Below are 57,671 nucleotides of genomic sequence, written 5' to 3'. Positions count from 1 at the left end.
GATCCGGCACCAGAACGTGTGGAATGACACTCGAGAACCAGGATCCGGGACCGAGCACCACCAGGTCGGCCTCGTCGATCGCCGCGAGGGCATCTGCCGAGGCAGGCGGGTCGGGTGGCAGCAACCGTACGCGCCGAACCTTGCCGGGGGTCGTCGCCACCGCGACCTGTCCGCGAATGACGCGGCTGACTCGCGGGTCGTCCTCGAGGCCGGAGACATCCGCTTCGATGTCGAGTGCGATGGGCGACATCGGCAGCACTCGGCCGTCGATTCCGAGCATCCGCACCATCTCGTCGAGGGCGGCGATGGGGTCTCCCAGCACCTCGGTGAGTCCGGCCAGGATGAGGTTGCCCACCGAGTGTCCGGCCAGCGCACCGGTACCCCCGAACCGATGCTGCAGCACATCGGTCCACAGCTGTGTTCGTTCGTCGGAGCGCGCCAGCGCGGCCAGCGCCATCCGTAGGTCTCCGGGCGGAATGACGCCGAGCTCGGCCCGCAGCCGCCCCGACGATCCCCCGTCGTCGGCGACTGTGACGATGGCGGTGACGTCGTGGCCGAGCAGCCTGGCCGCGGACAGGGTGGCGTACAGACCGTGACCGCCCCCGAGGGCGACGATCTTCGGGCCCGGTTCCTGCGTTGCGGTGTCGAACTCGCTCATTCGCGACCCAGATCCCGGTGCAGCACGCGCACGGACACATCACCCTGCTCGGCGAGAATGCCGGCCAGTGCTTCGGTCATCGCAACACTTCGATGCTTACCTCCGGTGCAGCCCACGGCTACCGTCATGTACCTCTTGCCTTCCCGCACGTATCCCTCGATCGTCAAATTCAGCAGGTGCGTGTACGTCTGCAGATAGTCGCGGGCTCCGTCCTGCCCCAGGACGTAATCGCGTACGTCTGCGTCCTGTCCCGTGTGGTCGCGGAGCTCGGGCACCCAATGTGGGTTGGGCAGAAAGCGGACGTCGCAGACCAGATCGGCGTCCATCGGCAAGCCGTACTTGAAGCCGAACGACTGCACGGTGACGCCGACGCCACTGGTGTTCGCGTCACCGAACACCGTCTCGATCTTGCGTCGAAGCTGGTGCACGGAGAGCGACGTGGTGTCGACCGTCAGATCCGCCGCAGCCTTGACCTGGGCGAGCCGCAACCGTTCGGCAGTGATGCCCTCGGTCAGCGTTCCGTCCTGACCGTCGTTCTGCAGCGGATGGCTGCGCCGATTGGACTCGAATCTGCGAATGAGCACGGCGTCGGACGCGTCCAGGAACAGCACTCGGTTGCGCACACCCTTGGAGTCGAGCTCTTTGACGACCCAGCCCAGATCCCCTGTGAACAGACGGCTTCGGACATCCATCACCAGCGCGAGTCGCTCGATGCGGGGCTGGGACTCGAGCCCGAGGTCGACCATCTTGGAGATGAGCTCGGGGGGCAGGTTGTCCGCGACGTACCAGCCGAGGTCTTCGAGAATTTTGGCCGCGGTGCGCAGCCCTGCGCCGGAGACGCCGGTGACCAACGCCACCTCTATCCCGTCGTGCCGAGACTCCGCCTCGGGAGACGGCTCGAGGTGCTCGTCGGACGGCGGATGTCTCTGTGTCTGGTGTTCGCTCACTACGAAGCCTGTCCCGCCGATTCCACGCGCGGCGCGATCGCATGTTCCGTCGTGTTCTCGCCCGATGTCGTTGCAGTTGCGTTGCCATCATCGCCTACATCGGCGTCGTCCGTGTCCGAACCGAGCGCCGCCAGCACCGACTTCGCGGTGGTCTCACCGATTCCCGGCACCTCGACGATCTCTGCGACCGTCGCGCGCTTGAGATTGGCTACCGAACCGAAGTGTGCGACCAGGGCCGTTCGCCGCGATTCACCGAGTCCGCGGACCGAATCCAGTGCCGAGGCCGTCATCCGACGAGATCGCTTACTGCGGTGGAACGTAATCGCGAATCGGTGCGCCTCGTCGCGAACTCGCTGCAACAGATAGAGGGACTCGCTCGTTCGCGGCAGGATGACCGGATCCTCCTCGCCCGGCACCCACACCTCTTCGAGTCGCTTGGCGAGACCGACCACCGCCACATCGGTCACGCCCAGCTCGTCCAGCACAGCCGCGGCTGCGGCCACCTGAGGGGCACCGCCGTCCACGACGAACAGGTTCGGTGGGTAGGCGAACTTTCGAGGTCTGCCGGTCTGGGGATCGAGCGCGGCTTCCGGAGCCAGATCGCCTCCGCTCGCTTCGGTCGACCCATCGGCGGAGTGTCTGAGGAATCGCCGCCGAGTCACCTCGGCAATGCTGGCGACGTCATCGGAATGCCCGTCACCGGCCGCTTCCTTGATCGCGTAGTGGCGGTAGTCGCTCTTGCGAGGCAGCCCGTCCTCGAAAACGACGAGAGATGCCACCACATCGGTTCCCTGTACGTGGGAGATGTCGATGCACTCGATGCGCAGCGGTGCCGAATCGAGATCGAGAGCTTCCTGAATCCCCTGCAGCGCAGCAGATCTCGACGTGAAATCTCCCGCTCGCTTCAGCTTGTGTTGCTGCAGGGCCTCCTTGGCGTTGCGCTCGACGGTCTCGGCCAACGCCTTCTTGTCGCCGCGCTGAGGAACGCGCAGGGTCACGTTGGACCCCCGAAGCTCGCTGAGCCACGTCTGGACCTCGTCGGCATTGTCGGGCAGAACGGGCACCAGCACTTCGCGCGGAACTGCATTGGAACCGCCGTCGTCGCCACCCGGCGCCTGCGCAGTCAGCGCGGCCTGCTCGCCGTAGAACTGAGTGAGAAACTGCTCGACCAGTGCGGGCAGATCGGCCTCGTCCTGCCGCTCGATCACTTCGCCCGCCTTCTCCACCACCCAGCCACGTTGTCCACGAACCCGCCCCCCGCGAACGTGGAACACCTGGACGGCAGCTTCGAGGGCATCGGTGGCGAACGCGACGAGGTCGGCGTCGGTACCGTCGCCGAGCACCACCGCCTGCTTCTCCAATGCTCGACGCAGTGCGCCGACGTCGTCGCGCAGGCGCGCTGCGGTCTCGAAGTCCAAGTCCTCGGATGCCGCCTGCATCTTCTTCTCGAGTTGCCGCACGAGCTTGTCGGTCTTGCCGGCCAGAAAGTCGCAGAAATCCTCGACGGTGCGGCGGTGTTCCTCCGCGCTGACCCGTCCCACGCACGGTGCCGAACACTTGTCGATGTACCCCAGCAGGCAGGGTCTGCCGATCTGATTGTGCCGCTTGAACACTCCGGTCGAGCACGTGCGCGCGGGGAACACCCGGAGCAACAGGTCCAGCGTCTCGCGAATGGCCCACGCATGGGCGTACGGGCCGAAGTAGCGCACGCCCTTGCGGCGGGGTCCGCGGTACACGAACAGACGTGGGTATTCCTCGTTCATCGTCACCGCGAGCATCGGATAGCTCTTGTCGTCGCGGTAGCGGACGTTGAATCGCGGATCGAATTCCTTGATCCAGTTGTACTCGAGCTGCAGCGCCTCTACCTCGGTGGTGACGACCGTCCATTCGACCGACGCCGCGGTGGTGACCATCTGGCGGGTGCGAGGATGCAGCGAGGCGACGTCTGCGAAGTAGGAATTGAGCCGACTGCGGAGGCTTTTGGCCTTACCCACGTAGACGACGCGACCATGCGGATCTCGAAATTTGTACACCCCCGGCTCCACCGGGATGGTTCCGGTGGCCGGGCGGTAGGTAGCGGGGTCGGACACGGCATCCACGTTAGCCGTCGGGTCCGACGTTCTCCGCATCCGCAGCTCAGGTGTGGTGCATGCCCCGCTACGTCAGTCCGGCTCGGTCAGTCTTGATCCACCGCGTCGGTCGAAACGGATGCGGCGGGTGCGTATTTGCGTTCGAGAGTCCGGAATTTCCGCACTGCGGCGACCGCGTGCTCACGATCGTTGGACTGGATGGCCATCACGTTGATGAACTCGTCGTCGGGGATGTCGACGCGCGCCCACATCGCCCCGTCGGGAAAGGACAGTCCGCGCACCAGATCCCACTCGATCAGGCGCTCCGAGAGCAGATTACGTACCGCGACACCTGCGGGTCCGACGCGGATCCGCGGGCGAGTCAGCACCAGCGCCAAGCCACCGAGCAATACTCCGATTCCCGCCATCGCGAGTTGGTCGGCGGTCCGGAAGTACACCCCGGTCGGTGACACCCGGAGCAGAACGGCGACGGTCGAATGCGCCACGACGAGCAACACTGCCGCCGCGATGGCGTAGCGAGCGGACTTGCGCGATTTCACCTGCATGTCCCACTGCGGGGTCGGTTCGCCGCCGGTCACGTGAACTCCTGGTTCGTCCAAGGTTGACGCAGATGCTTCAGAGTCAGTGCCGTGTCGATTGCGGCTGCAGTGGCCTGAGCGCCCTTGTCCTCGAACGAGCCGGGCAGGCCGGCACGATCGAGCGCCTGCTGCTCGTCGTTGGTGGTGAGCACCCCGTTGGTCACCGGAGTGCCCTCGTCCAGCGATACTCGCGTCAAGCCGGCCGTGACGGCGTCGCACACGTACTCGAAATGCGGTGTTCCACCACGGATGACGACGCCGAGCGCCACGACGGCATCGTGGTTACGGGCGAGCGCCTGGGCGACGACGGGCAACTCGATGGCACCGGCGACGCGGATGACCGTGACGTCCCGCACTCCCGCAGACTCGGCTTTGCGCAGCGCACCGTCGAGCAGCGCCTCGGAAATCGTTCGATGCCACTGGCCGGCCACGATCGCCAGCTTCAGGTCGTTCGCGCCGGCGAGCTGGAGGGTGGGTTCGCCGTCGCCGCTCATGAGGTCACTCCGTTCTCGAAATCGTCGAGACCGGTGAGGTCGTGGCCCATGCGGTCGCGTTTGGTGCGCAGGTACGTGAGGTTCTCGGCGTTGGCGCGCAACGGCATCGGTACTCGCTCGGTCACGTGCAGGCCGTATCCGTCGAGCCCGACTCGCTTGGCCGGATTGTTGGTGAGCAGACGCATCGACGACACACCGAGGTCGACGAGAATCTGAGCACCGATTCCGTAGTCGCGGGAGTCGGCGGGCAAGCCCAGCTGAAGGTTGGCGTCGACGGTGTCGGAGCCGGCGTCCTGGAGCTGATAGGCCTGCAGTTTGTGCAGCAGTCCGATTCCGCGGCCCTCGTGTCCGCGCATGTATAGGACGATTCCGCGTTCCTCGGCGGCGACCATTTCGAGCGCGGCGTCCAGTTGCGGTCCGCAGTCGCAGCGCAGCGAACCGAAGACGTCACCGGTGAGGCATTCGGAGTGGACGCGAACGAGGACGTCGTTGCCGTCACCGTCGGGCCCGGCGATGTCGCCGCGCACGAGCGCAACGTGTTCGACCTCGTCGTAGATGCTCTGGTAGCCGACCGCACGGAAGGTGCCGTGGCTGGTGGGGATTCGGGCGTCGGCGACGCGGAGGACGTGCTTTTCGTGCTTGCGCCGCCACGCGATCAGGTCTGCGATCGAGATGAGCGCGAGATCGTGCTCGTCGGCGAACACGCGCAGTTCGTCGGTCTGGGCCATCGCGCCCTCGTCCTTCTGGCTGACGATTTCGCAGATGACGCCTGCGGGCCGCAGATCGGCCATGCGGGCCAGATCGACGGCGGCCTCGGTGTGGCCGGGGCGACGCAGCACTCCGCCGTCCTTGGCGCGCAGCGGTACGACATGGCCGGGGCGGGTGAAATCGCCGGCTCCGGTGTCGGGGTCGGCCAGCAGCCGCATCGTGGCTGCACGGTCGGAGGCCGAGATCCCGGTTCCGATTCCCTCGCGGGCATCGACGGTCACCGTGTACGCGGTTCCGTGCTTGTCCTGGTTGGTGGCGAACATCGGCGGCAGGCCGAGTCGGTCGCAATCCTCACCGGACAGCGGAACACAGAGATAGCCCGAGGTGTAACGGACCATGAAGGCAACCAGCTCCGGGGTGGCCTTCTCGGCGGCGAAAATCAGATCGCCTTCGTTTTCGCGGTCCTCGTCGTCGACGACCACCACGGCTTTGCCCGCAGCGATGTCCGCAACTGCGCGCTCGATACTGTCGAACCTGGTCACGAAAGTGCGCTCCATAGGTCTCGGGCCTGGCTCAGCACCCTTGGAATGTCTCCGATGCACCGTTACCTGCGTGCACTTCAACAGTACTTACTGTGCGTCGATCGACTGCAGCCGCTCCACGTACTTGGCGATGACATCGACTTCGAGGTTGACCGGTGATCCGACCTCGGCCGTGCCGAGCGTGGTCAGATCGAGGGTGGTGGGTATCAGCGAGATCTCGAACCAGTGCGAACCGTCGTCGACACCCAGTCCGGACACGGTCAGCGACACTCCGTCGACGGTGATCGAGCCCTTTTCCACGACGTAGCGCGCGACCGAGGAAGGCATGGCGATGCGCACGACGGTCCAGTTCTCGGACGGCAAGCGGCCCGCCACGGTTCCGGTTCCGTCGACGTGGCCCTGGACGAGGTGCCCACCGAGCCTGCTGCCGAGTGCCGCGGCGCGTTCGAGATTGACGCGGCTGCCGACGTCGAGGGCACCCAGGCTCGATCGGTTCAGCGTCTCCTGCATGACATCGGCGGTGAAGCCGCCGTCCGGCAGTACCTCCACGACGGTCAGACACACCCCGTTGACCGCGATGGAGTCGCCGTGGCCTGCATCGGAGGTCACCACCGGGCCGCGCACCGTGAAGCGAGCAGCGTCGGGCAGTTCGTCCTTGGCCACGATCTCGCCCAGCTCTTCGACGATTCCGGTGAACATCTAATTCGCTCCTTCGGGCACGACGCCGATCAGTATGTCGTTGCCGATCATGGTGACTGTCTCCGTGCGGAACCGAATTGCGTCGGCAATTGTTCCGATGCCCGCATTCTCCACCGCCGCGGGTCCGCTGCCCAACACGGCCGGGGCGACGTATGCCACGACGCGGTCGATCAGCCCGGCAGCGAGAAACGCTCCGGCCAACGTCGGACCGCCTTCGATCTGGACATCGGTGTGTTCGCCGAGAGCCTCGATCACCGCCGCCGGATCGTGTGTGTCGAGAAACACCGTGGGTGCCTCCGACCCGCGAATCGCCGCGGTCGCCGGTATCTGCCGCGATCCGACGACGACTCGCACGGGCTGGTGGAGCGCGAGGGACCCGTCGGGACGCCGGGCGGTCAGCCGCGGGTCGTCGGCCAGCACGGTCCCGGTTCCCACGACGATGGCGTCGAGCTTGGCCCGCTCGGCGTGCACGTGCGCGCGCGCCTCGGGACCGGTGATCCACTGACTCGTACCGTCCGCGGCGGCGCTGCGACCGTCGAGAGTCGCGGCATATTTCCAGGTCACGTGCGGCCGACCGGTGCGTTGCTTGTGCAACCATGCCCGCAGCGGACCCTGCCGTACCTCGCGTTCCCCGATCCCCTGCTCGACGCGAATGCCCGCGCCGCGCAGAGTCTCGGCTCCGCCGGATGCGAGCGGGTTCGGGTCCGCGACGGCGTGCACGACCGTCGCGATGCCGGCCTCGATCAGTGCCTGCGAACAGGGCCCGGTGCGACCGGTGTGGTCACAGGGCTCGAGGGTCACCACCGCTGTGCCGCCGCGAGCTCGATCCCCGGCCTCGGCCAGGGCGACGATCTCGGCATGCGGACCGCCGGGTGGACGGGTCGAGCCGATACCGACGACGACACCGTTGGAATCGAGGATCACCGCCCCCACAGGAGGGTTGGGACTGCTGATACCCCGCGCGGACTCGGATGCCTCGACGGCGAGGGCCATGGCGTCCGCGATGGACACCGCTCTGCCCTGGCCGTTCATTACGACAGGTGGTGCGATGCGTGGGCGGCCCGGGTGCGAAGGTCACGCACGGCGGCGGCAGGATCGGCGGTGTCGTAGACGGCCGAGCCGGCGACGAAGCAGTCGATTCCGGCTTCGGCGGCTTGCTCGATCGTGTCGGAATTGATTCCGCCGTCGATCTCGACCACCAGTCGCAGATCACCCGAATCGACAAGTGCGCGAACAGCTTTCGCCTTCGAGAGCACCTCGGGCATGAACGACTGCCCGCCGAAGCCGGGCTCCACGCTCATCACCAGCAGGGTGTCGAAGTCACGCAAGATCTCGAGGTACGGCTCGATCGGCGTGCCGGGCTTGACGGACAGGCCGGCTTTTGCGCCCGCAGCGCGGATGTCGCGTGCCACTGCGGACGGGTCGTCGGTGGCCTCGGCGTGAAAGGTGACGTTGTACGCCCCGGCCTCGGCGTAGGGCGGGGCCCAGCGCGCCGGATCCTCGATCATCAGGTGGCAGTCGAGGGGGATGTTCGTCGCTTTGAGCAGACTCTTCACCACCGGAAGCCCGAGGGTGAGGTTGGGAACGAAGTGCGCGTCCATGACGTCGACGTGCAGCCAATCAGCTCCGGACACCGCCTCGGCTTCGGCAGCGAGCCGTGCGAAATCGGCGGACAGAATGGAGGGGGCAATCATCGGGGAAACCACGATTGACGAGCCTAGCCGAGCGGTATGGTGCGCCCATGGCCACCATCGACTCCGCAACGGCGATGATCGCCGAACTGCCCGGGGTCACCGTGGGCGTCAGGTACGGGCATTCGTCGTGGGCGGTCGGCAAGAACGTGTTCGCGTGGATTCGCCCGTTCAGCAAGGCCGACCTGAAACGGTTCGGCGACCGGACCCCGCCCCGCGGGCCGATCCTCGCCGTTCGTACCGCGGACCTGCACGAGAAGGAGGCCATCCTCGCTGCACATCCGCGGGCGTGCTTCACCATCTCGCACTTCGACGGTTTCGCCGCGGTGCTGGTGACCCTCGACAACACCGACGACGACGAACTACGGGAACTGCTGATCGACGGGTGGCTCGTCTACGCCCCGAAGAACGTCGCCGAGACGTTCCTGGCGGGCGGCTGATCCTGCCGCCGTTCGGTCACATCGGTTTGCGTAGCGCCGCCATGAACATCGCATCGGTGCCGTGTCGGTGTGGCCACAGTTGCACGGACGTACCGTCGCCCAGCTGCGGCACGCCCGGCACGAGTTCGCGTGTATCGAGCGGCTCGACGCCGAATCGGCGGACCGCGTCGGCGACGACAGCCGTGGTTTCGGACAGATGCGGCGAGCACGTCGAATACAGCACCACGCCACCGGGGCGCACCAGGTCGATCGCCGCTGCCAGCAACTCTTTCTGCAGCGTCACCAGAGCCGCGACGTCGGACGGCAGTCGCCGCCAGCGCGCCTCGGGCCGACGACGTAGAGCGCCGAGCCCGGTGCACGGCGCGTCCACGAGCACGCGGTCGTAGCCACCGTCGAGTCCGGATTGCCTGCCGTCGACGGTGTGCACCGTCACCGGCAGGTCCTTGGTCGTCTTGGACACCAGGTCGGCTCGGTGCGGCGTCGGCTCGACGGCATCGACTGTGGCACCGTCGATCTCGGCGATGGCACCGAGCAGCGCGGCTTTACCTCCCGGGCCGGCGCACAGATCCAGCCATCGACCACCGTCCGCACCGACGAGTGGTGCCAGGGTGAGCGCCCGTCCGACGAGTTGACTGCCCTCGTCCTGAACACCGGCCAGCCCGTCACGTACGGCGTCGAGCTTGCCGGGATCGCCGCCGTCGAGGTGCACGGCGTACGGGGAATAAGGTCCTTCCTCTCCCCCGGTGACCAGCGCCAGTTCTTCGGCCGAGATCTCTCCGGGCCGCGCGACCAGGTGAACCGAGGGCCGTGCGTCGTCGGCTTCGAGCACGGCAGCGAGTTCACCGGCATCGGCACCGAGTGCGTCGGCAAAGGCCTGCGCGATCCACTTGGGATGTGCGTACTCGAAGGCAAGGTGGCCGACCGGATCGGACGCTGCTGGTGGCGCCAGCTCGTCGACCCACTGCGCCGCCGTGCGTTCGGACACGCGCCGCAGCACCGCATTGACGAAACCAGCCTTGCCGGTGCCGAATTCGGACCGGGCCAGATCCACCGACGTGGCGACGGCCGCGTGCGGTGCCACCCGGGTCCGGAGCAGCTGATAGGAGCCGAGCCGCAGAATGTCGAGCAGAGGCCCGTCTATTTCTGCAGCAGGCCGCCCGGCCGCGTGGGCGATCACCGCGTCGAGCACCCCACGTGCGCGGGACGCGCCGTAGGCGAGTTCGGTGGCCAGCGCGGCATCGCGCGAGTCCAGCTTCCGCTCTCGCAGCAAGCCGGGCAGCACCAGGTTGGCGTAGGCATCACGCTCGCGGACCGCCTTCAGTACGTCACGGGCCGCGCGGCGTGCCGGATCGATCGCATCGATTGCGCGGGGCCCCGCGCCCTGCGGAGGCCGGTTTCCTTTGGGACCGCGGGCTCCCGGCGACTTCTTCACGAACTTTCTCGGCTGACCGGACTCGCGCTTACGGGGCCTGTCGGGTTCTGTCATCGCGCTACCGCCGTATCGTCCAGCCGAGCGCCGCGCGCCCAGTCGAGTGCCTTCATGACCTTCTTGCCCTGGGGTTGGATATCTCCGAGAACGAGTGCGGTTGTGCCTGTTCCGATGTGCACACCGGATTTGCGTACCTCGATCGCGCCGGGAGGCAACGTATCGGGCACCAGCTGTACCGGGGCGATCTTGACGCGGAGTTCATCGATCGTCGTCCATGCCCCCGGCGCCGGAGTGACCGACCTGATGTGCCGATCGATGTAGGCGGCGGATCGGTTCCAGTCGATGCGCGCCGCGTCGACGGTGACCTTGCTCGCATACGACACACCGTCGTCGGGTTGCGGATGGGCACCTGCGGTTCCGTCTTCTATCGCGTCGAGGGTTGCGGTCAGCAGCTCGGCTCCGCTCGATGCGAGCCTGGTGAGCAGGTCACCCGTGGTGTCGGTCGAGCGAATTCTCTCGGTGACGACGCCGAGCACCGGGCCGGTATCCATCCCCGCGTCGAGCAGGAACGTGGAAGCACCGGTGATTTCGTCGCCTGCAGCGATGGCGGCTTGTACGGGCGCGGCACCGCGCCATGCGGGCAGCAGCGAGAAGTGCAGGTTGATCCAGCCGAAGCGAGGAATGTCGAGCACCGGTTGAGGCAGTAGCGCGCCGTATGCAACCACCGGGCAGACATCGGGTGCGAGGTCGATCAGCTGCGAGACGAAATCCGGGTCCGACGGCTTAGCGGGCGTGAACACCGGAATGCCGTGCTCGTCGGCCAGCAGGCCGACCGGGGAGCGAACGGTCTTTCGCCCTCGACCGGATGCGGCGTCGGGCCGGGTCACCACGGCGATCACCTCGTGGCGTTCGGACTCCAGCAACCTTCGCAGCGATGGGACTGCGGGGTCCGGTGTTCCGGCAAAGACGACGCGCACTGTAGGCAACTCCCTGGGATGGACGAAACGATCTCGGGTGTCCATCCTAGGGAGTGCCTGGAGCTGCGGACGATTCCGCACCCAGCGGTCATGTCGCGTCGGGAGCGTCGACCGTCTCGTCGGGCTCGGCGTCGTTCGGCCCGTCCTCCGCGAGGATGCGGTACATGGACTTCCGCGCCTCGACGAGGATGTCAGCAGCCTGTTCGACCTGTCGGGACGTGCCGACTCCGGCCACCTGGCCGGCCGCACCCATCAACTGTCCGATGAGTGCGCGCAGATCCCGTGCGTCGAAACCGACCGAATCGGCGACGTCGTCCCACGGACTGCCCAGGTCCTCGCGATGCTGCTCGATGTGCGATCGCCCCTCATCGGTGAGAGCTGCCGTCTTGCGTCCGGCCACCTTGTCGATGAGAACCAGGCCCTCGTCCTCGAGCTGAGACAGAGCCGGATAGATCGAGCCCGGGCTCGGCTTCCAGGTGCCGCTGCTCTTGTCGGCGATCTGCTGGATGAGCTCGTATCCGTGCATCGGACGTTCCTCGAGCAGCAGCAGGATTGCCGCACGCACATCTCCGCGTCGACCTCGCCCTCCTCGGCCCCGACCTCGGCCGAAATCTGCATTCGGTCCGAAACCACCAGCCCCGAAACCGCCGGCACCGAAACCGGGCCGCATGCCCTCGCGGCCGCGTCCGAACCCACCTCCTGCACCGCGCCTGCCGCGTTCACCGTGTCCTCTCTTTCCGCGTCCTCGCTCTCGATGACCGCCCTCGTCCACCGGGACGTCATCGTCGGCCTGGGCAACCCACATCTGAAACGGTGCGCCGCGCATGTGCGCGCGTCCGCCTCCACTGCCTGCGAACGGCCCCATCCGGGGGCCTCCGCGGCGTCCGAATTCGTGTGCGAATCCTTCGAATGCGTAGTTCATGTCGTTCTCCTCTGTATCGATTTACATTTCGACGATATATCGACAATACAGTTTCCGCAAGATCGCGAGTCCGATTCCTTCTTTACGACACCGATGAGCCCATGGACAACAGCCACCTCTCGGTACGATGAATCGGCCGGTCCGAGCCACCGATCACAGCGACCGGCGGGGCGGCGCTCGCTCACGAACGAGGAGGGCCGCATGGCCGGATCAGCGGGGCGACGGGTTGTCGTCGTGCTCGGCTGCGTTCTCGCCGTCGTCCTCCTGGTCGGATCCGGCGTTCTCGGCCATCGCATCTCGGTGCTGATCGACGACGTCGCACAGCTCGCAGGCGGAATCGCCGCGACGGTCGTCTGCGGGCGGACCGCCAGGAGTCGGACGGGTTCCGAACGCCAGTGGCGCGTGCTGATGGCCGCGGGAATGGCGTGCTGGAGCGCAGGCATGGCGGTATGGGCCTTCTACCGATCCGTGCTCGACATGCCGCTGCCGACCGCATCGGTCGCAGACGTCGGGTTCTTCCTCTTTCCCGTCTTCGCCGTTCCCGCTCTGTTCGCCTTCGTGGGAGTGTCGCCCCGACGAGCGGCCGCAGGTGCCCGCCACATCTGGCTCATGTCGCTGCTCGACGGTGCAGTCGTCGTGGGATCACTCTTCGTTCTGTCATGGGCCACCGTGCTCGGTGCGGTCGTGCACTCGTCGGAGTCCGAACCCATCGAGTTCCTGGTGGCCGTCATGTATCCCATCACCGATCTGGTTCTCGTCGCCATGATCGTGCTGCTCATCGTGATTCCGACCATCGCGGCGCGGTACAGGTCACAGCTCACCCTGCTCGGTGCAGGGATCCTGATGCTGGCGATCTCGGACAGCATCTACGCGTACCTGGTCGCAATCGGGGCAGAGTTCATGCCCGTCCTGACGGACGGCGGATTCATCGCCGGCACCGCGCTCATCGCGCTCGCGGCCGCCACACCGAGAACCGTCGACAACGGCCCTTCGGTGTACAGCCCCTCGACATACGGCCCTTCGACCTACAACCCTTCGACGCCCGGCCAGGAACCCACTGCGTTTGCCGGCACGGACAGCATCGCCGGTGAACGAACGCAGATGCTGCTGCCCTACGCGCTCATGGGTGCCATCGGCATCGTGCTGGCGGTTCTGCGTGTGCTGACCGGCACCCTCGACTCGACGGTCATCGTGCTCGGGGTTGCGGTGGTGCTGCTCTCGGTCGTCCGACAGATGATCACCTTGATACAGAACGACAACCTGCTCCGTAGCTTGACTCTGGCTCGGGACGAGCTGACCTACCGCGCGCACCACGACGGACTGACCGGACTGCTCAATCGATCGTCGTTCGACGAACACCTGCGCGCCGCGGTGAACGACGCCCGAGCGGGCCGGAAGAGCGCAGTCCTACTGCTGATCGACCTCGACAATTTCAAGAGTGTCAACGACCGATTCGGGCACGGCGGCGGCGACGAACTGTTGATCGAACTCGCACGCCGACTCGACAGATGCGTGGGCGAGGGTGTGGTGGCACGTTTCGGCGGCGACGAGTTCACCGCCTTGGTTCACGCCGACCTCGACACCGGGCGCGCCACAGCCGCGCGCATCGCCGAAGCGATGCGCACTCCCCATGAAATCGACGGACATCCGGTCTCGGTCGGCGCGTGCGTCGGTGTCGTGCAGATAGGCCGCACAACCGGCGTCGACCCCGACGACACCGCACCACGAACCACCGGTGTCGACGAGGACGAACTGATGCGGCTCGCCGATCGCGCGATGTATCGGGCCAAACATGAGGGGAAAGCCGGGGTCTACGGCTACGACGCCGTGGGCACGCTCAGCCGAGTACCGATCGACAACGATCAGGACAACCTGGGCACCAAACCGAAAATGGTTGCAGGAGAACCAGATCCGGCGCGATTGATGGGGCCGCCGACCAGAACGTAGGCACCTGTGGCCGGGATGGACTCCAAATTGGTCAGGTTCTCCAAGCTGATCCGACGCCTGTCGTAGAGCTTGACCGACACCGGGTAGGTCTCGTCGTTGCCCAGATCGGGCCCGAAGGTATCGGTGCCGAGCGCTCCTCGATCTGCGAGCTTGCCCGTATCGATCAGCCACTGAGCCGCCTCCGCCGAGAAGCCGGGTTGGTGTGTCACACCGTCCGAGTCTGCGTTGGCGTACGCGTCGGTGCCCCAGCGCGACGACCATCCGGTCCACGCAATGACGGCCGCCCCCGCCGGAATTGGTCCATGCACGGCTTCCCAGCTCTGCAGATCTGCGACCGTGACGGCGTAGTCTGCGTCGGCCGCCGCCTGCTCGCGGATATCGATCTTCACTGCGGGCAGAAACAGGTCTTGCGGATCGAGCTGATCGGCGGTCAGTCCACCCTCCTGAAAATGCGCGGGAGCTCCCCAATGCGTTCCGGTGTGCTCGCCTTCCTTGACGTACTGGAGGTAGAACCCGTCCTCGGCGACAGTGAACGCCGTCTCGAGAGTGAACTCGGGATCGCCGGGAAAGATCGGAGTGAGAGCCGGATCGTTGACGTGCGACAGAGACACGATCTGCAGCAGGCGATCCAACGGAACCCGAGGCCCGGCAGGCTGCGCCGAGCCGGTACCGGGCAGGGCGTCGGCGGTGGCAGGCGCAACCAGCCTTGCCCCCACCAGCACTGCCACACCTGTTGTCACTCGGCGAAAGAGCTGCCTTCTCTTCATGTCCCCGACCCCACCTCTCGTCAGCGCCCCGTGCGCCGCCCCGACGCAACCTTAAGCCCTGCCGCACCCCGATGGCAGCGTCAACCGATCCGAATCGGATCTATCTGAATCCGCACTCCCGCACCGAGTTTCTTGGCACTGCGAGATGCCTGCGCAGCCGACAACGCCCGAGCCAGTGCCGCCCCGGTACTGCGGGGTACGCGTATCAGCAGCCGCTGCACATCGCCGGAAAGCCCGTCCTCTCCGCTACTTGCAGGAGGGCGTTGGCCGTCCGGCAGATCGACCGGTCCGAGCACTTCCACTGCCTCGGGCAGGTCTGCACTCTCGACCAGCGCAGTGATCGCGTCGGTGGTGCCGTCGATCGCCGCTACGTGCACGGCCGGCGGAAAGCGAACCTCCACACGCTCGTCCAGCTGACTCCTCGCATGCCACAACGGATCCCAGCGAACCAGAGCCTGCACGGTAGGTATTTCGGATTCGGCCACGACGACCACACGGCCACCCTCCGAACCCGGCCGCACCATGGCTGCGGCCGTCATCCACCGACGCAGCGTCTCCTCTGCGGCGCGCAGATCTGCGCGGCCGAGCAGTGCCCAGCCGTCGAGCAGCAACGCCGCGCCGTAGCCACCCTCGACCGTCGGCTCGGCACCCACCGTGGACACCACGAGCCCGGCACCGGGACGGACCGAGTCGAGTACTGCCGCGCCGCCCGAATTGTGCACGGGAACACCAGGAAAGGCCCGCCCCAGTTCCTCGGCAGTTCGACCCGCACCGATCACGACGGCACGTAGGTTTCGCGAACCGCAGACCGTGCACCGATGCGCAGCATCAGCGATTCCGCACCACGAACATGTCGGGCTGCTGGCACCGTCGCTGCCCGCAGCCGAGGGCAGCGCCAGCGGGCCGTTGCATCGACGACACCGCGCCGGATTCCGGCACTTCGCGCATGCCAGTGACGGCACATAGCCCGCACGCGGAACCTGCACCAGCACAGGTGCGTCGGCCTTCAACGCCGCCCGAGCAGCCTCGAAGGCAATCGCCGGTAATCGTGCCACGCGAGCCGCTGGATCCCGCGCCAGAGCGTGGTCCGAATCGGCCAGCGCAACCACGTGAGGTTGACGCTCTCGGATCAGCTCACGCGGAGCCACGAGGTCGTGGGCCCAGCCGGAGTCGACGAGCGCTTCGGCCTCCGCCGTACGCGAGTGTCCACCGATCACCACCGCCGCCCCGGAGACGTGAGCACGGAGCAACGCCACCTCGCGCGCGTGCGGATACGGGGACCGAGGCTCGGCAAAACTGTCGTCGCCGTCGTCCCAGATCGCGATCATGCCGAGTGTCGACACCGGAGCGAAGACGGCACTACGCGTGCCGACGACGACGACAGGTCCCGATCGCAGACACCGTAGCCACTGCCGATACCGCTTGGCCGGACCCAGTCCGGCCGACAAGGCCACAACATGCTCGGCCCCGAGCAACCCCGTGCATGCCGCCTCCAGGCGATCGAGGTCGCGCTGATCGGGCACTACGACCACTGCGGACCTACCGCCTGCCACCGTCACCGCGGCCGCCTCGGCCAGACGAATCGACCATTGTTCGCCGGGCAGCGCCTGCCACACGGCTCGCGGGAGGCGGCCGGACGCCAAGGCATCGAGGAAATTCGGGCCATGGGTATAGGCGGACCATGCCACGCGGTCGACGGCAGGCTCGCTCGGAGGATCGACGACAGGTGTGGCTTCCGCTTCCACCCGCGCGTGGCGGGCCGGTACGGCCAGACGCAGCACGTCCGCTCGTGTTCCGGCGTAGCGATCTGCAACCACCTCGGCGAGCTCGGCGATCTCGGGAGTCAGAACCTGCTCCGCGGACACCACCCGTTCGAGCCATCCGAGTTTGCCGTCATGGTCGGTCTCGGCCAGCCTGGCCACCACGAAACCGTCGACCAAACGGCCCGCGAACCGCACTCGAACGCGGACGCCGGGTTGCGCATCCGCACCGAACTCCTCGGGTACGAGGTAATCGAATTCGCGGTCCAGATGCGCAAGCGGCAACATCGGGAGGATGCGGGCGATGGGAAGACTCGACGCCGCTACCCGTGCCGAGACCGCCACCGCACCTCCTTCTCGACTTCTTCCGACCTCGATCGACCTCGATGAACCGAGCCGGTGCGAGGGGAGGTACGTACTGGACCGTCTTCGCCCTGTCTACAGACCGGCCGCATCCCGGAGCTTGTCGGCCCGGTCCGTGGACTCCCACGGCAGATCGATATCGGTGCGGCCGAAGTGGCCGTACGCGGCGGTGGGAGCGTAGATCGGCCGCAGCAGATCCAGATCACGGATGATGGCGCCGGGGCGCAGGTCGAACACCTCGCTGATCGCCGCACGGATCTTCACAGGATCGGTCTTCTCCGTGCCGAAGGTCTCGACGAACAGACCGACCGGCGCGGCTTTACCGATCGCGTACGCCACCTGGACCTCGATGCGATCGGCGAGGCCGGCTGCGACGGCATTCTTGGCGACCCACCGCATCGCGTAGGCGGCGCTGCGATCGACCTTCGACGGATCTTTACCGGAGAACGCTCCGCCGCCGTGCCGCGCCATGCCGCCGTAGGTGTCGACGATGATCTTGCGTCCGGTCAATCCGGCGTCACCCATCGGGCCACCGAGCACGAACTTGCCGGTGGGATTGACCAACAGACGCACGTCGGAGGTGTCGAGGGTCGGCACGTTCAACTCGGCCAGAACCGAACCCAGAACCTTCTCGCGAATGTCGGGGGTGAGCAGGTTGTCGAGGTCGATGTCGGCCGCGTGCTGAGTCGAGATCACCACGGTGTCCAGACGAACAGCGTTGTCGCCGTCGTACTCGATCGTCACCTGAGTCTTGCCGTCCGGGCGCAAGTACGGCAGCACTCCGCTCTTGCGGACCTCTGTCAGCCGCCGTGCGAGACGGTGGGCCAACGCGATCGGCAACGGCATCAGCTCGGGCGTGTCGGTGTTGGCGTACCCGAACATCAGGCCCTGGTCCCCCGCGCCCTGCCGGTCGATCTCGTCGTCGGACAGCCCCTCGACGCGAGCCTCGTGAGAATGGTCGACGCCCTGAGCAATTTCCGGAGACTGCGCACCGATGGCGACGTTCACTCCGCACGAGTTACCGTCGAAGCCCTTTGCCGACGAGTCGTATCCGATCTCGAGGACCTTCTCGCGCACGATCTTCGGGATGTCGGCATACGCTGTGGTGTTGACCTCACCTGCAACATGAACCTGCCCGGTTGTGACCAACGTCTCGACGGCGACCCGGGCACGCGGATCCTCCGTGAGCAGAGCATCGAGAATCGAATCGCTGATGGCGTCACAGATCTTGTCGGGATGACCCTCTGTAACGGACTCGCTGGTGAAAAGCCGACTACCGGACGTGCTCACGGACTTCCTCTCGACGCATGTTCCTGCCCGACCCGACGCCGCGCGCCGGTCGGGCACTCCACAAAAATTGACGTTCTCTCGGTGTTATCGCCCCTGCCGGAACGCGGCAAACCTGATTTCTACGATCGGTACAGCAGGTGCCCAGCACAGTAGCCGGGACAACATCGCTCGTGCACCCTTGGCATCATCGGGGATTCGAAGTCGGTCGAGGGCTCCTCGTATCGAGCATCTGCACCACCGAGTCCAGGACGCGGCTCGCGAGGAGAGCTTTCGAGCCTTCTCCCAATGCGGCCTCGGAACCATCGGCTCCGAGTAACCAACCGTCGTTGTGGTCCACCTCGAATGCCTTGCCGTCACCGACCGCGTTCACCACGAGCAGATCGCAGCCCTTGCGTTCGAGCTTGGCCCGCGCGTATGTCAGCACATCGCCGTCTGCGTCGCCTGTCTCGGCTGCGAACCCGACGATGACGGTCGATGATTCGATGTTGCCGTCCCGTCGAGCAGCGACCAGGCCGGCGAGTATGTCGTCGTTGCGGATCAACGGAATCGAGGACGGCTCGTTCGCGCCCTTCTTGATCTTGCTCCCCGCAATGGACTCGGGGCGGAAATCCGCAACCGCGGCCGCCATGACCACTGCATCGACGCCGACGGCATACTTGCGAACGGCGTCCTGCATGTCCGAGGCGGTCTTGACGTTCACGACGTCGACTGCAGCCGGCGTGTCCAGGTCGCTGGTGTATCCGGCAACCAAGGTCACCTGGGCACCGCGCTGCGCGGCGACCCTGGCCAGCGCATATCCCTGCTTGCCCGAACTCCGGTTACCCAGAAAACGAACCGGGTCCAGGGGCTCACGGGTGCCTCCGGCGGACACCAGAACACGACGACCCTCGAGATCTCGTGGCAGCGCATCGGCTCTCTCGCTCACGAGCATCGACAGAGCGAATATCTCGTCCGGTTCCGGAAGCCGCCCCGAACCGGTGTCACGTCCGGTCAACCGCCCGGACGCCGGCTCGATCACGTGTGTGCCACGCGATCGAAGCGTGGCGACGTTGGCGACAGTGGCCGGGTGCTCCCACATCTCGGTGTGCATCGCCGGTGCGAGAACAACAGGGCAGCGCGCAGTGAGAAGAGTTGCGGTGAGCAGGTCGTCCGCACGCCCTCCCGCAATCCGGGCCATCAGGTCCGCGGTGGCCGGCGCTACAACGACGAGGTCCGCCTCCTGGCCCAGACGCACGTGAGGAACTTCCGGAACGTCCGCGAAGACGCCGGTGTGCACCGGTTGGCCGGAGAGCGCCTCGAACGTCGCACGTCCGACGAACTCGAGCGCGGATTCGGTCGGAATCACTCGAACCCGATGCCCGCTCTCGGTGAAGCTACGAATGAGCGAACAACTCTTGTAGGCGGCGATACCTCCGCCTACTCCGACGACGACATGCAAGTCAGATGTCCTCTGTGAGGTTCTTATTCGCCTTCGGTGTGCTCGAGGAGATCTGCGTGGATCTCTCGCAGTGCGATCGACAGCGGCTTCTCCTGCAGGCCTGGCTCGACCAGGGGTCCCACGTACTCGAGGATGCCGTCACCGAGCTGGTTGTAGTAATCGTTGATCTGGCGTGCGCGCTTGGCTGCGTAGATGACCAGTGCGTACTTGGACGAGGTGCGGGCAAGCAACTCGTCGATGGGCGGATTGGTGATGCCGAGCGGCGTGTCGTAGGCCGGCAGAGCGCTGCGTCCGTCGAAGTCGGAAACGGCCGCTGAAATGCTGCTCACTGATGATCTCCTGAAATTGCATCGTTGGTGCTACGAACTAGCTGGTCGGGGCCTCGTGCGCCGTGGGAATGGTCAGCTGTTGCCGACCGACGACCTACCGACCAAGAAGGATACCAACTGTTCGCACGAATGGTCGACATCGGTATTGACAACCACGGTGTCGAACTCGTCCTGCGCGGCCAATTCCACCCTCGCCGTCTCCAGTCGACGCTCCGTGGCCGCGCTTTCCTCGGTCGCGCGTCCGACCAATCGGGAGACGAGGTCTTCCCATGTGGGCGGAGCCATGAAGACCAGTAGAGCCTCCGGTTTCGACACGCGCACCGCCCGGGCACCCGCCAGATCGAGCTCGAGCAGAACCGGGCTGCCCGCGTCGAGAGCGGCCTCGACGGGCGCGGCCGGAGTGCCGGACCTCTGCAGGCCGCCGTGGATGCTCGCCCACTCGAGCAGCTCGCCGTCGGCGATCATGCGGTCGAACTCGTCGGCGGAGACGAAGTGGTAGTCCTGTCCGTCGGTCTCACCCGGTCGGGGTGACCGAGTCGTGACCGACACGCTGAACACGAGCTCGGGCAACGCCGCGCGCACGAGCCGAACGACACTGGACTTGCCGACGCCCGAGGGACCGGAGAGCACCACCAATCGACCCCGCTCGTTCGATGGGGCCGATGAAGTCGCAGTGTCACCCACTGTGGTCAGGCCTCGAAATCGAACTTCGTCAGCAGCGCCTTGCGCTGCCGATCTCCGAGACCACGAAGGCGACGCGTCGGTGCGATCTCCAATTCCGTCATCAGCTCCGCGGCCTTGACCTTGCCTACCTTGGGCAACGCCTCGAGCAACGCGGACACCTTCATCTTTCCGAGAATCTCGTCAGTCTCGGCATCTTTGAGCACCTGCTTGAGATCGGTGCCGCCACGCTTGAGTCGCTCCTTGAGCTCGGCGCGCGCTTTCCGTGCGATCGCTGCCTTCTCGAGGGCAGCGGCACGCTGCTCGGGGGTCAACTGGGGAAGGGCCACTGTCGGTTCCTCCGTCTTCTCGTTCTGGGTGGTACGACGCACACGATCGCTGTCTGCACGTCGACCATCGGTGTACCACTGCCACGGACCGCGGTCATCGGCGATCTGCACTGTTCGTCGGCAGCGCTAGCGACCGTACCGACGACTCGCGTTCACCGCTAACTCGCCCCCGAGTGCCGGAGCGCAGCAGCGTCGACTATGCGAGACCGGCTTCGATATCGTCACGCAGACGTGTCGCCGCGTCGCGGAGAGCCGTGACCGACGGCCCGGCCGCCAGAACACCACGAGACGAGTTGGGGAGCACGAGCTCACGGCAATCGCGGAAGATGTCCGCGAGGTCGGCAATCGTCGCCCCCTGTGCTCCCAGACCCGGCGCCAGGATCGGTCCGGTGTAATCCGACAGATCGAGTCCGTGATCACGCGTGGCACCGACGACCAGACCCACGGTGTCGGGATCGACACGGTTACGTACGACCGCCGCGTCGACGATCGACTGCGCGACCGATCTGCCGTCGGAGGCCGTGGCCTGCTGCAGAGTCGCCCCCTCGACATTGGACGTTCTGGCCAACACGAACAGCCCGCGCTGGTGTAGCACCGCGCGCTCGACAGTCTCGTTCAGAGAATCGAAGCCCAGGTACGGCGACACCGTGACCGCATCGGAAGACAACGGCGACTCGGGCTCGAGCCACGCGTGCGCGTACGCATCCATCGTGGTGCCGATATCGCCGCGCTTGGCATCGGCGATCACCAGGGTGCCGGCGTCACGCAACACACTGACGGTGCGCTCGAGCACCGCGTACCCGGCAGATCCGTATGCCTCGAAGAACGCCACCTGCGGCTTGACGATCGCGACTTCGCCGACGAACGCCTCGACGCACAGCTCGGCGAACACCTCGAGACCGTCGGCCGAGCGCGGCAACTCCCAGGCGTCGAGCAGGGCGGGATGTGGATCGATGCCGACGCAGAGCCGACCGCGCGCACTCACCGCCGAACGCAACCGATCCGACCAGCCGAGATGACTCATGGCACGACCAGACCTTCCTTCAGTCCCGCATGCAGGTCCTGGAGCGAGCGAACACCGATTCCGCCTGCGATACCGGCTTCGATGCCCTGCACTGCCGCCGACGCACCCTGCACCGTGGTGATGCACGGGATGTTCTGTGCCACTGCCGCGCTGCGAATCTCGTACCCGTCGACGCGGGGACCGGAGTTGCCGTACGGGGTATTGATCACCATCGCGATGTCGCCGGCCAAGATCCGGTCGACGATGGTCTGCTCACCCTCCGGGACGTCCTCACCCGACTGCTTGTACACCTGCTCGCACTTGATTCCGTTGCGCCGCAGCACATCTGCGGTGCCTTCGGTTGCCAGGACGGTGAACCCGAGATCCGCGAGCCGCTTCACCGGGAAGATCAGCGAGCGCTTGTCCTTGTTCGCCACCGATACGAACACCGCGCCACCTGCAGGCAACGATCCGTAGGCGGCGGTCTGGCTCTTGGCGAAGGCGGTACCGAAATCGAAGTCGATTCCCATCACCTCACCGGTGGACTTCATTTCCGGGCTGAGCAGAGTGTCGACGCCGGTGCCGTCCGCGCGGCGGAACCGGTTGAACGGCAACACCGCTTCCTTGACGGCGATAGGAGCGCCGGCCGGGACGGTGCCACCGTCTCCGGTTTCCGGCAGGATTCCCGCAGTCCGAAGTTCGGCGATGCTCTCCCCCAACATCACCCGTGCACAGGCCTTCGCCAGCTGCACGGCGGTTGCCTTGGACACGAACGGCACCGTCCGGCTCGCACGGGGGTTGGCTTCGAGGACGTACAGAATGTCGTCCTTGAGCGCGTACTGCACGTTCAGCAGGCCCTGAACACCGATTCCCTTCGCGAGGGCTTCGGTGGATCGCCGCACGTTCTCGAGGTCGGTCTTGCCGAGCGTGATGGGCGGCAGAGCGCACGCCGAGTCGCCGGAGTGGATGCCGGCCTCCTCGATGTGCTCCATGATGCCGCCGATGTACACCTCGGTGCCGTCGCACAGCGCGTCGACGTCGATCTCGACAGCATCTTCGAGGAAGCGGTCGACCAGAACCGGGCGGTCGTCCGAGATCTCCGTCGCGTTGGAGATGTACGTCGCGAGAGACGCCTCGTCGTACACGATTTCCATCCCACGTCCGCCGAGGACGTACGACGGACGGACCAGTACCGGGTAGCCGATGCCCGACGCGATCTCACGGGCCCCGTCGAACGTGGTCGCCGTGCCGTACTTGGCAGCGGGCAGCCCGGCCGCGTCGAGGACCTTGCCGAACTCGCCACGGTCCTCGGCGAGATCGATGGCCTCGGGGGATGTTCCGACGATAGGAACGCCCGCGGCCTTCAGCCGCTTCGCCAGGCCGAGCGGAGTCTGGCCGCCCAGCTGCACGATGACCCCGCGCACCGTTCCCGAAGCGGCCTCGGCCCGGTACACCTCGAGAACGTCCTCGAAGGTCAACGGCTCGAAGTACAGGCGGTCGGCGGTGTCGTAGTCGGTGGAGACGGTCTCGGGGTTGCAGTTGACCATGACCGTCTCGTAGCCGGCCTCGGACAGCGTCAGCGCCGCGTGTACACAGCTGTAGTCGAATTCGATGCCCTGACCGATGCGGTTGGGACCGGATCCGAGGATCAGGACCTTGGGCCGGTCCGGCTGCGGGGCAACCTCGGTCTCGGCTTCGGGGTCGAGCTCGTAGGTGCCGTAGTGGTACGGGGTCTTGGCCTCGAACTCCGCCGCACAGGTGTCGACGGTCTTGTAGACCGGGTGCACGCCGAGCTCGTCGCGCAGCGCACGCACACCGTCCTCCCCGTCGAGTTCGGGTCGCAACGCGGCGATCTGGCGGTCGGACAGCCCGTGGTACTTCGCCTGTCGCAACAGCGCCTCGTCGAATTCGGCCGCCTCGCGAACCTGGACGCCGAGTTCGTGGATCTGCTGGAACTGGTCCAGGAACCACGGATCGATCTTGGTCGCCTCGAAGAGCTGCTCGAGAGTGGCACCCATCGCGAACGCCTTCTCGATTCCGTACATCCGTCCGTCCTGAGGAACGGACAGGTCCTTCAGCAATTCCTCCAGACTCTCAGCCTCGACCTCGGGGCCGGTCCAGTACCCCGCGCGCTTGGTTTCGAGCGAGCGCATCACCTTGCCGAATGCCTCGGTGAAGTTGCGGCCGATCGACATCGCCTCACCGACGGACTTCATCGTCGTGGTCAGCGTGCCGTCGGCTCCGGGGAATTTCTCGAACGCGAACCGCGGTGCCTTTACGACCACGTAGTCCAGGGTCGGCTCGAAGCACGCCGGGGTCTCGCGGGTGATGTCGTTGACGATCTCGTCGAGGGTGTAGCCGATGGCCAGCTTGGCGGCCATCTTCGCGATCGGGTAACCGGTGGCCTTCGACGCCAGCGCAGACGAGCGCGACACCCGAGGATTCATCTCGATGACAACGAGTCGGCCGTCGGCCGGATCCATCGCGAACTGGATGTTGCAGCCGCCGGTGTCGACGCCCACCTCGCGCAGGATGTCGATGGAGAGATCGCGCATCTTCTGGTACTCGCGGTCGGTCAGCGTCATCGCGGGTGCGACGGTCACCGAGTCGCCGGTGTGCACGCCGACGGGGTCGACGTTCTCGATGGAACAGACGATGACCACGTTGTCGCGGCCGTCGCGCATGAGCTCGAGCTCGTATTCCTTCCAACCGAGGATGGACTCCTCGATGAGGACGTTCGCCGTGGGCGAGGCCGCCAGGCCGCCGCCGGCGATCCGGGTCAGGTCCTCGTCGTTGTAGGCCAGTCCCGATCCGAGACCGCCCATGGTGAACGACGGACGCACGACGACCGGGAAGCCGAGCTCGGCGACGGTCTCGCGCACTTCGTCCATCGTGTAGCAGACAGCCGACTTCGCGGACTCGCCACCGACCTTGGCGACGATGTCCTTGAACTTCTGTCGATCCTCACCGCGCTGGATCGCGTCGAAATCGGCACCGATCAGCTCGACACCGTACTTGGTGAGAATGCCCTGATCGTGCAGTGCGACGGCGGCGTTGAGAGCCGTCTGTCCACCGAGGGTGGCGAGCACAGCTTGGATGGGGTGCCCCTGCTCGGCCTCGCGGGCGAAGATCTTCTCGATGAACTCCGCCGTGATGGGCTCGACGTAGGTGGCGTCGGCGAACTCGGGATCGGTCATGATCGTCGCCGGGTTGGAGTTCACGAGGCTGACGCGGAGGCCTTCCTCGCGCAGCACTCGGCAGGCCTGGGTGCCGGAGTAGTCGAACTCGCAGGCCTGACCGATGACGATCGGGCCCGATCCGATGACCAGGACGTGGTTCAGGTCTGTGCGGCGTGGCATTACTTCTTCTCCTGAAGGACGCTGGTGAAACGGTCGAAGAGGTAGGCGGCGTCGTGCGGACCGGCCGCGGCCTCGGGGTGGTACTGCACGGAGAAGGCGCTCCCGTCGATCAGTTCGACGCCTTCGACGGTGCCGTCGTTGGCGCACGTGTGGCTGATCCGGGCGCGACCGAAGTCGGTGTCGAACTCCTCGCCTGCTTCGCCTTCGAGTGCGAATCCGTGGTTCTGTGCAGTGATCGCGATGCGGCCGGTGGTGTGTTCGATCACCGGGATGTTCATGCCGCGGTGCCCGAACTTCATCTTGTAGGTGCCGCGGCCGAGTGCCCGCCCGAAGATCTGGTTGCCGAAGCAGATGCCGAACAGGGGCAGCTTCCGCTCGAGCACTTCTCTGGTCAACGCGACGCTGGTGTCGGCCGTGGCCGGGTCGCCCGGTCCGTTGGACAGGAAGACACCGTCCGGGTTCAGCTCCAGAACCTGCTCGATGGTGGTGTTCGACGGCACCACGTGCACGCGGATACCGCGCTCGGCGAACATCCGCGGAGTGTTGGTCTTGATACCGAGATCGACTGCGACGACGGTGAATCGAGCGTCGCCGGTCGGCTCGATGGTGTAGCCGGCTCCAGTGGTCACTTCACCGGCGAGATCGGCACCGAGCATCGACGGCTGACCGACCACCTGCTCGAGCATCTCGCCCGAGGTGCCGAGCGCGTCGCCCGAGAACACTCCCGCTCGCATCGAGCCGCGGGTACGCAGGTGCCGGACAAGTGCGCGCGTGTCGATTCCGGCGATGCCCACGACGTTCTGCGCCTCGAGCTGATCCTGCAGAGTCCCGGTCGAGCGCCAACTCGAGGTGCGGCGGGCCGGATCTCGGACGACGTAGCCGGCGACCCAGATCTTGTTGGGATCCTGGGCGCTGGCGGCTTCACCGTCTTCCTGGTTCCAGCCGGTGTTGCCGATCTGCGGCGCAGTCGCGACGACGATCTGTCGGTGGTAGCTCGGGTCGGTGAGTGTCTCCTGGTACCCGGTCATTCCGGTGCAGAACACGGCCTCGCCGAGGGTGCGCCCCTGTGCGCCGAATGTGGTGCCGCGGAATGTCCGGCCGTCCTCCAGAACAAGAACTGCGCTGCTCACGCGGTTTCCTCCTTGGTTTCTCCGGTGGAACTTGCTGTCCACACCGGGTAGATCTGCTTGTCGTCGGCCCGGAAGCCGGTGTCTATCTCGGTCCCTGTCGGCAGCTCCCAGCGGATGACAAGGAGCCCGTCCTTGGTCATGACCTTGCCCGCCAATCCGCGTTCGGTGCGGATCGCACGAATCGATGCCGCTGGAATCCAGATGGGAGATTCGCCGTTTCGATCGAGAAGAATCCCCTTCTCGTATCGGGAGAGTTCACCGGTGGCGCGGTGGCCGATGTCGCCGACGGCGATCCGGTCCTGCCAGCTCGGCGCGATGGTGCTGCCGACGTACAGGCCGGTGGTCGGCTCGATGTGCGTGGCACCCAAGTCGTCTGGCACGGCCGGGAATTCACCGATTCGCTCTTCCTGACGCTTCTGCCGTCCTCGCCAACCCCAGAAGATCAGCGCGATCATCAGCGCCCAGAACAGGATGAATCCGATGACGATCAGAACTCTGTCCACCGCTCTACTCCCCTGCCCTGTTCGCCACTGAGCTGTTTGCTACTGCGCCGTCGCGGACTGTGATTCGTCCGCGCAACACGGTCGTGGTCACCTTCGAGGAGAAGGTCATGTCCTCGAACGGCGTGTTGTGCGCGACGCTGGCCAACTTCTTGCCCGATACCGTCCAGCTCGTGTCCGGATCGACCACGGTGAGGTTGGCGATCTCGCCCACCTCGATCGGCCGGCCCTGGTCGGCCAATCCGACGATCTGCGCAGGACGCTCGCTCATCACTCTCGCCACACCCCGCCAATCGAGCAGGCCGGGAGTCACCATCGTGTCGACCACGATGGACAGTGCGGTCTCGAGTCCGAGCATGCCGGGACGTGCGATCGAGAATTCACAGCACTTGTCCTGCTCGGCGTGGGGCGCGTGATCGGTTGCCACACAATCGATCACACCGTCGGCGAGGCCTCGACGGAGGGCGTCGACATCGGACTTCTCGCGCAGTGGTGGATTCACCTTGTTGATCGCGTCGTACGTTTCCAGACGGGAGTCGTCGAGCAGCAGATGATGCGGGGTTACTTCGGCGGTGATCGAAATGCCCTGTCCACGAGCCCACTTCATCAACTCGACGGTGCCGGCGGTAGACGCGTGGCAGATGTGCACCCTGGCGCCCGCGTCTCGGGCGAGCAGAGCGTCGCGCGCGACGATCGATTCCTCTGCCGCACGCGGCCAACCGGCCAGTCCGAGCCGCGCCGCGGTGGGCCCCTCGTGTGCGACGGCACCGACGGTGAGCCTGGGCTCCTCGGCGTGCTGAGCAATGAGCACACCGAGCGAACTCGAGTACTCCAACGCCCGACGCATGATCAGCGGATCGTCGACGCAGTGTCCGTCATCGGAGAACATCTTCACCCTGCCGATTCCCGCGGCCATCGTGGCCATCTCGGCGAGTTGCTTGCCCTTCAACCCGACGGTGATCGCTCCGACCGGGTGGACGTCGACGAGCCCGACTTCCTGTCCGCGGCGCCACACATGGTCGGTCACGACCACCGAATCGGCAACCGGATCGGTGTTCGCCATGGCGAACACCGCGGTGTAACCGCCAAGAGCGGCAGCGGCCGAACCGGATTCGATCGTCTCCGTGTCCTCCCGGCCCGGCTCGCGCAGATGAGTGTGCATGTCGACGAATCCGGGCAGCAGAATGTGGCCGCGGGCTTCGATCACCTGCGCGCCGTCGGCATCGAGGTCGGCACCGATTGCGGCGATCTCCTCGCCGGTGATCAGCACGTCGGTTTCGGAGCCCTCGCCGTACAGCAGGACGCCCCGCAGCAGAACCGAGGACGTGGATACGGTCACGAAGCACCCCCGTCCGAACCGACCAGCAATCGGAACAGCACTGCCATCCGCACGTGAACTCCATTCGTAACCTGTTGCAAGACTGCAGTTTTGGGAGAATCTGCGACCGACGACGCAATCTCCATACCGCGCAGCATCGGACCGGGATGCAGCACGACGGCATGATCGGGCAGCAGCTCGAGCCGGCGCTGCGAGAGCCCGTACGTGATGGAGTACTCCCGAGCCGAGGGGAAGAACCCGCCGTTCATCCGTTCTGCTTGGACCCGCAGCATCAGCACGGCGTCCAACCCGGGCAGTTCGGCGTCGATGTCGTGTGAGACCCGCACCGGCCAGCCGGTCACTCCGACGGGAAGCAGAGTCGGTGGCGCGATCAGCACCACCTCGGCCCCGAGCTTGGCCAGCAGGATGGCGTTCGAGCGCGCCACCCGGCTGTGCAGGATGTCGCCGACGATCGCGACTCGTCGGCCGGCGATGTTGCCGAGACGTTGACGAACCGTAAGAGCGTCGAGCAGGGCCTGGGTGGGATGTTCGTGCGTACCGTCGCCCGCGTTGATGACGGCAGGACCTCCACCAGGAGTGGAGCCTGCGGAACGACCATCTAGGCCAGCACCTTGATCTGCAGTCCACTGAGCGATCTGGTGAGCAGCACCGGATGCCGGGTGTCGAACGATCAGGGCGTCGGCTCCGGCAGCACGCAATGTCATCGCGGTGTCGCGGAGCGACTCCCCCTTCGACACCGAGGAACTGCTGGCACTGACGTTGATGACGTCGGCACTCATCCACTTGCCGGCTACCTCGAACGAGACGCGAGTGCGCGTCGAGTTCTCGAAGAAGACCGTCATGATCGTGCGGCCGCGCAGTGTCGGCAGCTTCTTCACCTCGCGGCCGAGCAGCGCTTGCTCGAAGCGTTCGGCTTCGTCGAGAAGTTCGGTGGCCGAGTCGACGGTGAGATCGGCGACCGAGAGCAGGTGCTTCATCGCGCCGATCCCCCCTCGGACAGGCTGACACCGTCGCGGCCGTCGTGTTCGGACAGCAACACCGAGACGTCCTCGGTGCGCGCGGTGGGGACGTTCTTGCCCACGTAGTCCGCACGGAGGGGAAGTTCGCGGTGGCCGCGGTCGATGAGAACCGCCAGCTGCACGGCGCGTGGACGACCGAGGTCCCGTAGCGCATCGAGCGCGGAGCGGACCGTTCTGCCCGAGAACAGCACGTCGTCGACCAGCACGACCAACGCGTCGTCGACGCCGCCGACCGGGACCGATGTCCGCTCGAGTGGGCGGTGCGGCTTGTTCCGCAGATCGTCGCGGTACAGGGTGATGTCGAGAGACCCCAGCGGGGGTCGCACGCCGGAGAATGCCTCGATGCGTTCGGCGAGGCGCTCGGCCAGGGTGGTGCCGCGGGTGGGAATACCCAGCAGGACGACGCGCGGCGAGTCGGCAGCGTCGAGCGCAGTTTTCTCGATGATCTGATGAGCCATGCGGGAGATGGTTCGTCCCACATCGGCCGAGGACAGCAATTCGCGAACGGCAGGGTTCGCAGACGAGCTTTCGGGCGCAGGCAAACTACGACCTCCTTCTCCGCCTCTCTGGACGGATCGTTAAAGGATGTCTGACATAGAACTTCGTAGAGCCTAGCAACGCTCTGCGAACCACACCTACCAGGCTCGCAGAGCGTTCGGTCACAGGACCGTCGAGCGTTCGATCAGTGCTCGGCGTCGACGGACGCGTCGCCGGCCGTGTCTACCTGCGGACGGCTCGATACGGCCGCCGCCGCGGCACGTACCTGCGGTGCCACGAGGACGATCTGGCCGAGCACACCATTGACGAAGCCGGGCGAGTCGTCGGTGGACAACTGTTTGGCCAGCTCGACGGCCTCGTCGACGGCCACGACCGGAGGCACGTCGGTGGCATGGAACAGCTCCCAGACGGCAATCCGAAGGATGGCCCGGTCGACCGCTGGAAGACGCGTGAGCGTCCAATCCTTGAGGTGATCGGCAATCACCCCGTCGAGGCGATCCAGGTTCTCCGCAACTCCCTCGACCAACGTCGAGGTGTAGTCGCTGACCGGCGCGATGGTGTCGTCGGCTCGAGCGAGCTCGATGCGCTCGGCGGCCAGGTTCACCGGATCGACGTTGCGCGCCTCTGCCTCGAACAGAAAGTCCACCGCGCGCTTGCGGGCCTTGTGACGCGCGCCCAGCTTCTTCGCGCCGGGGGCACCGTTCTGCGCGCCGGAGGATGTCGACTTCTTCGATGACACGTTAGGAGTTCACACGCCCGAGGTAGTTGCCGTCACGCGAGTCGACCTTGAGCTTGTCGCCGGTGTTGATGAAGAGCGGCACCGAGATCTCGGCTCCGGTCTCGAGTGTCGCAGGCTTGGTACCACCGGTGGAGCGGTCGCCCTGCAGACCAGGGTCGGTGTGCTTGACCTCGAGCTCGACGGTGACGGGAAGCTCGACGTACAGCGGGACGCCCTCGTGCATGGCGACCTGGACCCGGAGGTTCTCGAGCAGGAAGCGGGCTCCGTCGCCGACGGTGGCCTCACCGATCGAGAGCTGGTCGTACGTGTCTGCGTCCATGAACACGTAGTCGCTGCCGTCGTGGTAGAGGTACGTCATGTCGCGGCGGTCGACCGTCGCGGTCTCGACCTTCACACCGGCGTTGAACGTCTTGTCGACGACCTTGCCCGAGAGCACGTTCTTGAGCTTGGTCCGCACGAATGCGGGTCCCTTACCTGGCTTGACGTGCTGAAATTCGATGATCGACCACAGCTGGTTCTCCAGGTTGAGAACCAGGCCGTTCTTGAAATCGCTGGTGGAAGCCACTTGCTTCGCGTCTCCTCAATCGTTTGTGCGCGTGACGCGCCGTCGGTCACGGGCTTGGATTCGCTCCCGCCCGCGCGCTAGACGGACGTGAGTTCCTTGCTTGTCAGGGTGAGCAGTTCCGGACCCCCGTCACGAACGACGAGTGTGTCCTCGATCCGAACGCCGCCGCGACCGGAGAAGTAGACACCCGGCTCGACGGTGACCGCTGCACCGCTCAGCAGTGTACCGGTGCTCGTCTTCGCGATTCCCGGCGCTTCGTGGATTTCCAGGCCGACGCCATGACCGAGCCCGTGCAAGAAGTACTCGCCGTACCCTGCGTCCTCGATGACCGAGCGCGACGCCGCGTCGACCGAGGCGGTGTTCACCCCTGGTGCCAGCGCCTCTCGACCGGCCGTCTGCGACTGCTGCACCAACTCGTACAGGTCGCGCTGCCACTGCGCCGGACCACCGATCACGAAGGTCCGGGTCATGTCGGAGTGGTACCCGCCCACGAGCGCCCCGAAGTCCAGCTTCACGAAGTCCCCCTCGGCCAACACCGCATCCGTCGGTCGGTGATGCGGCACTGCGGAATTGACGCCTGCAGCCACGATGGTCTCGAACGAGATCGCATCGGCACCGTGGTCGAGCATCGCAGATTCCAGTTCGCGGGCCACCTCACGCTCGGTTCTCCCGGCGCGAATGCTGCCCCTGGCCAGCAATTGGGCGAGCGCATCGTCGGCAGCGCGGCACGCGTCACGGAGCAATCCCACCTCGAACTCGTCCTTGACCATGCGCAACGACTCGACGACACCGGGTGCGCGCACCAACTCGACGCCCCCGTCCAACTCGGCCCAGCTGCGATGGGCATCGACCGTCACGACGTGACTCTCGAAACCGATGCGGCCGCCACGGCCCGACACTCCCGACCGGAGGAGGTGGATCGCCGATGCGCGGTCGATCTCGGCACGCAGATCCGGCACCTGCTCGGCGACCTGGGTGACATACCGACCGTCGGTGCAGATCACGGTCTCGTTCTCACCGTCGACGGAATCCGACGCCGAGACCAGCAGGGCCGCGTTCGAGCCGGTGAAACCGGTCAGATAACGCACGTTCAGCAAGTCGGTGATCAACATCGAGTCGAGGCCGTCGGCGGCCAACAGTTCTCGCAGGGCACCACGACGGGCACCGAAATCAGCAGGCATGCGCTCGACATTACTGCTGTCCCCGACGTGCCTCGGCCCGGACACATCGGACTCGAACTTTGTGGGCCCTGCCACACGAACGGCGACGTGCGGATATGCTGTGCCGCATGACTGGGTGGGCAGTGCGTGGCATAGGTATGGGATTGATCAACGCCGTCGTTCGATTGCTGCTGGGGGCGGCAGTATCGATGTGGCCGCTGAGCGGCTCGGCGCTGCGATGGGTGGCGTATGCCCTCGTGATCCTCGTGATCGTCGTCTGGGCAGGAATCGACGGCGTTCGCGATCGACGCAATCATCCTGATCCCGACGACGGCCAGGACCTCACGATGGTGTGGCTCAAGGCCGCGGTCGTCGCAGGACTGCTCGCTGGACTGCTCAGTTGGATCATCGACTTCTTCGTCGACTTCAGCCTCGGTCAGAACGGTCTGATCTTCGAGCTCACCTCCGGTGCAGCGTTCACCATCCTCACCATTTTCGTCGTTGCCACCATTGCGGTGTTCGTGGGTCGGCTGATCGTCAACCGCGACGCGAAGAAGAAGCTGGCCACCTCCGACGCCGACCGTGCGCACAACCGCGAGCTGGTGAATGCGGGCAGCGCGGAACGCACCGAGTCGAGTCGCGGCACTCGATCGCAGGCAGAGCAGACGCGGTCCGAACCGACGCGATCCGAACCTCAGTGGGCTGCAGAGCACGGCGAAGCCGACACCGAGGTCTTCTCGGCAGTGGACGCCGACGGAAAGCCCCGACTGGACAAGCGCGGCAACCGGCACGGCACCGCCGACGGTTCCTGACCCCCGCTACGAACACACGGGCGGTGAGCGACGCATGACGCGTCGCTCACCGCCCGTTCTCATCTCGTCCGGAGCCCGGGGCCGAGTGTCACAACATGATGGCGGACCCACCGGTTGCCGGGGCCTCGCGACCGACTGCGGAGAATGCGGCGACGAGCAGCGCCGGATCTGGACCCTCCAGCCGTCCCGGCTTGGCCAGACCGTCCAGGACCACGAACCGCAACAGTCCGGCGCGATTTTTTTTGTCCGTCTGCATGCCTTTGAGCAGGTCCCCGAACGCGTGCTCGTCGTAGGTGACCGGCAAGCCGACCGATTCGAGAATCGATCGATGTCTGTCGGCCGTGGCGTCATCCAGACGGCCGGCGAGCCGTCCGAGCTCGGCCGCGAACACCAGACCGACCGACACTGCAGCACCGTGGCGCCACCGGTACTGCTCGCGTCGCTCGATGGCGTGGGCAAGGGTGTGACCGTAGTTCAGGATCTCGCGGAGGTTCGACTCGCGCAGATCCGCCGCCACGACCTTCGCCTTGACCTCGACCGATCGCTTGATCAACTCCGGTAGAACGTCACCGGTCGGATCGAGCGCCGCCGCCGGATCGGCTTCGATGATGTCCAGAATCTTCGGATCGGCGATGAAACCGGTCTTGATCACCTCGGCCATGCCCGAGACGATCTCGTTCTTGGGCACGGTCTCGAGCGTGGCGAGGTCGATCAGCACGGCAGCAGGTTCGTGGAAGGACCCGACGAGGTTCTTACCGGCGTCGGTGTTGATGCCCGTCTTGCCGCCGACGGCCGCGTCGACCATGGCGAGCAGCGTCGTCGGTACGTGCACGATACGGACCCCGCGCATCCACGTTGCTGCCACGAATCCGGCCAGGTCCGTCGCGGCTCCGCCGCCCAGGCTGACGATGGCATCGCTGCGGGTGAGGCCGATACGGCCCAACACCTCCCAGCAGAATCCCGCCACAGCGAGGTCCTTACCGTCCTCGGCATCCGGAATCTCGATGCGGTGTGCGTCGATTCCCTTCTCCGCCAAGGCCGCACGCACGGCCTCGGCCGTTTCGGCCAGCGGTGGTTGGTGAAAGATCGCCACGGTGGCGGTTCCGGCGAGCTCGTCGACCAGGTCCGTCAACAGACCTCGACCGATGATCACCGGGTACGGGCTGGCAGTCTCGACCTGGACGCGCACTGGCTCTGTCATCGAATCACCTTCATCTACTGGGGGTTTCGTCGTTCATGTTGCGCGCGGGCACGGGTGCGATCGCAGTCAGTTTCGAGACCAGCTGGCCCACCACTCGGGCCGGGCTGCGACTGTCGGTTCGCACGCGCACCGTGGCCACCGAACGGTAGAGGGGCCGCCGGTACCGCATCAGTTCCTGATACTTCGCACGGGGATCGGGACCGGCAAGGAGTGGCCTCACCGTATTGGCCCCCGTCCGCCGAAGCCCTTCTGCCACACTGATTTCCAGGTATACAACCGTGTGCTTCGACAGCAGAGCGCGCGTTGCAGCAGACAGCACTGCACCACCGCCGAGGGAGACTATGCCGTCGTGCGAGGCCAGCGCGCCCGCCACTATCCGCTCCTCGATCTGCCGAAATGCCGGCTCGCCGTCATGGGAGAAGATATCGGCGATCGTGCGACCGGTCTCTCGTTCGATGGCTACGTCGGTGTCGAACAGCTCCAGATTCAACGCCTGCGCAAGCCGTCTGCCGATGGTCGACTTGCCTGCTCCCGGCGGTCCGACGAGGACCGCGTACGGGCTCATCGTGGAGGTCGGGCGGCGGTGCCCTTCACGTAGTGGTCGACGTTGCTCGTCGTCTCCGCCAGCGAATCCCCACCGAACTTCTCCAACGCTGCCTGCGCGACCACCAAGGCAACCATCGTTTCGGCGACGACACCGGCGGCCGGAACGGCGCAGACGTCCGAGCGCTGATGAATGGCGACCGCTTCGTCTCCGGTGCTCATGTCGACTGTCGCCAGCGCGCGCGGCACGGTGGAGATGGGTTTCATCGCGGCCCGTACTCGCAGTGGCTCGCCGTTGGTCATCCCGCCCTCGATGCCGCCTGCGCGGTTGGTCGAGCGCAGCACCCCGTCGGGGCCGGGCTTGATCTCGTCGTGGGCGACACTGCCGCGGCGGCGAGCGGTCTCGAAACCGTCGCCGATCTCGACACCCTTGATGGCCTGGATTCCCATCAGCGCTGCGGCCAGCCTGGCGTCGAGCTTGCGCTCTCCGGAGACGAAGGACCCGAGGCCGACGGGGAGGCCGTGCACGACGACCTCGACGACGCCGCCGAGGGTGTCGCCGTCCTTCTTCGCCGCTTCGATCTCGGCGATCATCGACTCCTCGGCGGCCTTGTCGAACGCGCGCACCGGGGAGGCGTCGATCGCGTCGAGATCGTCACCTGCAGGCGGCGGACCCACGTACGGATCGGATGCTCCGATGGAGATCACATGGGACACCACGTCGACGCCGAACGCCTGCTTCAGGAAGAGGCGCGCCACCGTGCCGATGGCAACCCTGGCCGCGGTCTCGCGTGCGCTCGCGCGTTCGAGAACCGGGCGCGCATCGTCGAAGCCGTACTTGAGCATTCCGGAGAAATCTGCGTGTCCGGGGCGCGGGCGAGTCAGCGGGGAGTTACGCGCGAGATCGGCAAGCACGGCTTCGTCGACCGGATCGGCCGACATCACCTGCTCCCACTTGGGCCATTCGGTGTTGCCGACCTCGATCGCGACTGGCCCGCCCATGGTGCGGCCGTGCCGCACACCGCCGGTGAGCGTGACTTTGTCCGCCTCGAACTTCATTCGGGCCCCGCGGCCGTAGCCGAGACGACGGCGGGCGAGTTGGGAGGCAATATCGTCCGAGGTCACCTCGACTCCCGCGACCATTCCTTCGAGAATGGCGACGAGAGCGGGTCCGTGGGATTCTCCGGCAGTTATCCAGCGCAGCACTCGAGCATCTTTTCACGTCAGGCAAGCTGCGGATGCCAGCAGGGTCGCCGCGCACATGGACGGGCCGTGCGGAATACGTGCCCGACTGTGCCCGACGGCAGCGACGATCGATCCCACCACGGCAGTTGCCAGTGGTGCCGAGAGCGCCGCGATCACCCATCCTTCCCCACCGCCGAGAGCTGCGATCGAGCCCACCGACCACGCCAGCTTCACGTCCCCGGCACCGAACGCAGACGGCGCGAGAAGGTGCACGACGAGGTAGATCGCGAACAGTAGGACTCCGCCGAGCAATGCCCTCGCCGACCCCACCGACACGAGCATCGTCGTGACCACGATCGCACCCGGGATCGTCAATTCGTTCGGCAACCGGCGACGCCGTAGGTCGACGGCACTGAGCGCGACGAACCACCATGTCAGCACGCACAAAGGAACCCAGTAGGTGGTCTCGCCGAACCGCCACCAGACCCATCCGGTACCCACCGCGGACAACAACGGCAGAAACCGTGGATCCCACCGGACCAGACCGAATCGCATCGCTACCCCGGCAACGGCACCGATCACCGACGCCGCACACAGACTGAACATGGCCCGAAGGGTCGCATCCCTCCCACGGCCGGCCACGGGAAAACACCTGATCGCGGATTGCCCTGTGGACAACCCGCTGGCTGTGGACTATCGGGAAGTCGTACTCACTCGGCAGTGGCCAATGCAGCACGCATGACCGCACGAGGTGCCGGCTCGCCGGTGAACTGCTCGACTTGCCCGTACGCCTGCTCGAGCAGCATCGCCAGGCCACCGACAACAGTTCCACCGGCCAGCTCCACCGCGGCTGCCAGCGGCGTCGGCCAAGGATCGTAGATGGCGTCGAGCACCAACGGCGCATGAGCGAGTGCAGTAGCGATGTGCGCGGCTCCGGCCGCAGGCACAGTGCTGACCAGCACGGCCGATGCACTCGCGATGGCATCTAGACGGGGATCGGTCATGTCTGCGAACTCCGCGCGCAGTCCTGCGGAGACTGCGCACCGAAGTGTGTCCGACGCCCGGCCGGCCGAGCGCGCGACGACGGTGACGGCGGCAGCCCCCAACCCGGCCAATGCGACGATCGCCGGCCGTGACGTTCCACCGGCTCCGACCACCGTCACGGAACTGCCCGAAAGGTCGAGGACCCCCGCACCGCGTAGGGCACCCACGATTCCGTCCACATCGGTGCAGTCGGCCCGCCAGCCCGAAGCCGTGCGCACCAGTGTGTTCGCCGAGCCGGCCAACACCGCCCGTTCGGTGCGTTCGCCGGCGTAGTTCAAGGCAGCGACCTTGCCTGGCATCGTGACGGACACCCCGACCCATTCGGGACCGAAACCGTCGAGCATGCCCGGCAGCTGCTCACCGGTGCACTCGATTCGGTCGTACGTCCAGCCGTCGAGACCGAGGGCGCGGTACGCAGCGCGGTGCAGTAGCGGCGATTTCGAGTGTTCGACGGGGCTTCCGAGGACTGCGGCCCGCACGTCAGCGCCCGCTGTCGAGGAAGCCCGGTTCGACCTTCGCGATGTTCGCGAGGTGTTCCTCGTAGCTTCGAGTGAACAGCGTTTCACCCGCCTGATTGATGGTCACGAAGTATAACCAATCACCGTCGGCGGGCGCCTCGACGGCTTGCACCGCACCGATACTCGGTGAGGAGATCGGCGTTGCCGGCAACCCTTCGCTGGCGTAGGTGTTCCACGGAGTCACGCGCGCCCGGTCGGCGTCGGTGGTGGCCACCTCGGTCGTGTCGAGCGAGTAGTTGACCGTCGAGTCGAACTCGAGTTTCTGCGGCACCGCGAGCCGGTTGAGAATCACCCGGGCCACCTTGCTGAAATCCTGCGGCAGGGACTCCCGCTCGACGAGAGATGCAGCAACCAGAGTGTCGTACGGAGTGAGCCCGGAGTTGGCGCCCGCGGTGAGAATCCCGGTGTCCTCGTAGCGAGTGGCACTCTCGGACACCAGCTGCTTCAAGATGTCGGCGGGTGCAGCACTGGGATCGAAATCCCAGGTTCCCGCTGCGATCAGGCCTTCGAGCTGACGATCTCGGTCCGGAACTCCCTCGACGCGATCGGTAGCCCAGGCGGGAACGCCGAGGGCCGCCGGGTCGTCCACGGCTCCGGCCGCATTGAGGTCGTCGTAGCTCACGCATGCGGGAGTGCCGCTCCCCGATCGATCCACGCAGCTCGCCTCGGAGATCAGCGTGTAGATGCCCTTCTTGACGGCACCGGTGTTCACGTCGCGCGCGTCGTGCAGCTGACGTCCCTCCGAGATGACCATGTTTCCCACCCGGGAGGCGGGGTCCACCAGTTCGCTCACCGCTCGCGAGGCGGGCACGTTACTGGTGAGCAGATAGAAGCCCGGCTGAACCGAGGTGATGGCGTTGTTCGCAATCGCAGCTTCGAGGAATGCCCCCGAGCTGGCGACGACACCCTTGTCCGCTGCCTCGGTACCGATTTGTTGGGCGGTGTCGTTGGGATGAACCTGAATCACGACGCCGTCACCGGAGGACCCGGCCGCGAAGTCTGCGTTCGGGGTCGTGCGATTACCGAATTTGCTCACTGCGAAATACCCTCCGCCTGCAACTGCGACGATCAGCACCAACCCGAGCGCCAATGCCACGATCCGGCCGCGACGCTTGCGAGTGGACGCGGCACGGTCCCTGCGGCTCGCGGCACGGCTGCGGCCCACCTCCCGCGGCTCCGCGCCGCGCTCGGAATCCGAGCGCGCAGTACGGTCGCGTTCGCGATCTGCGCCAGGCGCAGGCGTGGGGTGCGGTTCGTGCCGTTGCGGCGGCCGCGGACGGACGTTCATACGGCGATCGAAGTCGCTGCCCTCGTCCACGCGATACCCGATCGGATCGGTGTGCGCCTCGTCGGAGCGCGCATGTCGCCGGTCCCGATCGAAGGACCCATGGTTGTTCACTCGTCGACCTCCGTCGATCCTGAATTCGTCCCTGCGTGATCCGAGACCGCGTCATCCGAGACCGCGCGATCGGCAGCACCGCGAGTCGACACGGCACGGCGCTCGTCGAGCCAGCCCTGCAATATCGCCACCGCCGCAGCCTGATCGATCACCGATCGTTGATTCTTGGCCCGCACACCGCTGTCCCGTAGTGCACGCGACGCACTCACGGTAGTCAGTCGCTCGTCGGCCATTCGAATCGGCACGTCGCCCAACCGTCTGTGCAGGGAACGCCCGAATCTCTCGGCGGCATCGACGGCACTGCCGCGCTCACCGCGAAGTGTGCGGGGTAGGCCGATCACGATCTCGACGGCCTCGTACTCGGCAACGATCTCCGCGACGCGTACCACGTCCGGGGCATCGGGACCCTTGATCTTCGAGCGCGGCACCGTCTCGACCGGCGTCGCGAGCACACCGTCGGGATCGCTGGACGCGATTCCGATACGAACGCTGCCGACGTCGATACCGATTCGCCGGCCCCGGCCCGGATCGTCGACGCCGGGCCGATCGGGGCCACGCCCCAGGTTGGCCATACTCGTCAGCGAGACGTGAGTTCGGACAGTCGGGCCCGGGCAGCGTCGATACCGGCGGCGATTCCGGCGACGTCCGACCCCGACCCCTGCGCCAGTTCGGGCTTACCGCCACCTCGGCCACCGATGCTCGGACCGAAGGCCGCCACCAGGTCACCGGCGGCGACCCCCGCATCCTGGGCAGCCTTGTTGGTCGACACCACGAACGGGACCTTGCCGCCGACCGTGCCGAACAGCACCACGACGGCCGGATCCGCACCGAGGCGTCCACGAATATCGGTCACCAAGGTGCGCAGGTCGTTGCCGCCGACACCCTCGGGTGCCTGCGCGACCACCGCGCGAACATCGCCGAACCGCTCGGCCTTTCCGACGAACTCGCCCGCCGAGGCCAGTACCGCCGCCGCCTTGACCGCGTCGAGCTCCTTCTCGGCGACGCGAAGACGCTCGACCAGGTTCTCGATGCGCGCGGGCACTTCCTCGGAAGGCACCTTGAGCGACGACGCGATGCCTGCGAGCAACGCGCGTTCCTTGGCGAGATAGCGGTACGAATCGAGACCGACGAATGCCTCCACGCGGCGCACGCCGGACCCGACCGACGATTCACCCAGGATGGTGACCGGGCCGATCTGCGACGAGTGCTGCACGTGCGTACCACCGCACAGTTCCATCGAGAACGGTCCGCCGATCTCGACGACGCGCACTTCGTCGCCGTAGTTCTCGCCGAACAGGGCCATCGCGCCCATCTTCTTGGCACTGTCGAGGTCGGTGACCAGGGTGTTGACCGCGAAATCGGAGCCCACCGCATCGTTGGCGACGTTCTCGATGTCGTCGCGCTGCGCCTCCGAGAGCGCGCCCTGCCACGAGAAGTCGAACCGGAGGTAGCCGGGCTTGTTGAGCGATCCCGCCTGCGTCGCGTTCGGCCCGAGAACCTGTCGCAGTGCCGCATGCACCATATGGGTACCCGAGTGACCTTGAGTCGCACCTTTGCGCCAGGCGTGGTCGACGTCGACGTGGACGGTGTCGCCCTCGGTGATCTGACCCGACTCGACCACCGACTTGTGCGTCCAGACCTTCTTGGCGATCTTCTGTACGTCGTTGACCTTGACCTCGAGGCCAGGCGCGGTGATGGTGCCGATATCGGCGATCTGTCCACCGGATTCGGCGTAGAGCGGGCTGCGGTCGAGGATGATCTCGATGCTCTCGCCCGCAACTGCGGTCGGAACGCGAACTCCGTTCGAGATCAAGGCCAATACCGTTGCCTCGGAACCGAGTTCGTCGAATCCGGTGAATTCCGTCGGTGAACCGTCGACAAAATCCCGATAGACCGTGAGATCGGCGTGCGCATGTTTGCGCGCACGGGCGTCGTCCTTGGCTCGGTTGCGCTGCTCGGCCATCAACGACCGGAAACCGTCCTCGTCGACCGAAAGACCCGCCTCGGCGGCCATTTCGAGCGTCAGATCGATCGGGAAGCCGTAGGTGTCGTGCAGGGCGAACGCTTCGGCACCGCCGATCTTTTTCGCGCCCGACGCCTTGACCGCCTCTGCCGCGCCCTCGAACAATCGCGAACCCGAGGTGAGCGTCTTGAGGAATGCCGTCTCCTCCCCCACTGCGACGGTCAGAATGCGGTCGAAGTCGGTGACCAGGTTCGGGTAGGACTCCGCCATCGTGTCGCGCACGACAGTGACGAACTGCGCCATCGTCTCGTCGGGCGCACCGAGCAGACGCGCCGAGCGCACGATGCGGCGTAGCAACCGGCGCAGCACGTAGCCGCGACCGTCGTTGCCGGGGTTGACGCCGTCGGAGATGAGCAGCGCAGCGGTGCGTGCGTGATCGGCGATGACGCGGAAGCGCACGTCGTCGTCGTGATTCGCACCGTATGCGCGTCCCGAGAGTTCCTCGGCCTTGGCGATCACCGGTCGAACGAGGTCGGTCTCGTAGACGTTGTCCACTCCCTGCAGCAGAAACGCGACGCGCTCGACGCCCATGCCGGTGTCGATGTTCTGCTTCGGCAGCGGACCGAGGATCTCGAAGTCGTCCTTGCTGATCCCCTTGCCGCGTTCGTTCTGCATGAACACGAGGTTCCAGATCTCGATGTACCGATCCTCGTCGGCCTCAGGACCGCCCTCGGCACCGAACTCGGGTCCGCGGTCGTAGTAGATCTCTGAGCACGGGCCGCAGGGTCCCGGAATGCCCATGGACCAGTAGTTGTCGGCCATTCCGCGGCGTTGAATTCGCTCGTCGGGCAGCCCGGCGATTTCCTTCCAGAGTTCGATCGCCTCGTCGTCGTCGAGATATGCAGTGGCCCAGATCCGCTCGGGGTCGAACCCGTATCCGCCGTCCTCCACACTGTCGGTCAACAACGACCAGGCGTGCCGAATCGCGTCGCGCTTGAAGTAGTCGCCGAACGAGAAGTTGCCGGCCATCTGAAAGAACGTGTTGTGGCGGGTAGTGATACCCACGTTCTCGATGTCGAGGGTGCGGACGCATTTCTGGACACTCGTCGCCGTCTTGTACGGGGGCGTCTGCTGACCGAGGAAGAACGGCACGAAGGGAACCATGCCGGCATTGACGAACAGCAGGTTCGGGTCGTCGAGAATCAACGATGCACTGGGTACTTCGGTGTGCCCCGCCTTCACGAAATGGTCGAGGAAACGCCTGCGGATCTCATGGGTCTGCACGGATACAGGTTAGCGTCGTCGGACCCCGTGCCGACTCGAGGGCCTATCGGCCCCGGATGATCCGACGGAGTTTGCCCACCCTGGTCGCAATTTCGCGCTCGGCACCGTGCTCGGTGGGCTCGTAGTAGTTCACACCGACCAACTCGTCCGGAGGATATTGCTGACCGAGGACCCCGCCGGGACTGCTGTGCGGATACCGATACCCGACGGCATTCCCCAACCCCTGGGCTCCCTTGTAGTGACCGTCGCGGAGATGCGGCGGCACCGATCCCGACTTTCCGGCCGCTACATCGGCCATGGCCGCACCGAGAGCTGCGATCACTGCACCCGATTTCGGCGCGGTGGCCAAGTGGATCGTGGCCTGCGCAAGCGCCAACCGCGCCTCGGGCATGCCGATCATCTGCACGGCGTTCGCCGCGGCCGTCGCCGTCTGCAATGCAGTCGGATCGGCCATCCCGATGTCCTCGCTGGCGTGCACCACCAACCGTCGAGCGATGAACCGCGCGTCCTCGCCTGCAGTGATCATGCGCGCCAGATAGTGCAGCGCGGCATCGACGTCGGACCCTCTGATCGACTTGATGAACGCACTGATGACGTCGTAGTGCTGGTCGCCGTCGCGGTCGTAGCGCACGGCGGCCTTGTCGACACTGGCCTCGACCGTCGCGAGGTCCAGCGTTCCGTCGGTTGCGGCACCCGCTGCCGCCTCGAGGGCCGTCAACGCTCGGCGGGCGTCCCCGGCCGCGAGCCGCACGAGGTGGTCCATCGCGTCCTCGGCGATGGTCACCGCCCCGTCCAGCCCACGCGGGTCGTTGGCGGCGCGGGTCAACAGCAACTCGATGTCCTCGGTCCCCAGCGGCTGCAACTGCAACACCAGCGACCGCGACAGCAGAGGCGACACCACCGAGAACGACGGGTTCTCGGTGGTCGCCGCCACCAGCAACACGATTCGATTCTCGACGGCTGCGAGCAACGCGTCCTGCTGCGTCTTCGAGAAGCGGTGCACCTCGTCGATGAACAGCACCGTCTGTTCACCCGAGAGCAACCGGCGTCGCGCGAGTTCGATGACGTTACGCACTTCCTTCACGCCTGCCGACAGGGCCGACAACGCCTCGAACTTGCGTCCGGTGGCCCCGGAGATCAACGACGCGAGCGTCGTCTTTCCGGTTCCCGGCGGACCGTAGAGCATCACCGAGGACGCACCGGATCCCTCGACGAGCCGACGCAGCGGCGCCCCGGGAGCCAGCAGATGAGATTGTCCGACCACCTCGTCGAGGGTCGTCGGACGCATTCTCACCGCCAGCGGCGCGTCGGGCCGGACGTAGGTCGATGTCGGGCGCGACTCGGCGATCGTCGTCTCCGGGGGTGCTGGGGTGTCGAAGAGCCCATCGCCGGGGTCGTCGCTGCTCGAAACATCATTGCCCGACATGTCACTTCCGAAGCCGCCACTCACCGGTCGAACGCTACCGATCGCGCTGTCGAGAATGCGAACGACGTCGTGGTTACCGCTCCCACTTCGCCCGCAACGCGGTCGCGACCGATGCTGCGTACTCGGCGATGCCGGTCTCACCGGCACGCTCGGCACTGTCGGCCAGTACCGCCCACCGAGAAACGAGAGCTTGCGACCGTGGAACCGACAGGTGGTGCGCCCGTGCCGCGGCGATGCGCGTGTGGTCGTCGGGCAGGAACCAGCACGTGGTCAGCCATACCCAGATCAGCCGCGCGTCGAGGATCTTGCTCGCCAGGGCGGTGTCGTCGGCCAGTGCAGGCCAGATCCCGACGACCTCCGAACGCCATGCATCGATCATCGCCTGCTCACGTTCGTGCGTGAGCTCGAAGCTGCACAGGCACCCCGGGAACGAGGCCAGGGCATAGGTGATATCGAGGGTGGCGTCGCGGAATCCGCCCCACTCGTAATCGAGAAAACGGACACCTTCGTCGTTGACGATGATGTTGTCGGGACACAGATCGGACGGGCTGAATGCGCGGAAAGCGCCGTGCGCGAACAGCCTTCCGCTGCGAGATACGCGATCGAGAAGTGCATCCGGGGTGGGACCCACCCCCGGCAGGCCGGCTAACAATTGGGGAACCTCGGCAAGTGCATCGGGAATCTGCGCGGAGATTCCGTCCGTGGTGTCGGGCTGCCCGACGCGTCGGAGGAGCGCTGCGAAATCGTCCTCACGGCCGACGGTTGCGGCATGCATTCGACCGAGAGCCTGGGCCATGGCCATCAGCGAGTTGGTCACTGCCGCCTCGTCCGAGTTTCGCAAGAGGGTTGTGATGGGGCTGGCGTCACCGAGGTCGCTGAGTACGAGCAATCGCGCGTCGAGATCGTAGGCGTGCAGTTCCGGCCCCGGCCTGCTGTCGGTGGCCAGTGCGTTGGCGAACTGGTACGAGGCTGCCTCCCGCAGGAAGGCACTCGACCCTGCAATGTCGGCCAATTCGGTATGCAGTTCCGACTCGCCGGTCACGTCGCGCACCTGCTTGAGCACCAGGGTGCGGGGCAGCTGAAAGGGGTTCTCGGAGACTTTGACTCGCAATACGATCGCCTGGCCGCTACCGCCGAGATTCACCGGGTCGATCAGCGTCACCGGAGCTCCGGTTCGCTTGGCGAGGAGGCGCTGCGCTGCTGCTACTACCTCTGATACAGGGTCTGCCAGTGTTGCGGTCATCGATGTCCAAGCTACCCGTTCGCTGCGATTTTCTGTGCTGTGTCGACGACTACGAATGGGACACGATTGTCCGTTTTGCGGCTTTTCGCACGTCACATCCCTAGATTCGACCAGATGGTCGGTTACCCCCGAACCATCGAATTATGCAGGGTTCGCTACTGAGGTGCAACGTCCACCGACACGGAGATGGTGCTCTCCTCCGCCTCGGTGTAGATGACCCCGCGCAGCGGTGGCACATCGGCGTAGTCACGCCCCCAGGCCACCGTCGCGTACCGCTCGTCGACCAACTGATCGTTGGTCGGATCGAACGCGAGCCACCGATCGTTCGGCATCCACACCGCGGCCCACGCATGGGTCGCATCGACGCCGATCATCCGCTCCTTCCCAGGCGGGGGTTCGGTCGCCAGATATCCCGATACGTACCGCGCGGCGAGACCGTGCGACCGCAGGCAGGCTATGGCCAGTCGAGCGAAATCTTGGCACACACCCGAACGCGCGGAGAGCACATCGACCACGGTGGTCGAGACCGTCGTGGAACCGGACAGATACCGAAAGTCCGTGAAAATACGATGCGTGAGATCGACGATGACGTCCGCCAGCGGTCGACCGGGCCGGAAGCTGGGCGCGGCATACGCGCGCACCTCGTCGGTGATCTCCGGAGTGGGAAGATCCAGAGCGAACTCCACCGCGGATGCCCGGGCCGAATCCGCCGGCACGGTCGGGTCGAACAGCGCCATCCGAGCGGACTCCCACGGCGCGGTTGCCGGCCACGACGTGGTCTCGTCCACCGGCCGCGGATAGACCTCCACCAGCGAGTCCGCCGTCACCACCAGCTTCTCGTGATCGTGCGTCACGTGGAAGTACACGTCCTCGTTGCCGTAGACGTCGACCCCGAATGACTGATCGGTCGGCGCAGGTTCCACGGTGACCGATTTCTCCGTGCAGTGTTGCCCATCCATGTCTCGCGGCGCGAGAAATCCTCGCCCGTACGACGAGGAGACGCGATCGGAGTAGGTATAGGTCGTGATGTGCTTGATTCGGTACCGACGGCTCATCACTGCACCCCGTTCGCAGTTCGAATGTTCGAGCTACCCCACAGCGGCTGCGTGCCACCCGGCAACGACATGTGCGTCGCGAGGACCACGCGTGACAGCTCTTCGAGGGAATCGTGGATGCCGTCCACCAATTCGATCAGGTCGACCCGGCGACCGTTGGCGTCGACCGATTCCAGATCGCCCGGGTCCACTCGACGCAACCGCACCCGCATCTGCTCGACGAGTTGCTCGGGCCGTGAGGTACCCGAGGCGTCGGGCAGCGATCCGAGGTCGTCGCGCAGACGATCGAGCTGATACACCAACGCTCGCGGATTTCCCTCGTCGAACAGCAGCAGCTGCGCAACAGCCGCCGGACGTGCTCGGCCGCTGTTGCGTCGGCGATAGATCACCGAGGACTCGGCCGCCGACAACACCGAATCGATGACGGCCTGTTCCGTGGACGGAGTGAGGGCGTGGCTGAGGGTTGCCGACAGCAGAGCTGTCAGTTGCAGGCCACGTTCGATCCGTTTGCCCGCGTCCATCAGGTACCAGCCGGCATCTCGAACCATCGACTCCGACGCCAACCCGGACACCGCGAGCAGACCCCGCAGCACGCTCGACTGCGACGCGGCCAGTTGGGCACCGTTGTTGACCGGGGATTCTGCCAATTCTTCGAGCGCGGTGTCGATGCGGTTGAGCACCGCCCACGTGTCGTTCGAGAGCTGATCGCGCACCGCGCGCGCCGCCTGCTGCATTCGATCCACCGATTGCGCCAGCGATCCGAGGCGTGCCGCCGACAGCATCAACGAACGCATTTCGACGATCGCGTCGGCGCGGGTCTTCTCGTCGAGGAAACCCGGTCCGGTCCGCGAGACCTTGGTGACCGCTTCGAGCAGGATCGGCAAGCTCTCGCTGCCCTCCAACCACGGCATCGACCGATAGTCCTGATTACGTTCGCGCGCCGCGATCAGCAGGCGAGTCATGTCCTCGGCACGCTCGGTGTAGCGACCGAACCAGAACAGATCGCCCAGCACACGTGGTGAGCTGACTACGTCGACGTTGGACGCGGCGTACTGCGGCAACTCTTCCACCGTCGCAGGCGGGGTATGCGGCGCAGAATCGGCCGGCGTGACCCGTTCCAGCGACTTCACCCAGACATCCTTCGAGGCCACCGTGATGAGCGGATCGGTGACCGGAGCCGTGATCACCACCTGCCCCAGCCCACCGCGCATCGGGGTGTACCCACCGCGCTGCGCGACCGTGAACAGCCTCATCCCCACTTGCGCGGGAGCCACCGCCAACTGCTCTCCCGCTCCCCCTCCGATCGACGAACCGACCGGAGCCAACGAGAATTCCGGTACTTCCTGACCGGTCCACTTCCAGGGCTCGGCAACGATCCGATTCCACAAGTCGCGAGCTCCGGCATCAGTGAGATCGTGTCCCACCACCGTGCGACGCGACGTGGTCGACCGCAGCACCAGCGAACGCAGTCGATTACCGATGTGCGAGAGCTGATTCGGGTCACCGCCCCAATAGGTGGCAACCGAACCGAGTACCAAATCCTCGTCCAGTAGCGCCCGGCTGAGTGCCGGCAGCAGCGGAACCAGTGCCGGGTTCTCGAGTACCCCACTGCCGAGGGTGTTGACCACACTGACAGCACCCCGCCGCAGCACCTCGACCAGGCCCACCACACCCAGATGCGAGTCCGGGCGCAAGTCCAGTGGGTCGGCGAACTCGGCGTCCACTCGACGAAGCACAACATCGACGCGGCGGAGCTTGCCGAGCGACCGCATCCAGAGGCAGCCGTCCCGAACGACGAGATCGGCGTTCTCCACCAGCGGGAAGCCGAGAACCGTTGCGAGATACGCCTGATCGAACGCAGTCTCGGAATGCGAACCGGGGCTCAGTACAACCACCACCGGATCCTCGGCGGATGCGGGCGCAGCGTCGCGCAGTGCCAACCGCACCGCACGCGCGAACGTCGACAGCGGCCTCGGGTTGCTCTCCTGGAACAGCTCGGGCATCGCTCGCGACATCACGCGCCGATCCGCGAGCGCATACCCCACGCCGGACGGTGCCTGAGTTCGGTCGGCCACCACCTGGAATCGACCGTCCGAGCCGCGGGCGACGTCGGCGGCATGCATGAACAACTGATGCGGACCCGGGATGGTGATCGCATGCGCCGTCCGCAGATAGCCCGGGTTGCCGAAGATCAGCTCTGGCGGGATCAGCCCGCGCCGAACGGTCTCCTGGGCACCGTAGATATCGGCGAGTACCGCATCGAGCAACATCGAGCGCTGAACCAAACCGGCTTCCAGACGGTCCCACTCGTCGGCCGCGACCACCAGCGGAACGCTGTCCAAGCCCCACCGCACGGCACTGAGCACAGCCTCGGAACCGCCGGACGGAATGGGGTTGTACGTGATGCCGTGGTCGTCGACGAGCCGGCTGACCCGTGACTGCAACGTCTGCATGGCCCCCGAACCGGCCTCGCGCATTCCGTCGATCAACCCCGCCCAATGCGGACGGACGTTGTCGTCGGGATCGAGCATCTCGTCGAAACGATCTGCCCGACCGATCACGGCCTCACGCCGACCCCGATAAGCAAGCCAGGCCGACCCGGCTCCACCGGAGACTTCTTCGCTCCGGCCGGCTCCACCCGTCACAGGTTCGTTCCGGCCGGCTCCACCCGCCACAGGTTCGTTCCGGCCGGCTCCACTCAGGGCTGTATCTACGGGCACCATCGAGCCGCTGTTCCTTCCGTCGGTCGATCACCCTCCGACGCCGGGTGAATTCGTGACCGAATTCACCCGAAGCGCGTCGGACCGAGATCGCTACCGGTCGACTCGTTCTGTTGTGCAGGTACGCGTCAGGGCGTGTGAACTCCTGTTCGGCGCAGGTCCAACATGCCGGGAGCACTCACATCGATCGCCTGTCGAGCGTGCATCTCGAGCAATCTTGCTACGTCCACCTTGCCCGAGGTGAACCCACCCTCCTCGAAGCGGCCATTACGGCGTGCTTCGGCCTCGACAGAGTTGACGGGTGGACCGTCGTACGACCTACCGCCCGGGTGAACGACATGGTACGAGCATCCGCCCACCGCGCGCCCGGTCTGCATCTCCACGAGATCGAAACGCAGCGGACTCTGTACCTCGATCGTCGGATGCAGAGCGCTCGGCGGCTGCCACGCGCGATACCGCACCCCAGCGACCTGAACGTCCTGTCGATCGGTGCGCAGCAGTGGCACCGGCACCCCGTTGCACGTCAACAAGTATCGACCCGCATCGGCTCCGGCGACCTGGACCTGGATCCGCTCCACCGAGGAATCCACATAGCGCGCCGTTCCCGAGGACGTCGATTCCTCACCGAGGGTGTTCCACGGCTCGATCGCGCCACGTAGTTCGATCTCGGCGTCGCCGACCACGGTGGTTCCGATCCGCGGGAAACGGAACTCGGTGAACGGGTCAAGCCAGCTGGTGTCGAACTCGATGCCGTGCTCGCGAAGGTCCTCCACCACGCGGCCGATGTCGTTGATGACGAAGTGCGGCAGCATGTACCGCCCGTGCAGGTTCGCGCCGTGCCGAATCAGAGGTGCCTGGAGCGGGATGTCCCAGAAGCGCGAGACCATCGAACGCACGAGCAGTGACTGCACCATTGCCATCTGATGATGGGGCGGCATCTCGAACCCGCGCAGCTCGAGCAATCCCAGTCGGCCCCGAGTGGAGTCGGGACTGTAGAGCTTGTCTATGCAGAACTCGGCACGGTGCGTGTTCCCGGTGATGTCGGTGAGCAGGTGACGCAACGCCCGATCCACCACCCAGGGCGACGCAGATCGATCTCCATCGGTCAGTCGCCTGATCTCGCTGAACGCAACCTCGAGTTCGTAGAGCGATTCCTCCCGACCCTCGTCGGCACGAGGAGCCTGCGACGTGGTTCCGATGAATCGACCCGAGAACAGGTACGACAGCGACGGGTGACGCTGCCAATGCGTCAGCAGCGACACCAGCAAGTCCGGTCGACGGAGCACCGGCGAGTCCACGGGTGTGACCCCGCCCAGGGTGATGTGGTTGCCACCCCCGGTTCCGCGAGTGGTGCCGTCGTTGTCGAATCCTTCGGTGCTCAACCGGGACTTGCGTGCCTCGAGGTAGAGGCGTTCCATGAGCTCGTTCTGTTCGGCCCACGAGGACGTCGGTTGAACGTTGACCTCGATCACACCGGGATCCGGTGTGACGGTCAGGGTTTGGATGCGCGGATCCGACGGCGGACCGTAACCCTCGATGACGACCGGCGTGTCGATGGTCGAGGCCGCGTGCTCGACGCGCGAGACGAGGTCGACAAAATCGTCCAAACGATCCATCGGCGGCATGAACACGTGCAGAACGCCGTCGCGGACCTCGGCGACCAGCGCGGTCACGGCGGTGCCGCCTACCCCGGACGTCTCGTTCACCAACTGCGCGTACCGCGACTCGGCCGGATTCACCGCACGCGGCGGTTGCTGCGTCAATTGCCGAATGGGTAGATCGGGAGTGGGCGCGGTGGGATCGGACGGGTTCTCGACCGGACCACCGTCCCAGGAGATCGCGCGGAGCGGCAACCGTAGACCGGCGGGAGAATCGCCCTCCAGCAACACGATTCGGCCTCGGCGCAACTTCCAGTCCGAGCTCTCCCAGCCGGAGCCGTCCTCGGTGCGAGATATCGGCAACACGAACGCCGCAGGCTCGTCCGTGCTGGCATCGAGCCGCTCGAGCAGTTGTCTTCTGGCGTTCGCGGAATCGGCTCCCGGTTCGAGATCGTCGTCGTCGGCCGGCGGGTCACCGTAGGGCTGACGAACCAGGTCCAACAGTTTCACCAGCGGGTCCTCGTAGGCGGGACGGGCTTGTGAGGCAGGCAGTCCGAGCGCCTTGACCAACTCGTCGATCAACTCCTGCGACGCCGAGTTGGCCACCGGCTCCGGGCGAAGGTCCTCGGCCAACCAGGGATCCGCGATCAGATCGGAATCGTGCCACAGGGCTTGACCGTCGGTGCGCCAGAACAGTCCCACCTGCCACCGCGGCAGCGGCTCGCCGGGGTACCACTTGCCCTGACTGCGCTGTACCAGCCCGTCCGGTGCGTAGATGGTCCGAAGGCGTTCGGCCAGCACACTGGCCAGCTTTCGCTTGTGTGGGCCGTCGGCTGTGGTGTTCCACTCCGGGGCTTCCTGATTCTCGATGGCGACGAACGTCGGCTCACCACCGACCGTCAAGCGGATGTCCTGGTCGTGCATCCGCTTGTCGATCTTCTCCGCCGTGACCTTGATCGATTCCCACTGATCGGCCGTGTACGGCAACGTCGTTCGCGGGTCCTCGTGCACGCGAACGACGGTGTTCGAGAAGTCGAGTTCGGCCTTGCACTTGCTCGTCGCACCGGAGATCGCGGCGGCCGTGGACGGGTGCGGCGTCGCCGAGAGTGGGATGTGCCCCTCGCCTGCGAACAGGCCCGACGTCGGATCCATCCCGACCCAGCCCGCCCCGGGCAGATACACCTCGGTCCATGCGTGCAGATCGGTGAAGTCCTCGACAGGACCGGACGGACCGTCCAACGACTTGACGTCCGAGGACAACTGAACGAGATAGCCGGAGACGAAACGCGCGGCAAGACCCATTTGGCGCAGCACCGAAACCAGCAACCATGCCGAGTCACGGCAAGACCCCACAGCGGACGTCAGCGTCAGATCGGGCGTCTGCACCCCGGGCTCCATCCGCACGGAGTAACCGACGTCACCCATGACTGCTTGGTTTGCCATGACGAGAAAGTCGATGGTGCGCAACGACTCTCCACGCTCGACAACGGCTGCCTGCAGTTTCTCCACCCAGGCCGAGACCACCGGACCGGGACCCGAGCCTGCCTTGTCTTCATCCACCGGACGCAGGTACGGCTCCAGATCAGGAAGGTCGTGCTCTTCGTACGCGAATCCGAAGTGCTCCGCCCATTCTTCGACGAAGAAGTCCAGCGGGTTGATCGACGCCATGTCTGCGACGAGTCCGACCGTGATCGACAGATGGTCGGTGCGCTCGGGAAACACCACCCGAGCAAGAAAGTTGCCGAAGACGTCCTGCTGCCAGTTGACGAAGTGTTCCGCTGGTTCGATTTTCAGCGAATACGCCTCGATCGGTGTGCGCGAATGTGGCGCGGGGCGCAACCGAATTTCATGCGGAAAGATCTTGACAGTGCGGTCGAACTGGTAGCTGGTGCGGTGTTCGAGTGCAACCTTGATGCCCACGGCGAGCCCCTCGTGATAGTCCCGGTATGGGTGGAACACACAACCCTAGTAGGGCCGAGCCCGGTGCGCTCGGCAAGAATTCGCGATCGGTGCGCGCGGGCTGGAACATTTCGGACCCCCGCACCGTCCAAATGTCGACGCCTTGACACACAGAACTGTCTACGGTTCGCTCAGCCTGAAAATACGGACGAATCGTCGACGTACTTCGCAAGACACTGAAGGGTGAAACGTGAGTGAAAACCCGCCCAATGGACCGCAATACGGTGGCGACCCCAATCCGGACCAGCCGGACCTGAACAAACCTCAGACGCCAGGCGGCGGCTATCCCCCACCCGGCGGCTACCCCCCGCCCGGCGGATATCCCCCACCGCCCGGGAACTACCCACCCCAGGGCGGCGCACCCGGTGGATATCCCCCACCGCCCGGGAACTACCCACCCCAGGGCGGCGCACCCGGCGGTTACCCACCACCTCCCGGTGCCTACCCACCGCCTCCCGGGAACTACGGAAATTACGGAAACCAGGGCTACGGGCAAGCACCGATGGCCCCCAATCCCGGACGCCTCGACGTCGGTGCGGCGCTGAGCTACGGCTTCGACAAATTCAAGGCCAATGTCGGTCCGTGGCTCGGACTGACCGCCATCGTGCTGGCGGTGGGCGTGGTCGCCTTCGTGGTTACGTTCGCGTCGACCTTCGCTGCTGCGATGGACGCCGGCAATCGAGGTGAGACCCTGGACGTCGGCACGTTCTCCGTACTGTCGATACTCCTGACCGCCGTCGCTACCTTCGTGGGGTACTTCGTCAACGCGGCTTTCGTACGCGGAGCGCTGGACGAGACCGTCGGCCCGCAGAAGCCGACGTTCGGCCGATTCTTCCAACTGACGAATGTGCCTCAGCTCGCCGTCCTGGCCGCGATCTGGACCGTGGTCACCGTGGTGCTCGGATTCATCCCTTTCCTGGGAACGCTCCTGCAGATCGTGTTCGGCGTACTGACAGCCTTCACTCTGACGTTCGCGCTGGACCGGAACCTGGCCGCGTTCGACGCCATCAAGACGAGCGTCGATCTGGTGGTCAAGAACTTCGGCCCCGTCATCCTGCTGATCCTCGCTCTGGCTGCGATCAATATCGTCGGAGCCATACCGTGCGGACTAGGGCTGCTGGTCACCGTCCCAGTTTCGGTGATTGCGCTGAACTACGCCTACCGCGTGCTCACCGGTGGGCCGTTGTCCCCCGCTCGCTGACGTCACAGCTCGATATACGCGAATGTCCCCGTAACGCTCGGCGTTACGGGGACATTCGTGTTCGGAAGTCGACTGTTACGCGTCGACCACAGTCTCGGCCGAAGCTGGAGACTCTTCCTTCTTTTCCGGCTTGAAGTCGACGCCCGATTCCTTACGCTGCTGCGGCGTGATCGGTGCGGGCGCGTCGGTCAACGGGTCGATGCCGCCACCGGACTTGGGGAATGCGATGACCTCACGGATGGAATCGACCCCGGCGAGCAGCGCTGTGATCCGGTCCCAGCCGAACGCGATTCCGCCATGGGGAGGAGCGCCGTAGCTGAAGGCGTCGAGTAGGAAGCCGAACTTTTCCTGCGCCTCCTCCTTGCCGATACCCATGATCGCGAACACTCGTTCCTGAATGTCCTTGCGGTGGATACGAATACTGCCGCCACCGATCTCGTTGCCGTTGCAGACGATGTCGTAGGCGTAGGCCAGAGCAGACCCGGGGTCGGTGTCGAACGTCTCCATCGACTCCGGCTTCGGCGAGGTGAACGCGTGGTGCACAGCCGTCCACGCGCCGGATCCGACGGCTACGTCACCGCTGGCGGTGGCATCGGACGTCGGCTCGAACAGCGGAGCGTCGACGACCCAGACGAATGCCCAGGCGTTCGGGTCGATCAAGTCGAGCTTGCGGGCGATCTCGCCGCGGACGGCACCGAGCAGTCCGCGCGAGGCCCTGACGGGTCCTGCGGAGAAGAAGATCGCGTCGCCGTTGTTCGCACCGACGTGCGCGGCCAGGCCGTCGCGTTCGGCGTCGGTCAGATTCTTTGCGACCGGGCCGCCGAGGGTGCCATCCTCGCCGACGAGAACGTACGCGAGGCCCTTGTGCCCACGTTGCTTGGCGAATTCCTGCCAGCGGTCCAGTTGCTTGCGGGGCTGCGACGCGCCACCGGGCATGACGACCGCGCCGACGTAGGGAGCCTGGAACACCCGGAAGGTGGTCTCGGAGAAGAAGTCCGTGCACTCGACAAGCTCGATGTCGAATCGCAGGTCCGGCTTGTCGGAACCGTAGCGCCGCATGGCCTCGGCGTACGTGATCCGCGGGATGGGCGCGGTGAAGTGATGCCCGACGAGCTTCCACAGCGACGCCAGAATCTCCTCGGCCAACAGGATGACGTCGTCCTGGGTGACGAAGCTCATCTCGACGTCGAGCTGGGTGAACTCCGGCTGGCGATCAGCGCGGAAGTCCTCGTCTCGGTAGCACCGGGCAATCTGGTAGTACCGCTCGATACCACCGACCATCAGCAACTGCTTGAACAGCTGCGGGCTCTGTGGCAGAGCGTAGAAACTGCCCGGCTGCAGACGTGCGGGAACGAGGAAGTCTCGTGCGCCTTCGGGAGTGGAACGCGTCAGCGTCGGGGTCTCGACCTCGACGAACTCGTGATGCGCAAGCACCGACCGGGCGGCAGCGTTGACGTGCGAACGCAGCCGAATGGCACGGCCGGGGCCCTCACGCCGCAGGTCGAGGTAGCGGTACTTCAGACGAGCTTCCTCGCCCGGCTGATCGTCCAGCTGGAACGGCAGCGGTGCGGCCTCGGACAAGACCTCGATCTCGGAGGCCTCGACCTCGATGGCACCGGTGGGGATCTCGTAGTTTGCGTTCCCCTCGGGTCGACCCTCGACCTTGCCGGTCACCTTCACGACGTACTCGGCACGCAGACGGTGTGCCTGCTCGAGTGCTGCTCCCTCGCGGAAAACGACCTGAGACACACCGGATGCGTCACGAAGGTCGATGAAGATGACGCCGCCGTGATCGCGTCGACGGGCCACCCATCCCGTCAGCGTCACGGTTCGGTCGACGTGCTCGGGGCGTAATGAGCCGGCGAGGTGGGTGCGCAGCACGGGTGTCCTTTCGAGAAAAATCCGCTGATCGTGTTCTTCGCTCACCGATCCTACGGAGCACATCACCGTAGAAGGAAACGAGATGCCGTCCCGGCATGCGAAGCTAAGGCCGACAGTGGCGGTATCGGTTCGCATCACAGATGCGGGCTCGGCGGAGGGGAACTCGGTCATGACGTTCAGAGAAGGCTCGCAATCGGAACCGGGCCGAGTCTCGGTCGGCGGCGGCGGGGGCGGCGGACGCGGCAAGTTGGCCATCGGTGGCGGAGCGGGTGGCTTGGTCATCATCGTCCTTGCCCTGCTGTTCGGCGGCGACCCGGGAGCAATCCTGAACCAGATCAGTGGCGGCGACAGTTCCGCCGGACAGAACGACTCCGGGTCGTCCGGAACGCTCGACTGTGACGTCACAGAGGCGAACAGCAATGTCGACTGCCGAGTCGATTTCACGGTAGCGAGCCTCGACACCGTGTGGGAATCGCAGCTGCAATCGCAGACCGGCGTCGCGTACGTCCAGCCGGCTGTCAACCTGTTCTCGGGTGCAACCAACACTGGCTGCGGCAACGCCACCAGCGCCGTCGGGCCGTTCTACTGCCCGGCCGATTCCACCGCATATTTCGACACCAGCTTCTTCCAGGTACTCGTCGACCAGTTCGGCTCCAGCGGCGGACCACTCGCGCAGGAGTACGTGGTGGCGCACGAGATCGGCCACCACATCCAAAATCAGCTGGGTGACATCGGGCGCGCGCAAGCCGATCCGCAGGGACCCGAGTCCGGTGGCGTCAAGGTGGAGTTGCAGGCAGATTGCTACGCGGGCATCTGGGCGCACTACGCAGCCGAGACGGTCGATCCGAAAACCGGGGTTCCGTTCCTCGAGCCGCTGACCTCTACCGACATCGGCGATGCCCTGTCGGCAGCATCGTCGGTGGGCGACGACCGCATCCAGCAGGCTTCGACCGGACGCGTCAACCCCGAGGGCTGGACGCATGGCTCCTCTGCGCAGCGGCAGGCATGGTTCACCGCCGGGTACGAGACCGGACAGGTCGCGGCCTGCGACACGTTCTCGGCGCGCGATCTGAACAACCCGTGATCGCACCGCTCAGAACAGTGTGAGTGCCGGTCCCGAGGTCGCCAGTTCTCGGGGTTCGGCGGGCTCGTTGGCAGGCAAAGACCGGGTTTGTTCTACGGCGAACCCGTATGTCTCGAGCAACGGGTCGATACGCCCTCGGAGCCACTGCCTGTACTCGGGCGTCACGTACGCCCCGTGACCGTAGAGCTGACGGTATCGCCGGACCAACGCCGGGTGCTCCTTCACCAGCCAGCTCATGTACCAGTCCTTGGTGCTGGACCGTAGATGCATCGGCAACGCCGTCACACTCGTAGCTCCCGCGTCGGCCAGTGCGCTGATCAGACCGTCGAGATGCTTGGCACCGTCCGTGAGGAAGGGAATCACCGGTGCGACCAAAACTCCACAATCCAGGCCTGCGTCACGGACGGCACGAATGAGGTCCAATCGTGCACGTGGACTGGGGGTCCCGGGCTCGAGCTGCTTCTGCAGATCGGGGTCGTGGATGGCGAGGCTGATGCTCACGTGCACATCTACCTGCTGAGCAGCCAACGTCAACAAGGGCAGGTCGCGACGCAGCAGTGTGCCCTTGGTCAGGATCGAGAACGGCGTACCGGACTCCGTCAACGCCCGAATGATGCCGGGCATCAACCGGTATCGGCCCTCGGCGCGCTGATAGGGATCGGTGTTCGTCCCGAGCGCTACCGGCTCCCTTTTCCAGGATCGACGTGCGAGCTCTTTGCGTAGGACTGCCGCGACATTGGTCTTGACGACGATCTGCGAGTCGAAGTCGTTGCCGGAGTCGAGGTCCAGGTATTCGTGTGTCGGTCTGGCGAAGCAGTACCGGCACGCATGCGAACATCCCCGCATCGGATTCACGGTCCACGAGAAGGGCACCTGCGATTCACCCGGAACCTCGTTCAGGGCACTCTTGCACAGCACCTCGTGGAAGGTTATTCCCTCGAACTCCGGGGTCTGCACGCTGCGGACGAGCCCGGACCGTTCGAGTCCCGGTAGCGCGCCGTCGTCCGCGGCATCGAGAGTCTGACCGGCCCATCGCATGCACACAGTCGAACATTTGTTCTATGCGGTGTCAAGGTCGGTAGCGCTCCCCCGCATCCCCGCTCGGATCCGGCAGCCGACAAGCGATAGCGTAGGGCGTCAAGTCGATCCTAGGAGTGCACCGCA

Annotated in this window: 49 protein-coding genes (1 of these 49 running past the window's edge); 5 read left to right on the top strand and 44 right to left on the bottom strand. The window is 65.7% G+C overall.

The features are described from left to right. The 9 genes from ACQR3T_RS07020 to rpe form a co-directional block, all read right to left on the bottom strand. A protein-coding gene (locus ACQR3T_RS07020) for a gluconeogenesis factor YvcK family protein (RefSeq protein ID WP_032377821.1) crosses the window boundary here: on the bottom strand, positions 1-658 show its 5' portion. 368 nt of this gene lie to the left of the window's left edge; the window shows 658 of its 1,026 coding nt (coding positions 1-658); its start codon is at positions 656-658; its stop codon lies off the left edge, out of view. Further along, on the bottom strand, positions 655-1,521 hold the full coding sequence (rapZ, locus tag ACQR3T_RS07015) for an RNase adapter RapZ (RefSeq protein ID WP_032378468.1): 867 nt from the start codon (positions 1,519-1,521) through the stop codon (positions 655-657). Before rapZ ends, ACQR3T_RS07020 begins: the two co-directional genes overlap by 4 nt. 83 nt (positions 1,522-1,604) lie before the next feature. Further along, on the bottom strand, positions 1,605-3,695 hold the full coding sequence (uvrC, locus tag ACQR3T_RS07010; RefSeq protein ID WP_032403662.1) for an excinuclease ABC subunit UvrC: 2,091 nt from the start codon (positions 3,693-3,695) through the stop codon (positions 1,605-1,607). Between the two features lie 86 nt (positions 3,696-3,781). Then, on the bottom strand, positions 3,782-4,240 hold the full coding sequence (locus tag ACQR3T_RS07005; protein ID WP_037174304.1) for a PH domain-containing protein: 459 nt from the start codon (positions 4,238-4,240) through the stop codon (positions 3,782-3,784). Positions 4,241-4,269: 29 nt separating this feature from the next. Further along, positions 4,270-4,767, bottom strand: coding sequence for a 6,7-dimethyl-8-ribityllumazine synthase (gene ribH, locus ACQR3T_RS07000; RefSeq protein WP_032377819.1), 498 nt, complete (start codon positions 4,765-4,767; stop codon positions 4,270-4,272). Beyond that, positions 4,764-6,017 (bottom strand): bifunctional 3,4-dihydroxy-2-butanone-4-phosphate synthase/GTP cyclohydrolase II, encoded by a 1,254-nt coding sequence (locus ACQR3T_RS06995; RefSeq protein WP_032378466.1) that lies wholly within the window; start codon positions 6,015-6,017, stop codon positions 4,764-4,766. Before ACQR3T_RS06995 ends, ribH begins: the two co-directional genes overlap by 4 nt. A gap of 87 nt (positions 6,018-6,104) precedes the next feature. After that, positions 6,105-6,716, bottom strand: a complete 612-nt coding sequence (locus tag ACQR3T_RS06990) for a riboflavin synthase (RefSeq protein ID WP_428692853.1) — start codon at positions 6,714-6,716, stop codon at positions 6,105-6,107. After that, entirely contained in the window at positions 6,717-7,748 is a 1,032-nt protein-coding gene (gene ribD, locus ACQR3T_RS06985) for a bifunctional diaminohydroxyphosphoribosylaminopyrimidine deaminase/5-amino-6-(5-phosphoribosylamino)uracil reductase RibD (RefSeq protein WP_428692852.1), read from the bottom strand. Beyond that, on the bottom strand, positions 7,748-8,422 hold the full coding sequence (rpe, locus tag ACQR3T_RS06980) for a ribulose-phosphate 3-epimerase (RefSeq protein WP_032377816.1): 675 nt from the start codon (positions 8,420-8,422) through the stop codon (positions 7,748-7,750). Before rpe ends, ribD begins: the two co-directional genes overlap by 1 nt. Positions 8,423-8,457: 35 nt before the next feature. Here rpe and ACQR3T_RS06975 point away from each other — a divergent pair, with 35 nt between their 5' ends. After that, complete coding sequence (locus ACQR3T_RS06975) at positions 8,458-8,847, top strand: MmcQ/YjbR family DNA-binding protein (protein ID WP_032377815.1); 390 nt, start codon at positions 8,458-8,460, stop codon at positions 8,845-8,847. A gap of 16 nt (positions 8,848-8,863) precedes the next feature. On the opposite strand, the gene ACQR3T_RS06970 is transcribed toward ACQR3T_RS06975, so the two are convergent. The 3 genes from ACQR3T_RS06970 to ACQR3T_RS06960 form a co-directional block, all read right to left on the bottom strand. After that, the gene (locus tag ACQR3T_RS06970) at positions 8,864-10,333 is read right to left on the bottom strand and encodes an RsmB/NOP family class I SAM-dependent RNA methyltransferase (RefSeq protein WP_428692851.1); all 1,470 of its coding nucleotides are present in this window, start codon (positions 10,331-10,333) and stop codon (positions 8,864-8,866) included. Next, positions 10,330-11,253, bottom strand: coding sequence for a methionyl-tRNA formyltransferase (gene fmt, locus ACQR3T_RS06965; RefSeq protein ID WP_032377813.1), 924 nt, complete (start codon positions 11,251-11,253; stop codon positions 10,330-10,332). The genes ACQR3T_RS06970 and fmt overlap by 4 nt, the downstream gene beginning before the upstream one ends. 88 nt (positions 11,254-11,341) lie before the next feature. Further along, positions 11,342-12,079 carry a PadR family transcriptional regulator gene (locus ACQR3T_RS06960; protein ID WP_428693077.1) on the bottom strand — a complete coding sequence of 246 codons (738 nt, stop codon included), beginning with the start codon at positions 12,077-12,079 and terminating at the stop codon, positions 11,342-11,344. A 297-nt stretch (positions 12,080-12,376) separates the two neighbouring features. Here ACQR3T_RS06960 and ACQR3T_RS06955 point away from each other — a divergent pair, with 297 nt between their 5' ends. Next, entirely contained in the window at positions 12,377-14,122 is a 1,746-nt protein-coding gene (locus tag ACQR3T_RS06955) for a diguanylate cyclase domain-containing protein (protein ID WP_428692850.1), read from the top strand. Here the strand turns inward: ACQR3T_RS06955 and ACQR3T_RS06950 are convergent. The 17 genes from ACQR3T_RS06950 to ACQR3T_RS06870 all read right to left on the bottom strand — a co-directional run bounded on the left by ACQR3T_RS06950 (position 14,038) and on the right by ACQR3T_RS06870 (position 32,412). Next, positions 14,038-14,889 carry a cyclase family protein gene (locus ACQR3T_RS06950; protein WP_428692849.1) on the bottom strand — a complete coding sequence of 284 codons (852 nt, stop codon included), beginning with the start codon at positions 14,887-14,889 and terminating at the stop codon, positions 14,038-14,040. The two genes, ACQR3T_RS06955 and ACQR3T_RS06950, sit on opposite strands and share 85 nt — an antisense overlap. Before the next feature lie 80 nt (positions 14,890-14,969). Then, positions 14,970-16,937, bottom strand: a complete 1,968-nt coding sequence (locus ACQR3T_RS06945; protein WP_428693076.1) for a primosomal protein N' — start codon at positions 16,935-16,937, stop codon at positions 14,970-14,972. A 150-nt stretch (positions 16,938-17,087) separates the two neighbouring features. Continuing rightward, on the bottom strand, positions 17,088-18,302 hold the full coding sequence (gene metK / locus ACQR3T_RS06940) for a methionine adenosyltransferase (protein WP_032377810.1): 1,215 nt from the start codon (positions 18,300-18,302) through the stop codon (positions 17,088-17,090). Between the two features lie 184 nt (positions 18,303-18,486). Next, positions 18,487-19,740, bottom strand: a complete 1,254-nt coding sequence (gene coaBC, locus ACQR3T_RS06935) for a bifunctional phosphopantothenoylcysteine decarboxylase/phosphopantothenate--cysteine ligase CoaBC (protein WP_428692848.1) — start codon at positions 19,738-19,740, stop codon at positions 18,487-18,489. A gap of 23 nt (positions 19,741-19,763) precedes the next feature. Further along, positions 19,764-20,069, bottom strand: a complete 306-nt coding sequence (gene rpoZ / locus ACQR3T_RS06930) for a DNA-directed RNA polymerase subunit omega (RefSeq protein WP_032377808.1) — start codon at positions 20,067-20,069, stop codon at positions 19,764-19,766. A 72-nt stretch (positions 20,070-20,141) separates the two neighbouring features. After that, on the bottom strand, positions 20,142-20,753 hold the full coding sequence (gene gmk, locus ACQR3T_RS06925) for a guanylate kinase (RefSeq protein ID WP_428692847.1): 612 nt from the start codon (positions 20,751-20,753) through the stop codon (positions 20,142-20,144). Positions 20,754-20,758: 5 nt separating this feature from the next. Then, on the bottom strand, positions 20,759-21,079 hold the full coding sequence (gene mihF, locus ACQR3T_RS06920; RefSeq protein WP_027496987.1) for an integration host factor, actinobacterial type: 321 nt from the start codon (positions 21,077-21,079) through the stop codon (positions 20,759-20,761). A gap of 196 nt (positions 21,080-21,275) precedes the next feature. Then, positions 21,276-22,103, bottom strand: a complete 828-nt coding sequence (gene pyrF / locus ACQR3T_RS06915) for an orotidine-5'-phosphate decarboxylase (RefSeq protein WP_428692846.1) — start codon at positions 22,101-22,103, stop codon at positions 21,276-21,278. Beyond that, positions 22,100-25,441, bottom strand: a complete 3,342-nt coding sequence (gene carB, locus ACQR3T_RS06910) for a carbamoyl-phosphate synthase large subunit (RefSeq protein WP_032377805.1) — start codon at positions 25,439-25,441, stop codon at positions 22,100-22,102. The genes pyrF and carB overlap by 4 nt, the downstream gene beginning before the upstream one ends. Then, positions 25,441-26,571 carry a glutamine-hydrolyzing carbamoyl-phosphate synthase small subunit gene (carA, locus tag ACQR3T_RS06905; protein WP_037173828.1) on the bottom strand — a complete coding sequence of 377 codons (1,131 nt, stop codon included), beginning with the start codon at positions 26,569-26,571 and terminating at the stop codon, positions 25,441-25,443. Before carA ends, carB begins: the two co-directional genes overlap by 1 nt. Beyond that, positions 26,568-27,074 carry a hypothetical protein gene (locus tag ACQR3T_RS06900; protein ID WP_032377803.1) on the bottom strand — a complete coding sequence of 169 codons (507 nt, stop codon included), beginning with the start codon at positions 27,072-27,074 and terminating at the stop codon, positions 26,568-26,570. The genes carA and ACQR3T_RS06900 overlap by 4 nt, the downstream gene beginning before the upstream one ends. A gap of 4 nt (positions 27,075-27,078) precedes the next feature. Next, on the bottom strand, positions 27,079-28,410 hold the full coding sequence (locus ACQR3T_RS06895; RefSeq protein ID WP_428692845.1) for a dihydroorotase: 1,332 nt from the start codon (positions 28,408-28,410) through the stop codon (positions 27,079-27,081). Continuing rightward, a complete protein-coding gene (locus tag ACQR3T_RS06890) occupies positions 28,407-29,387 on the bottom strand; it encodes an aspartate carbamoyltransferase catalytic subunit (RefSeq protein WP_269603010.1) in 981 nt (326 codons plus the stop codon). The genes ACQR3T_RS06895 and ACQR3T_RS06890 overlap by 4 nt, the downstream gene beginning before the upstream one ends. Continuing rightward, a complete protein-coding gene (gene pyrR / locus ACQR3T_RS06885) occupies positions 29,384-29,971 on the bottom strand; it encodes a bifunctional pyr operon transcriptional regulator/uracil phosphoribosyltransferase PyrR (RefSeq protein WP_032377801.1) in 588 nt (195 codons plus the stop codon). Before pyrR ends, ACQR3T_RS06890 begins: the two co-directional genes overlap by 4 nt. A 140-nt stretch (positions 29,972-30,111) precedes the next feature. Continuing rightward, the gene (gene nusB, locus ACQR3T_RS06880; protein ID WP_428692844.1) at positions 30,112-30,666 is read right to left on the bottom strand and encodes a transcription antitermination factor NusB; all 555 of its coding nucleotides are present in this window, start codon (positions 30,664-30,666) and stop codon (positions 30,112-30,114) included. A 1-nt stretch (position 30,667) separates the two neighbouring features. Next, the gene (gene efp / locus ACQR3T_RS06875; protein ID WP_027496978.1) at positions 30,668-31,231 is read right to left on the bottom strand and encodes an elongation factor P; all 564 of its coding nucleotides are present in this window, start codon (positions 31,229-31,231) and stop codon (positions 30,668-30,670) included. A 77-nt stretch (positions 31,232-31,308) separates the two neighbouring features. Beyond that, entirely contained in the window at positions 31,309-32,412 is a 1,104-nt protein-coding gene (locus tag ACQR3T_RS06870; protein WP_428692843.1) for a M24 family metallopeptidase, read from the bottom strand. A gap of 107 nt (positions 32,413-32,519) precedes the next feature. On the opposite strand from ACQR3T_RS06870, the gene ACQR3T_RS06865 reads away from it, so the two are divergent. After that, positions 32,520-33,203: a B-4DMT family transporter gene (locus ACQR3T_RS06865; RefSeq protein ID WP_037174312.1), complete on the top strand. Its 684-nt coding sequence runs from the start codon at positions 32,520-32,522 to the stop codon at positions 33,201-33,203. A gap of 88 nt (positions 33,204-33,291) precedes the next feature. Here ACQR3T_RS06865 and aroB read toward each other — a convergent pair whose 3' ends face one another. The 13 genes from aroB to ACQR3T_RS06800 form a co-directional block, all read right to left on the bottom strand. Then, positions 33,292-34,404, bottom strand: a complete 1,113-nt coding sequence (gene aroB / locus ACQR3T_RS06860) for a 3-dehydroquinate synthase (protein WP_032403352.1) — start codon at positions 34,402-34,404, stop codon at positions 33,292-33,294. A 10-nt stretch (positions 34,405-34,414) separates the two neighbouring features. Next, entirely contained in the window at positions 34,415-34,969 is a 555-nt protein-coding gene (locus ACQR3T_RS06855) for a shikimate kinase (RefSeq protein WP_032377798.1), read from the bottom strand. After that, on the bottom strand, positions 34,966-36,153 hold the full coding sequence (aroC, locus tag ACQR3T_RS06850) for a chorismate synthase (protein WP_032403350.1): 1,188 nt from the start codon (positions 36,151-36,153) through the stop codon (positions 34,966-34,968). The genes ACQR3T_RS06855 and aroC overlap by 4 nt, the downstream gene beginning before the upstream one ends. A 12-nt stretch (positions 36,154-36,165) precedes the next feature. Continuing rightward, positions 36,166-36,738: a prepilin peptidase gene (locus ACQR3T_RS06845; RefSeq protein ID WP_428692842.1), complete on the bottom strand. Its 573-nt coding sequence runs from the start codon at positions 36,736-36,738 to the stop codon at positions 36,166-36,168. A gap of 104 nt (positions 36,739-36,842) precedes the next feature. Further along, on the bottom strand, positions 36,843-37,655 hold the full coding sequence (locus tag ACQR3T_RS06840; RefSeq protein ID WP_428692841.1) for a shikimate dehydrogenase: 813 nt from the start codon (positions 37,653-37,655) through the stop codon (positions 36,843-36,845). Between the two features lies 1 nt (position 37,656). Then, positions 37,657-39,093 carry an endolytic transglycosylase MltG gene (locus tag ACQR3T_RS06835; RefSeq protein WP_428692840.1) on the bottom strand — a complete coding sequence of 479 codons (1,437 nt, stop codon included), beginning with the start codon at positions 39,091-39,093 and terminating at the stop codon, positions 37,657-37,659. Further along, a complete protein-coding gene (gene ruvX / locus ACQR3T_RS06830; protein WP_032403347.1) occupies positions 39,090-39,665 on the bottom strand; it encodes a Holliday junction resolvase RuvX in 576 nt (191 codons plus the stop codon). The genes ACQR3T_RS06835 and ruvX overlap by 4 nt, the downstream gene beginning before the upstream one ends. Before the next feature lie 5 nt (positions 39,666-39,670). After that, positions 39,671-42,340 (bottom strand): alanine--tRNA ligase, encoded by a 2,670-nt coding sequence (gene alaS, locus ACQR3T_RS06825; protein ID WP_428692839.1) that lies wholly within the window; start codon positions 42,338-42,340, stop codon positions 39,671-39,673. 43 nt (positions 42,341-42,383) lie between these two features. Beyond that, the gene (locus tag ACQR3T_RS06820; protein ID WP_032377792.1) at positions 42,384-43,766 is read right to left on the bottom strand and encodes a replication-associated recombination protein A; all 1,383 of its coding nucleotides are present in this window, start codon (positions 43,764-43,766) and stop codon (positions 42,384-42,386) included. A 73-nt stretch (positions 43,767-43,839) separates the two neighbouring features. Then, the gene (locus ACQR3T_RS06815) at positions 43,840-45,009 is read right to left on the bottom strand and encodes a kinase (RefSeq protein ID WP_428692838.1); all 1,170 of its coding nucleotides are present in this window, start codon (positions 45,007-45,009) and stop codon (positions 43,840-43,842) included. Positions 45,010-45,164: 155 nt separating this feature from the next. Further along, positions 45,165-46,064 carry a transglutaminase family protein gene (locus ACQR3T_RS06810; protein ID WP_037173849.1) on the bottom strand — a complete coding sequence of 300 codons (900 nt, stop codon included), beginning with the start codon at positions 46,062-46,064 and terminating at the stop codon, positions 45,165-45,167. Beyond that, positions 46,064-48,787, bottom strand: coding sequence for a circularly permuted type 2 ATP-grasp protein (locus ACQR3T_RS06805; RefSeq protein ID WP_428692837.1), 2,724 nt, complete (start codon positions 48,785-48,787; stop codon positions 46,064-46,066). Before ACQR3T_RS06805 ends, ACQR3T_RS06810 begins: the two co-directional genes overlap by 1 nt. A gap of 125 nt (positions 48,788-48,912) precedes the next feature. After that, positions 48,913-52,302 carry a DUF2126 domain-containing protein gene (locus ACQR3T_RS06800; RefSeq protein ID WP_428692836.1) on the bottom strand — a complete coding sequence of 1,130 codons (3,390 nt, stop codon included), beginning with the start codon at positions 52,300-52,302 and terminating at the stop codon, positions 48,913-48,915. Positions 52,303-52,531: 229 nt separating this feature from the next. Here ACQR3T_RS06800 and ACQR3T_RS06795 point away from each other — a divergent pair, with 229 nt between their 5' ends. Then, entirely contained in the window at positions 52,532-53,542 is a 1,011-nt protein-coding gene (locus ACQR3T_RS06795) for a hypothetical protein (RefSeq protein WP_428692835.1), read from the top strand. 75 nt (positions 53,543-53,617) lie between these two features. On the opposite strand, the gene aspS is transcribed toward ACQR3T_RS06795, so the two are convergent. Further along, positions 53,618-55,423 (bottom strand): aspartate--tRNA ligase, encoded by a 1,806-nt coding sequence (aspS, locus tag ACQR3T_RS06790; RefSeq protein ID WP_032377786.1) that lies wholly within the window; start codon positions 55,421-55,423, stop codon positions 53,618-53,620. Between the two features lie 169 nt (positions 55,424-55,592). On the opposite strand from aspS, the gene ypfJ reads away from it, so the two are divergent. Then, the gene (gene ypfJ / locus ACQR3T_RS06785; protein WP_428692834.1) at positions 55,593-56,507 is read left to right on the top strand and encodes a KPN_02809 family neutral zinc metallopeptidase; all 915 of its coding nucleotides are present in this window, start codon (positions 55,593-55,595) and stop codon (positions 56,505-56,507) included. Positions 56,508-56,516: 9 nt separating this feature from the next. Here the strand turns inward: ypfJ and ACQR3T_RS06780 are convergent, their stop codons facing one another. Further along, a complete protein-coding gene (locus ACQR3T_RS06780) occupies positions 56,517-57,545 on the bottom strand; it encodes an Rv2578c family radical SAM protein (RefSeq protein ID WP_428692833.1) in 1,029 nt (342 codons plus the stop codon). Positions 57,546-57,671 lie beyond the last annotated feature (126 nt).

Source organism: Rhodococcus sp. IEGM1428, assembly GCF_050321865.1.
In the GTDB taxonomy this organism is placed as follows: Bacteria; Actinomycetota; Actinomycetes; order Mycobacteriales; family Mycobacteriaceae; genus Rhodococcoides.
The sequence above is the reverse complement of the archived record's forward strand: the minus strand, read 5'-3'. Positions and strand labels throughout refer to the sequence as shown.

Excerpts from the sequence above, each read along its gene's own strand:
- ACQR3T_RS07005 (WP_037174304.1), bottom strand. The coding sequence starts at position 4,240 with ATGCAGGTGAAATCGCGCAAGTCCGCTCGCTACGCCATCGCGGCGGCA.
- ribH (WP_032377819.1), bottom strand. The coding sequence starts at position 4,767 with ATGAGCGGCGACGGCGAACCCACCCTCCAGCTCGCCGGCGCGAACGAC.
- ACQR3T_RS06990 (WP_428692853.1), bottom strand. The coding sequence starts at position 6,716 with ATGTTCACCGGAATCGTCGAAGAGCTGGGCGAGATCGTGGCCAAGGAC.
- ribD (WP_428692852.1), bottom strand. The coding sequence starts at position 7,748 with ATGAACGGCCAGGGCAGAGCGGTGTCCATCGCGGACGCCATGGCCCTC.
- ACQR3T_RS06975 (WP_032377815.1), top strand. The coding sequence starts at position 8,458 with ATGGCCACCATCGACTCCGCAACGGCGATGATCGCCGAACTGCCCGGG.
- ACQR3T_RS06970 (WP_428692851.1), bottom strand. The coding sequence starts at position 10,333 with ATGACAGAACCCGACAGGCCCCGTAAGCGCGAGTCCGGTCAGCCGAGA.
- ACQR3T_RS06960 (WP_428693077.1), bottom strand. The coding sequence starts at position 12,079 with ATGCGCGGCGCACCGTTTCAGATGTGGGTTGCCCAGGCCGACGATGAC.
- ACQR3T_RS06955 (WP_428692850.1), top strand. The coding sequence starts at position 12,377 with ATGGCCGGATCAGCGGGGCGACGGGTTGTCGTCGTGCTCGGCTGCGTT.
- ACQR3T_RS06950 (WP_428692849.1), bottom strand. The coding sequence starts at position 14,889 with ATGAAGAGAAGGCAGCTCTTTCGCCGAGTGACAACAGGTGTGGCAGTG.
- ACQR3T_RS06945 (WP_428693076.1), bottom strand. The coding sequence starts at position 16,937 with ATGTTGCCGCTTGCGCATCTGGACCGCGAATTCGATTACCTCGTACCC.
- pyrF (WP_428692846.1), bottom strand. The coding sequence starts at position 22,103 with ATGAGTCATCTCGGCTGGTCGGATCGGTTGCGTTCGGCGGTGAGTGCG.
- carB (WP_032377805.1), bottom strand. The coding sequence starts at position 25,441 with ATGCCACGCCGCACAGACCTGAACCACGTCCTGGTCATCGGATCGGGC.
- ACQR3T_RS06890 (WP_269603010.1), bottom strand. The coding sequence starts at position 29,387 with ATGAAGCACCTGCTCTCGGTCGCCGATCTCACCGTCGACTCGGCCACC.
- ACQR3T_RS06870 (WP_428692843.1), bottom strand. The coding sequence starts at position 32,412 with ATGCCTGCTGATTTCGGTGCCCGTCGTGGTGCCCTGCGAGAACTGTTG.
- ACQR3T_RS06865 (WP_037174312.1), top strand. The coding sequence starts at position 32,520 with ATGACTGGGTGGGCAGTGCGTGGCATAGGTATGGGATTGATCAACGCC.
- aroB (WP_032403352.1), bottom strand. The coding sequence starts at position 34,404 with ATGACAGAGCCAGTGCGCGTCCAGGTCGAGACTGCCAGCCCGTACCCG.
- ACQR3T_RS06855 (WP_032377798.1), bottom strand. The coding sequence starts at position 34,969 with ATGAGCCCGTACGCGGTCCTCGTCGGACCGCCGGGAGCAGGCAAGTCG.
- ACQR3T_RS06845 (WP_428692842.1), bottom strand. The coding sequence starts at position 36,738 with ATGTTCAGTCTGTGTGCGGCGTCGGTGATCGGTGCCGTTGCCGGGGTA.
- ruvX (WP_032403347.1), bottom strand. The coding sequence starts at position 39,665 with ATGGCCAACCTGGGGCGTGGCCCCGATCGGCCCGGCGTCGACGATCCG.
- ACQR3T_RS06820 (WP_032377792.1), bottom strand. The coding sequence starts at position 43,766 with ATGTCGGGCAATGATGTTTCGAGCAGCGACGACCCCGGCGATGGGCTC.
- ACQR3T_RS06815 (WP_428692838.1), bottom strand. The coding sequence starts at position 45,009 with ATGACCGCAACACTGGCAGACCCTGTATCAGAGGTAGTAGCAGCAGCG.
- ACQR3T_RS06810 (WP_037173849.1), bottom strand. The coding sequence starts at position 46,064 with ATGAGCCGTCGGTACCGAATCAAGCACATCACGACCTATACCTACTCC.
- ACQR3T_RS06805 (WP_428692837.1), bottom strand. The coding sequence starts at position 48,787 with ATGGTGCCCGTAGATACAGCCCTGAGTGGAGCCGGCCGGAACGAACCT.
- ypfJ (WP_428692834.1), top strand. The coding sequence starts at position 55,593 with ATGACGTTCAGAGAAGGCTCGCAATCGGAACCGGGCCGAGTCTCGGTC.
- ACQR3T_RS06780 (WP_428692833.1), bottom strand. The coding sequence starts at position 57,545 with ATGCGATGGGCCGGTCAGACTCTCGATGCCGCGGACGACGGCGCGCTA.